Source organism: Paenibacillus sp. EZ-K15 (genome assembly GCF_002573715.1).
GTDB lineage: Bacteria > Bacillota > Bacilli > Paenibacillales > Paenibacillaceae > Paenibacillus_AQ.
On sequence record NZ_PDHM01000028.1, the window covers coordinates 482,337 to 540,007 of the forward strand.

General features: G+C 47.1%; 53 protein-coding genes and 1 tRNA gene (2 of these 54 cut by a window edge). 18 read left to right on the plus strand and 36 right to left on the minus strand.

Going from position 1 to position 57,671, the window contains the following annotated elements; all coding sequences use genetic code 11:
* The 4 genes from CRG97_RS32495 to CRG97_RS32510 all read left to right on the plus strand — a co-directional run.
* Nucleotides 1-235 carry the end of a response regulator transcription factor gene (locus CRG97_RS32495; RefSeq protein WP_098749580.1) on the plus strand. It extends 443 nt beyond the left edge of the window, so 235 of the gene's 678 nt are visible here — the last part of the coding sequence; its start codon lies beyond the left edge, outside the window; it ends in the stop codon at nt 233-235.
* Nucleotides 232-1,614, plus strand: a complete 1,383-nt coding sequence (locus CRG97_RS32500; RefSeq protein ID WP_098749581.1) for a sensor histidine kinase — start codon at nt 232-234, stop codon at nt 1,612-1,614. Before CRG97_RS32495 ends, CRG97_RS32500 begins: the two co-directional genes overlap by 4 nt.
* A 123-nt stretch (nt 1,615-1,737) precedes the next feature.
* Nucleotides 1,738-2,838: an ABC transporter permease gene (locus CRG97_RS32505; RefSeq protein WP_098749582.1), complete on the plus strand. Its 1,101-nt coding sequence runs from the start codon at nt 1,738-1,740 to the stop codon at nt 2,836-2,838.
* Nucleotides 2,838-3,536 (plus strand): ABC transporter ATP-binding protein, encoded by a 699-nt coding sequence (locus CRG97_RS32510; RefSeq protein WP_098749583.1) that lies wholly within the window; start codon nt 2,838-2,840, stop codon nt 3,534-3,536. The genes CRG97_RS32505 and CRG97_RS32510 overlap by 1 nt, the downstream gene beginning before the upstream one ends.
* Before the next feature lie 434 nt (nt 3,537-3,970).
* On the opposite strand, the gene CRG97_RS32515 is transcribed toward CRG97_RS32510, so the two are convergent.
* The 18 genes from CRG97_RS32515 to rpsF form a co-directional block, all read right to left on the minus strand.
* Nucleotides 3,971-5,260 carry an adenylosuccinate synthase gene (locus tag CRG97_RS32515; protein ID WP_098749584.1) on the minus strand — a complete coding sequence of 430 codons (1,290 nt, stop codon included), beginning with the start codon at nt 5,258-5,260 and terminating at the stop codon, nt 3,971-3,973.
* Nucleotides 5,261-5,563: 303 nt separating this feature from the next.
* A complete protein-coding gene (dnaB, locus tag CRG97_RS32520; protein WP_071219350.1) occupies nt 5,564-6,928 on the minus strand; it encodes a replicative DNA helicase in 1,365 nt (454 codons plus the stop codon).
* A 1-nt stretch (nt 6,929) separates the two neighbouring features.
* Nucleotides 6,930-7,373, minus strand: a complete 444-nt coding sequence (gene rplI / locus CRG97_RS32525; RefSeq protein ID WP_098749585.1) for a 50S ribosomal protein L9 — start codon at nt 7,371-7,373, stop codon at nt 6,930-6,932.
* Nucleotides 7,370-9,370, minus strand: coding sequence for a DHH family phosphoesterase (locus tag CRG97_RS32530; RefSeq protein WP_098749586.1), 2,001 nt, complete (start codon nt 9,368-9,370; stop codon nt 7,370-7,372). Before CRG97_RS32530 ends, rplI begins: the two co-directional genes overlap by 4 nt.
* Before the next feature lie 11 nt (nt 9,371-9,381).
* The gene (locus tag CRG97_RS32535) at nt 9,382-10,299 is read right to left on the minus strand and encodes a DUF2232 domain-containing protein (RefSeq protein WP_098749587.1); all 918 of its coding nucleotides are present in this window, start codon (nt 10,297-10,299) and stop codon (nt 9,382-9,384) included.
* Between the two features lie 5 nt (nt 10,300-10,304).
* Entirely contained in the window at nt 10,305-10,607 is a 303-nt protein-coding gene (locus tag CRG97_RS32540) for a MazG-like family protein (RefSeq protein ID WP_179090743.1), read from the minus strand.
* A gap of 261 nt (nt 10,608-10,868) precedes the next feature.
* Nucleotides 10,869-11,303, minus strand: a complete 435-nt coding sequence (locus tag CRG97_RS32545) for a CBS domain-containing protein (RefSeq protein ID WP_076326274.1) — start codon at nt 11,301-11,303, stop codon at nt 10,869-10,871.
* A 224-nt stretch (nt 11,304-11,527) separates the two neighbouring features.
* A complete protein-coding gene (locus CRG97_RS32550; protein ID WP_076326275.1) occupies nt 11,528-12,514 on the minus strand; it encodes an LCP family protein in 987 nt (328 codons plus the stop codon).
* 242 nt (nt 12,515-12,756) lie between these two features.
* The gene (locus tag CRG97_RS32555; protein ID WP_098749588.1) at nt 12,757-13,728 is read right to left on the minus strand and encodes a D-alanyl-D-alanine carboxypeptidase family protein; all 972 of its coding nucleotides are present in this window, start codon (nt 13,726-13,728) and stop codon (nt 12,757-12,759) included.
* 222 nt (nt 13,729-13,950) lie between these two features.
* Nucleotides 13,951-14,916, minus strand: a complete 966-nt coding sequence (locus tag CRG97_RS32560; protein ID WP_098749589.1) for an ABC transporter ATP-binding protein — start codon at nt 14,914-14,916, stop codon at nt 13,951-13,953.
* Complete coding sequence (locus tag CRG97_RS32565; RefSeq protein ID WP_098749590.1) at nt 14,916-15,890, minus strand: ABC transporter ATP-binding protein; 975 nt, start codon at nt 15,888-15,890, stop codon at nt 14,916-14,918. The genes CRG97_RS32560 and CRG97_RS32565 overlap by 1 nt, the downstream gene beginning before the upstream one ends.
* Before the next feature lie 11 nt (nt 15,891-15,901).
* Nucleotides 15,902-16,825 (minus strand): oligopeptide ABC transporter permease, encoded by a 924-nt coding sequence (opp4C, locus tag CRG97_RS32570; protein ID WP_098749591.1) that lies wholly within the window; start codon nt 16,823-16,825, stop codon nt 15,902-15,904.
* 12 nt (nt 16,826-16,837) lie between these two features.
* Nucleotides 16,838-17,800: an ABC transporter permease gene (locus tag CRG97_RS32575; protein WP_098749592.1), complete on the minus strand. Its 963-nt coding sequence runs from the start codon at nt 17,798-17,800 to the stop codon at nt 16,838-16,840.
* Between the two features lie 66 nt (nt 17,801-17,866).
* Complete coding sequence (locus CRG97_RS32580; protein ID WP_098749593.1) at nt 17,867-19,630, minus strand: ABC transporter substrate-binding protein; 1,764 nt, start codon at nt 19,628-19,630, stop codon at nt 17,867-17,869.
* Nucleotides 19,631-20,356: 726 nt separating this feature from the next.
* Nucleotides 20,357-21,031, minus strand: coding sequence for an SOS response-associated peptidase (locus CRG97_RS32585; protein ID WP_098749594.1), 675 nt, complete (start codon nt 21,029-21,031; stop codon nt 20,357-20,359).
* A gap of 816 nt (nt 21,032-21,847) precedes the next feature.
* A complete protein-coding gene (gene rpsR / locus CRG97_RS32595; RefSeq protein WP_006207333.1) occupies nt 21,848-22,120 on the minus strand; it encodes a 30S ribosomal protein S18 in 273 nt (90 codons plus the stop codon).
* A 21-nt stretch (nt 22,121-22,141) separates the two neighbouring features.
* Nucleotides 22,142-22,636, minus strand: coding sequence for a single-stranded DNA-binding protein (ssb, locus tag CRG97_RS32600; protein WP_076326285.1), 495 nt, complete (start codon nt 22,634-22,636; stop codon nt 22,142-22,144).
* A 48-nt stretch (nt 22,637-22,684) separates the two neighbouring features.
* Nucleotides 22,685-22,969, minus strand: a complete 285-nt coding sequence (gene rpsF, locus CRG97_RS32605) for a 30S ribosomal protein S6 (protein WP_036640509.1) — start codon at nt 22,967-22,969, stop codon at nt 22,685-22,687.
* A gap of 238 nt (nt 22,970-23,207) precedes the next feature.
* On the opposite strand from rpsF, the gene CRG97_RS32610 reads away from it, so the two are divergent.
* The gene (locus CRG97_RS32610) at nt 23,208-23,402 is read left to right on the plus strand and encodes a YjzC family protein (protein WP_053490757.1); all 195 of its coding nucleotides are present in this window, start codon (nt 23,208-23,210) and stop codon (nt 23,400-23,402) included.
* A 575-nt stretch (nt 23,403-23,977) separates the two neighbouring features.
* On the opposite strand, the gene CRG97_RS32620 is transcribed toward CRG97_RS32610, so the two are convergent.
* The 4 genes from CRG97_RS32620 to CRG97_RS32635 all read right to left on the minus strand — a co-directional run bounded on the left by CRG97_RS32620 (nt 23,978) and on the right by CRG97_RS32635 (nt 25,596).
* Nucleotides 23,978-24,068 (minus strand) — tRNA-Ser (locus CRG97_RS32620).
* Nucleotides 24,069-24,140: 72 nt separating this feature from the next.
* Entirely contained in the window at nt 24,141-24,362 is a 222-nt protein-coding gene (locus CRG97_RS32625) for a DUF951 domain-containing protein (protein ID WP_076326286.1), read from the minus strand.
* 67 nt (nt 24,363-24,429) lie between these two features.
* Complete coding sequence (locus CRG97_RS32630) at nt 24,430-25,326, minus strand: mechanosensitive ion channel family protein (protein WP_098749597.1); 897 nt, start codon at nt 25,324-25,326, stop codon at nt 24,430-24,432.
* A 15-nt stretch (nt 25,327-25,341) separates the two neighbouring features.
* Nucleotides 25,342-25,596: a putative Se/S carrier protein gene (locus CRG97_RS32635; RefSeq protein WP_098749598.1), complete on the minus strand. Its 255-nt coding sequence runs from the start codon at nt 25,594-25,596 to the stop codon at nt 25,342-25,344.
* Between the two features lie 260 nt (nt 25,597-25,856).
* Between CRG97_RS32635 and yyaC the strand changes: the two genes are divergently transcribed.
* A complete protein-coding gene (gene yyaC, locus CRG97_RS32640; protein ID WP_076326288.1) occupies nt 25,857-26,462 on the plus strand; it encodes a spore protease YyaC in 606 nt (201 codons plus the stop codon).
* On the opposite strand, the gene CRG97_RS32645 is transcribed toward yyaC, so the two are convergent.
* The 12 genes from CRG97_RS32645 to rpmH all read right to left on the minus strand — a co-directional run bounded on the left by CRG97_RS32645 (nt 26,437) and on the right by rpmH (nt 39,270).
* Nucleotides 26,437-26,937, minus strand: a complete 501-nt coding sequence (locus CRG97_RS32645) for a DUF4446 family protein (RefSeq protein WP_076326289.1) — start codon at nt 26,935-26,937, stop codon at nt 26,437-26,439. The two genes, yyaC and CRG97_RS32645, sit on opposite strands and share 26 nt — an antisense overlap.
* A gap of 38 nt (nt 26,938-26,975) precedes the next feature.
* Nucleotides 26,976-28,124: an aminotransferase class V-fold PLP-dependent enzyme gene (locus tag CRG97_RS32650; RefSeq protein WP_098749599.1), complete on the minus strand. Its 1,149-nt coding sequence runs from the start codon at nt 28,122-28,124 to the stop codon at nt 26,976-26,978.
* A 235-nt stretch (nt 28,125-28,359) separates the two neighbouring features.
* On the minus strand, nt 28,360-29,199 hold the full coding sequence (locus CRG97_RS32655; protein WP_076326291.1) for a ParB/RepB/Spo0J family partition protein: 840 nt from the start codon (nt 29,197-29,199) through the stop codon (nt 28,360-28,362).
* Nucleotides 29,192-29,953 (minus strand): ParA family protein, encoded by a 762-nt coding sequence (locus tag CRG97_RS32660; protein WP_076326292.1) that lies wholly within the window; start codon nt 29,951-29,953, stop codon nt 29,192-29,194. Before CRG97_RS32660 ends, CRG97_RS32655 begins: the two co-directional genes overlap by 8 nt.
* Before the next feature lie 269 nt (nt 29,954-30,222).
* A complete protein-coding gene (gene noc, locus CRG97_RS32665) occupies nt 30,223-31,041 on the minus strand; it encodes a nucleoid occlusion protein (RefSeq protein WP_076326293.1) in 819 nt (272 codons plus the stop codon).
* A 1,481-nt stretch (nt 31,042-32,522) separates the two neighbouring features.
* Nucleotides 32,523-33,245, minus strand: coding sequence for a 16S rRNA (guanine(527)-N(7))-methyltransferase RsmG (rsmG, locus tag CRG97_RS32670; protein ID WP_098749600.1), 723 nt, complete (start codon nt 33,243-33,245; stop codon nt 32,523-32,525).
* Nucleotides 33,246-33,248: 3 nt separating this feature from the next.
* A complete protein-coding gene (mnmG, locus tag CRG97_RS32675; protein WP_098749601.1) occupies nt 33,249-35,135 on the minus strand; it encodes a tRNA uridine-5-carboxymethylaminomethyl(34) synthesis enzyme MnmG in 1,887 nt (628 codons plus the stop codon).
* A gap of 109 nt (nt 35,136-35,244) precedes the next feature.
* Nucleotides 35,245-36,621: a tRNA uridine-5-carboxymethylaminomethyl(34) synthesis GTPase MnmE gene (mnmE, locus tag CRG97_RS32680; RefSeq protein WP_098749638.1), complete on the minus strand. Its 1,377-nt coding sequence runs from the start codon at nt 36,619-36,621 to the stop codon at nt 35,245-35,247.
* Nucleotides 36,622-36,810: 189 nt separating this feature from the next.
* Complete coding sequence (gene jag / locus CRG97_RS32685; RefSeq protein ID WP_098749602.1) at nt 36,811-37,596, minus strand: RNA-binding cell elongation regulator Jag/EloR; 786 nt, start codon at nt 37,594-37,596, stop codon at nt 36,811-36,813.
* Nucleotides 37,593-38,486 carry a YidC/Oxa1 family membrane protein insertase gene (locus tag CRG97_RS32690; protein ID WP_076326298.1) on the minus strand — a complete coding sequence of 298 codons (894 nt, stop codon included), beginning with the start codon at nt 38,484-38,486 and terminating at the stop codon, nt 37,593-37,595. The genes jag and CRG97_RS32690 overlap by 4 nt, the downstream gene beginning before the upstream one ends.
* Before the next feature lie 75 nt (nt 38,487-38,561).
* Nucleotides 38,562-38,912: a ribonuclease P protein component gene (rnpA, locus tag CRG97_RS32695; RefSeq protein WP_009591465.1), complete on the minus strand. Its 351-nt coding sequence runs from the start codon at nt 38,910-38,912 to the stop codon at nt 38,562-38,564.
* Between the two features lie 223 nt (nt 38,913-39,135).
* Entirely contained in the window at nt 39,136-39,270 is a 135-nt protein-coding gene (rpmH, locus tag CRG97_RS32700; protein WP_006207379.1) for a 50S ribosomal protein L34, read from the minus strand.
* Nucleotides 39,271-39,724: 454 nt separating this feature from the next.
* On the opposite strand from rpmH, the gene gnd reads away from it, so the two are divergent.
* The 4 genes from gnd (at nt 39,725) to gntK (ending at nt 44,596) form a co-directional block, all read left to right on the plus strand.
* On the plus strand, nt 39,725-40,624 hold the full coding sequence (gnd, locus tag CRG97_RS32705) for a phosphogluconate dehydrogenase (NAD(+)-dependent, decarboxylating) (RefSeq protein WP_098749603.1): 900 nt from the start codon (nt 39,725-39,727) through the stop codon (nt 40,622-40,624).
* A gap of 135 nt (nt 40,625-40,759) precedes the next feature.
* The gene (locus CRG97_RS32710; protein ID WP_098749604.1) at nt 40,760-41,437 is read left to right on the plus strand and encodes a GntR family transcriptional regulator; all 678 of its coding nucleotides are present in this window, start codon (nt 40,760-40,762) and stop codon (nt 41,435-41,437) included.
* A gap of 162 nt (nt 41,438-41,599) precedes the next feature.
* Complete coding sequence (locus tag CRG97_RS32715) at nt 41,600-42,961, plus strand: GntP family permease (RefSeq protein WP_098749605.1); 1,362 nt, start codon at nt 41,600-41,602, stop codon at nt 42,959-42,961.
* Nucleotides 42,962-43,066: 105 nt separating this feature from the next.
* Nucleotides 43,067-44,596 (plus strand): gluconokinase, encoded by a 1,530-nt coding sequence (gntK, locus tag CRG97_RS32720; RefSeq protein ID WP_098749639.1) that lies wholly within the window; start codon nt 43,067-43,069, stop codon nt 44,594-44,596.
* A gap of 179 nt (nt 44,597-44,775) precedes the next feature.
* Here gntK and CRG97_RS32725 read toward each other — a convergent pair whose 3' ends face one another.
* Nucleotides 44,776-45,489, minus strand: a complete 714-nt coding sequence (locus CRG97_RS32725) for a hypothetical protein (RefSeq protein ID WP_237566644.1) — start codon at nt 45,487-45,489, stop codon at nt 44,776-44,778.
* 841 nt (nt 45,490-46,330) lie between these two features.
* Here CRG97_RS32725 and dnaA point away from each other — a divergent pair.
* From dnaA to gyrB, 6 genes are all read left to right on the plus strand, one after another.
* On the plus strand, nt 46,331-47,677 hold the full coding sequence (gene dnaA / locus CRG97_RS32735) for a chromosomal replication initiator protein DnaA (protein WP_076326303.1): 1,347 nt from the start codon (nt 46,331-46,333) through the stop codon (nt 47,675-47,677).
* Nucleotides 47,678-47,879: 202 nt separating this feature from the next.
* Nucleotides 47,880-49,022, plus strand: a complete 1,143-nt coding sequence (gene dnaN / locus CRG97_RS32740; protein ID WP_098749608.1) for a DNA polymerase III subunit beta — start codon at nt 47,880-47,882, stop codon at nt 49,020-49,022.
* A 38-nt stretch (nt 49,023-49,060) separates the two neighbouring features.
* Nucleotides 49,061-49,276 carry a S4 domain-containing protein YaaA gene (yaaA, locus tag CRG97_RS32745; protein ID WP_076326305.1) on the plus strand — a complete coding sequence of 72 codons (216 nt, stop codon included), beginning with the start codon at nt 49,061-49,063 and terminating at the stop codon, nt 49,274-49,276.
* Between the two features lie 56 nt (nt 49,277-49,332).
* Nucleotides 49,333-50,445, plus strand: coding sequence for a DNA replication/repair protein RecF (gene recF / locus CRG97_RS32750; protein ID WP_076326306.1), 1,113 nt, complete (start codon nt 49,333-49,335; stop codon nt 50,443-50,445).
* Between the two features lie 13 nt (nt 50,446-50,458).
* The gene (gene remB / locus CRG97_RS32755) at nt 50,459-50,710 is read left to right on the plus strand and encodes an extracellular matrix regulator RemB (protein WP_098749609.1); all 252 of its coding nucleotides are present in this window, start codon (nt 50,459-50,461) and stop codon (nt 50,708-50,710) included.
* A 26-nt stretch (nt 50,711-50,736) separates the two neighbouring features.
* Entirely contained in the window at nt 50,737-52,647 is a 1,911-nt protein-coding gene (gyrB, locus tag CRG97_RS32760; RefSeq protein ID WP_098749610.1) for a DNA topoisomerase (ATP-hydrolyzing) subunit B, read from the plus strand.
* A gap of 132 nt (nt 52,648-52,779) precedes the next feature.
* On the opposite strand, the gene CRG97_RS32765 is transcribed toward gyrB, so the two are convergent.
* Nucleotides 52,780-53,592 carry a YheC/YheD family protein gene (locus CRG97_RS32765; RefSeq protein WP_098749611.1) on the minus strand — a complete coding sequence of 271 codons (813 nt, stop codon included), beginning with the start codon at nt 53,590-53,592 and terminating at the stop codon, nt 52,780-52,782.
* A gap of 411 nt (nt 53,593-54,003) precedes the next feature.
* Here CRG97_RS32765 and gyrA point away from each other — a divergent pair, with 411 nt between their 5' ends.
* Together gyrA and CRG97_RS32775 are read left to right on the plus strand one after the other, a co-directional pair.
* The gene (gene gyrA / locus CRG97_RS32770) at nt 54,004-56,499 is read left to right on the plus strand and encodes a DNA gyrase subunit A (RefSeq protein ID WP_098749612.1); all 2,496 of its coding nucleotides are present in this window, start codon (nt 54,004-54,006) and stop codon (nt 56,497-56,499) included.
* Between the two features lie 172 nt (nt 56,500-56,671).
* Nucleotides 56,672-57,671, plus strand: the 5' portion of a protein-coding gene (locus CRG97_RS32775) for an HD-GYP domain-containing protein (protein ID WP_098749613.1). The gene runs 113 nt beyond the window's last position; only the first 1,000 of its 1,113 coding nucleotides appear in the window; its start codon is at nt 56,672-56,674; its stop codon lies beyond the right edge, outside the window.

Below are 57,671 nucleotides of genomic sequence, written 5' to 3' on the forward strand. Positions count from 1 at the left end.
GATGCTGCCGATGAAGGAATTTGAACTGCTCTCCCAGCTTGCGAGCTACCCGGACCGGACGTTCTCGCGCGAGGAATTGATTCAGCTCATCTGGGGAACGGATTTTGACGGAGATGACCGGACCGTTGACGTCCATATCAAACGGCTGCGGGAACGCTTCGCGGACCGAAGCGGAGATTTCCAAATACGGACCATTCGGGGTGTGGGGTATAAATTGGAGGCGATGCCGCAGTGAAAACCCTCTATTCGCGAATCGTCCTCACTACCATCGCCATTATGGTTATCAGCAGCCTGATTGCTTTTGTGTTTTCTAATCTCTACTACCAGTACAATCTCAAGCCCTTCAATGATCAGAAGGTCACCACCATGGCCAAGGATATCGGGGATTTCTATGACAGCCACCCGGAGATTGATATTCATGAATATCTCCACCACATCGGACAGCTCGGCTATCAATTCTATCTGGTGAACGATCAAGGCAAGACGTGGCTCTATGGCGGCATTTTCCGTGAGCGGGACCTCTCGCCCGAAACGGTGCAGCAGGTGCTGGACGGTAAGGTATACCATGGCATCGCGGAGTTCCCATCGGAGCTGTTCATTACCGGCTTTTTTGACAATGTCCTAAGCAATTCCATCGGCATTCCATTACAGGTAGACGGCAGCCCTCACGCGCTCTTCATCAGGCCCGATATTACCGTTCAGTTCGGCGAAATGCGCATCTTCTTCTCGATCATTATGGCCATCGCCATCCTGCTGAGCATTCTGCTTGTAGGCATCATTACGCGATATATCGTGAAACCGATTGTGAAGTTAACCGTGGCTACCCAGAGCGTGGCGCAGGGCCAATATAACATTGAGCTGAATGTCACCCGGCGGGATGAGCTGGGACAGCTCGCGAATCATTTTTCCCAGATGGCCAAAGGTTTGGCGCAGCTGGAGCAGATGCGTCAGGAGTTTGTATCCAATGTATCGCATGAAATCCAGTCACCGCTTGCCTCCATTCAGGGCTTTTCGCAGACGCTGCAAACCAAGCGCTTGTCCGAAGAACAGCGGCAGCATTACTTGTCGATCATTGAAGCGGAGAGCCGCCGAATATCCCAACTTAGCAAACAGCTGCTTATGCTGGCTTCCTTGGATAAGGAAGAGAACATTCTGGAGAAATCCACCTTCGACGTTGCCGAGCAAATCAGGCAGGTATTGTTTCACACCGAATGGAGCTGGCGCAGCAAGGACTTGACCATCGATATGTCGCTGCCGTCAACCTATATCTATGGTGATCAACACCTGCTGCATCAAGTATGGACCAACCTCATCACCAACAGCATTAAATTTACGGCTCCAGAGGGCGTCATCTCGCTGCGTGTCACCGAACAAAACAACAAACAATGCAGCATCGAGATCTCGGATACGGGCATTGGCATTCCGCAAGAACATCTCCCTCACATCTTTAACAGGTTCTACCGTGTGGATGAGGCTCGGGATCGTTCCGAGGGCAGCAGCGGATTGGGCTTATCCATTACTCAGAAGATTGTTGAGCTCCATGGCGGGCGTATTGAAGTAACGAGTGAGCCTGGAAAAGGAACCACCTTCACCGTCATCCTCTCCATCGTGTAATGCAGCCTTATCTTAAGTTCATGCTCCGTTCATATTCCATTCCTATACTTGAGGCATATCCCGCAAAGATCGATAAAAAGGGATGATGCGCTACTCAATTACAGGAATGGAGATGAGAAACACATGTTTCTTGCACTGCGTGAACTTCAACATGCGAAGCTGCGCTATCTGCTGATTGGTTTCATTATGGTACTGATTGCCTGGCTCGTCCTGTTCGTGACGGGATTGGCTCAAGGGCTCTCCTCCGATAACGCCTCTTCCATACAAAATATGAAAGCCGACTATCTGGTCCTTCAGGAAGAGTCCGATCATCGGATCAATCGCTCCATTCTTACCGAGGAGCTCTGGACCGAAGTGCGGAGCCACCCAGGTGGAAACAAGGCCACCCCGCTGGGGGTACACATGAACACGCTGACTAAGGAAGGCTCCACAGCCAAATTCGATGCAGCTTTTTTTGCCATCGACGTGGAGAGCATGTTAGCTCCCAAGGTTGTTGAAGGTACCATGATTAACAATACGGATTCGGACCATGTCATGGCCGACCGCTCCTTGAAAGATGACGGGTACCAGTTAGGTGACCGGATCGTTGATCAGGCTACAGGCGCCACATATACCATTGCGGCGTTTACTGAAGGACAGTCCTTCAGCCATGCTCCGGTTATTCATATGAATTTTGAAGGGTGGAAGGCTCTTCAGCCAAGGAGTGCGAAGCAAGAACCCATCTATAGTGCAATTGCTTTGAATGGCAGTCCGGAACAAAAGGAAACCCTAGCGCGGGACATATCTGGTATTGAGATTATAACGAAAAACGATGCGCTGCAGGGCATCCCCGGATTTAAGGAGGAGCAAGGCTCTCTCATCATGATGATTGTATTCTTGTTTGTGATCGCGGCTTTTGTCCTGGCTGTGTTCTTTTACGTCATCACGATTCAGAAAATGAATCAGTTCGGCGTCCTGAAGGCCATTGGAGCTGGAACCGGCTATCTGGTGAGGAATCTAATTTTTCAAGTCCTGACCCTTACCATCGTCAGTCTTGCGATCAGCATTGGCCTGACTTATGGAGTATCGATCCTGTTGTCCGGCATCGTGCCGTTTTCATTACCCCCTTCGGTCGTCCTGCTCTGTTCGTTGCTATTCCTCGCGGTATCCCTGATGGGATCGCTATTGTCGCTGTATCGCGTCATCAAGATCGATGCCATCGAAGCTATCGGGAGGGCTGCATAATGAAATCATCCAAACTGTTATTGGATCAGGTGAGCAAAGAATTCGGCGATGGGGATACCACAGTTAACGTACTTAACAACATATCACTGGACATCAAAAGCGGGGAATTTGTCGCGGTTGTCGGGCCTTCCGGCTCCGGCAAAAGTACCTTTCTCTCCATTGCAGGGGCACTGCTATCCCCTACCCAGGGACGAATATGGATGGGCGATCAGGAGGTTACAAGGCTATCTGCAAAAAAATTGAATCGGCTGCGGCTGAACCATATCGGATTTGTCTTTCAATCCTCCAATCTGATTCCTTATCTGACTGTTCGAGATCAGCTCCTTCTGATTGCCAAGCTGGCAGGTCAGCACGGCCAGGAGCCGCAGCAGCGGGCGGATGAGCTGCTTCATCGGCTGGGTTTATCGCACCGTAAGTTTTATTACCCTGAGAGCTTATCCGGCGGCGAACGACAGCGCGTTGCGATTGCCCGGGCATGGATGAACAATCCGGAGCTCATTCTGGCAGACGAGCCGACTGCAAGCCTGGATTCGGAGCGCGGTCGAACCGTTGTTCAGATGCTCGCCGATGAGGTCAAGTTGCGCCAGAAAGCCGCCGTCATGGTCACGCATGACAAGCGCATGCTCGATCTATGTGACCGAATCGTCTATATCGAGGACGGCAAGTTAACCGAACAGCGACCGCCCACTCTGCTATAGTATGAAAAAACCGGATTCATCCCTAGTAACCTAGTAGATGAATCCGGTTCTTTATTATGCTGGATCGTGTACCTTGTCCAGCTCTCAAGAAGGCCACACCCCTCATTGAATTCGTATGGCTTCTGTCCCCCCTACATGATCTGACTGCATATACCCGCTGCCTTTAGCCCCAATTCCAAATTATCAGCGTGCTGTCCTCTATGTCTCTCTCCATTATAGGGTGGATGGACAACCGACTAAGGGATAATATTATTCAAATGCAGGGACAAATTCTTCCACCTTTAGGGTATCAATGTTATCTCACGATGCGTTTTGATCTCCACCTTCTTTACCAAAAAGAAAAACCCGCCGACAATATCTATCGGCAGGTTCATAGACCTATCTTATTGTTGAAGTTGAACTTCTAGTCTCTTTATCCTTGGTCCAACGCTAGATTATTTCTCGTAAATTGGAAGCACTTGATTCGTCTGCTCCCGGTTGCGACCAACGGAGAAGATAGCAATCGGAATACCGGTCAGCTCGGATACGCGCTCGACATAGCGACGGGTGTTCTCCGGCAGATCCTCCAGCGTTTTTGCTCCGGTAATGTCTTCGTTCCAGCCTGGCAGCTCTTCATAGATTGCTTCGCATTCAGCAAGCATTTTCAGGCTTGCTGGATAGTGTGTGATTTCTTCACCGCGGAATTTATATGCAGTACAGATCTTAACGGTCTCAAGACCACTCAGCACATCAAGCGAGTTCAGGGACAAGCCGGTAATTCCGCTCACACGGCGGGCATGGCGTACAACTACGCTATCGAACCAGCCTACGCGGCGAGCACGTCCGGTCACCGTGCCGTATTCATGTCCTTTTTCACGAATGTACTCACCGATCTCATTGTCCAGCTCCGTTGGGAAAGGTCCATCCCCTACACGCGTCGTATAGGATTTAGCCACACCGATCACCTGTTGAATCTTCGATGGCCCTACACCGGAGCCGATACATACACCGCCGGCAGAAGGATTCGAAGACGTAACGAACGGGTACGTGCCTTGGTCGATGTCCAGCATAACGCCTTGCGCGCCTTCGAACAATACTTTTTGATTCGCATCGATCGCATCATTCAGGATGACGGAAGTATCACGCACATATTTACGAATGATTTCGGCGTATTCCAGGTATTGCGTCAGAATCTCTTCAACATTGAGTTCTTCTCCGCCATACACCTGGGTAATGACTTGATTCTTCTCCTTCACCAGATGGCGAAGCTTCAGCTCGAACTCTTCCGCATCCATCAAATCTGCGATCCGGATACCGTTACGTGCCGCTTTATCCATGTAGCAAGGGCCGATTCCCTTGCGGGTCGTACCGATTTTGTTCGGACCTTTGCGGTCCTCTTCCAGAGCATCCAATACCATATGATAAGGCATGATAACATGAGCACGATCACTGATTACCAGATTATCCGTGCTGAACCCGTTATCATGAATATAATTAATCTCTTCAATAAGTGCAGCCGGGTTAACGACCATACCGTTTCCGATCACACAGGTTTTATCTTTATAGAATACTCCGGATGGAATCAAGCTAAGCTTGAATTTTTTACCGTCAATCAGAATGGTGTGGCCGGCATTGTTGCCGCCTTGGTAACGGGCTACCACGTCAGCGCTTTCCGCCAAATAATCCGTGATTTTCCCTTTCCCTTCATCTCCCCATTGTGTTCCCACAACGACTACCGTTGACATATTCATTCCTCCGCCCGGGCTGTTACACCCTTAATATTTCACGTAACACTGATGAAATAACCTCTACATGATGATTAAAATTCAACCTCACTGCACTAAAGCAGCAATACCAGTGTAACAGTCCCCATTTTTAAAGTCAAATACAAAAACGAACAATCGCACATCAGTGTGTACGATTGTTCGGAATTAGGACGAGATTATACAATGATTGCCGCATTATTCGGGGAACCGCCATAAGAAATGCCCCTAACTTACAGCTAGCGGCAGGTATCTGTCTGGCTAGACTAAGGTTGAATACCGCCGTTATCCGGCGGCGAAGGCATCGGCATGCGTTCGCTCGTAATTGACGAATTTATTAAAGTTCTTCAGGAAGACCAGTTCCACCGTACCTACAGGACCGTTACGCTGTTTGGCAATGATGATCTCGATGATGTTCTTCTTCTCCGTCTCCTGATTGTAATAATCATCCCGGTACAAGAACGCAACGATATCGGCATCCTGCTCAATCGAGCCGGATTCCCGAAGGTCACTCATCATCGGACGCTTATCCTGACGCTGCTCCACGCCCCGGCTGAGCTGTGACAGCGCAATAACCGGCACTTCGAGCTCACGGGCGATTTGTTTAAGCGTACGCGAGATCTCGGATACCTCCTGCTGCCGGTTCTCCCCGGCCTTGCCGCGTCCATGAATGAGCTGGAGGTAATCGATCAGGATCATGCCGAGCCCCTTCTCCTTCTTCAGACGGCGACACTTCGCACGTATATCGGCAACCGTAACGCCCGGTGTATCATCAATGTAGATCTCGGCTTCCGACAGAGCTGCAATGCCCATCGTAAGTTTGGACCAATCCTCATCTCCTTTGAAATCACCGTTACGCATGACGCCGGCGTCCAGGTTAGCCTCCGCACAGATCATACGCTGTACGAGCTGCGGCGCTGACATCTCCAGACTGAAGATCGCTACGGTTTCCTTGGCACGAATCGCCACATTTTGGGCAATATTCAAGGCAAATGCGGTTTTACCTACGGAAGGACGGGCAGCTACGATGATCAAATCGTTGCGCTGGAATCCGCTTGTCATTTTATCCAAATCCACAAAGCCGGATGGAATGCCCGTTGTATTCCCCCGGTTCTGATGGAGAACCTCCACCTTCTCGAATACTTCCATCAGCACATCTCGGATCGCAATAAATCCACTGCCTGTGCGCCGATTGGAAATCTCGAGAATGCGGCGCTCCGCCTCGCTGAGCATACCGGATACATCTTCTCCTCCGGTATATCCTTCACTTACAATCTGTGTTGCAGTTCGAATCAACCGCCGCAGCATCGATTTCTCTTCGATGATCTGTGCGTAATAATCCACGTTTGCAGCCGTCGGGACCGCATGAGCCAGCTTTGCTAAATAGCTGACGCCTCCGACCTCTTCCAGCTGCCCTTTATCTTGCAGGAGAGATGTAAGGGTCACCAGATCGATCGGTTGATTGCCTTCCCCGAGCTGCACCATAACTTCATAGATCATCTGATGCGTTTTGTCGTAGAAGTCCTCGGCCTGCACCCGCTCCATCGCTGTAATCAGCGCTTCACTTTGCAGCAGAATGGCACCCAGCACCGCCTGCTCTGCCTCAAGGTTCTGCGGGGGGACCCGATCGAAATAGAGTTCTCCTCCCATATTACTCCTCCGTAATTTGAACCTTGAGCGTCGCCTTGACGTCAGGATGCAGCTTCACCGGAATCTGGGTAACACCCAGACTGCGGATCGGATCGCTAAGTTCAATTTTGCGTTTGTCGATTTTGATCTTCTGACCTGCCAGAGCCTCAGCAATTTGTTTGCTGGTAATGGCGCCGAACAAACGGCCGCCCTCTCCAGCTTTAGCTTTCAGGACAACCGTCATCTCTTCCAGCTTTTTACCGAGCGCCTGTGCTTCTTCCTTCTCCTGAGCCTTGCGCTTATCCTCGGAAGCCTGCTGCTGCTCCAGCGTCTTCATGTTGCCGTCGGTTGCCGGACGAGCGACTCCCCGCGGAATCAGGAAGTTCGTTGCGTATCCTTCCGAAACTTCCTTCACTTCACCTTTCTTGCCTTGACCCTTCATATCTTTTATGAAAATGACTTTCATTCAAATAACCCCTCTTTCGCTTCGATGTCCTTCAGTACTTCCATCAACTTCTCCTCGGCTTTCTCAGGCGTCGTATCCAGTTGTACTGCGGCGTTCGTTAAATGTCCGCCTCCCCCGAGACGTTCCATAATCATCTGAACATTCATCTTGCCCATAGAGCGGGCGCTGATGCCAATCTTGCCGTCAGTGCGTTCGCTAATGACAAACGATGCCTGCACATCCGTCATATTCAGCAGCATATCCGCTACTTGAGCGATCAGCAGCTGCGGCATAGGCTCCCCACTCTTCGATACCGCAATGGCGATATGGTCATATACCATTTTAGCATGTTTCACGATTTCTGCCTTCGCTATAAATTCTGTCAGATCTTCCTTGAGCACCCGCTGAATCATCATCGTATCAGCACCGTGACGCCGTAGGAAACCGGCAGCCTCGAACGTTCTCGATCCCGTATGGAGGGCAAAATGCTTGGTATCTACCGTGATCCCTGCCAATAGGGCCGTCGCCTCAACCGGAGTAAGAGATACCCGCTCGTGAATATATTGCAGCACCTCGGTAACCAGCTCACAGGTCGAGGAGGCATACGGTTCAAGATAGATCAGCACCGCGTCATTAATGAACTCTTCTCCGCGCCGGTGATGATCCATCACCACGACACGGCTTGCGCGATGAACCAGCCGCGGCTCCATCGTCATGGAGGCTTTATGCGTATCAACCACAACGAGCAATGTATGCTCTGTCATCATCTGCATCGCTTGCTCGGTGGAGACGAATCGGTTCATCAAGGCCTCGTCCTTGCGGACCTCTTCCATAAGCCTCGAAATCGACGGATTCATTCCCTCCATCACGATATAAGCCTCCACTTTATACATCTGGGCTGCTTTCAGTATGCCGATTGCAGCGCCGACCACGTCCATATCCGGCAGCTTATGGCCCATGATGATCACTTTGTCGCTCTCCTGCATCAAATCACGCAGCGCATGGGAGATGACACGTGCCCTTACGCGCGTCCGTTTCTCCACTGCATTGGATTTACCGCCGTAGAAGGAAAGCCTTTGACCCGCTTTGACGGCAGCTTGATCTCCGCCGCGGCCCAGCGCCATATCCAAACTGGATTGTGCTAGCTGCCCCAGCTCCGTAATGTCGTCTGAACCGAAGGCAAGGCCAACGCTTAGCGTCAGCGGTACCTTCAGATCGGCGGTCATTTCCCGGACTTCATCCAAGATGAGAAAACGGCTGTTCTCCAGCGCATCGAGCGACCTGTGGTTGAGCATCATCAAATAGCGGTCCGAAGAAAGTCTCCGCAAATAGACGTTAAATTCACGCGCCCAATCGGTGATCTCACTGGTTACCTTCGCAATCAATGCCGTACGCTGTTGATCATCCATCCCCTGCGAGGCCTCATCGATGTTATCCATCATGATAATGCCTAAAGCCAATCGCTCATCCTCATACCGCTGCCTTAGCACGGCCAGCTCGGTAATCTCATCCAGATAAATGAGTCGCTCATCCGGAATGACCGTTGCTCCATAGAACTTATCCTCGTGGGAGATCTCCAAACGAATTTCTTTCGGCAGCTTCTCCTTGTTATCCTTCTTCTCTTGGGCTTCCTTCATCGCGTTAACCAGCTGAGGAAACAACTCCTGCAAGGATACCCCGACCAACGACTGATGCGGAAACATATTGACTACGAATTGGTTATGCCACTCCACTGTCTTGTCTTCGCTATACAGCACAATGCCAAACGGCAGTACGCTGACCGCTTCGCCCTCGACCCGCTGAATCCGAAATGACAGATCCCCAATATAATCCACCAGCTCCCGGCGGAATTTCATCTCCGTCTTCAGCATCGCATAGCCGCCTACCACCGCAAGCAGCAATCCGACCAGCCCCAGAATGGTATTGTAGAACGACAGAAAAATAACAAGCAGAAGCACCAGCGCAAACGCCCAGACGGTATGATAGCCGTGCCAGCGCTTCTGCAGAAATTTAGGCATGACTCATCACCCTATCTTTTGGTTTTACTAAACGCCTGACGAAGTGGGAACGCCAAGTCCAGGATTCCGATAATCATAGCCGGCGGGAACAGCACAATCGGTATAGCCGTCAAAAGCGGTACAATCGGATGCCACTTCCGTTCGTGAGCGAGGTAGTAGAAGAACCCCAGCGCTTGGATCATGAAGCAGATCTGCAGCAAAGGTGTAGCGTTAGCCGCAATCATCTTCATGAAGGTATTGTCCGAATTAACGGTTGCTATGTTGATGAAGAAAATGAGCAAGTAGTACCAGATCAGGGAACGCGGCAGCATCCATTCTCTAGCCGGCTTCAGCCGCGGTACGGTCAAGCCCATGCTGTTGAGTGTAGGACGAGCCAAAGCATGGGTTACCACCGTCATAAGGAACGAGCTGATAATCATCGCAAATGGAACCAAGCGCATCGTTTGATCTTTAATGAACTGTGTATCGAGTTCGGTGCCAAGGAACTGTCCGCCCAGGCCGCCTTCTACACCCATCTCAGTGAGCGGAGCGGTCGTCATCTTCACAATCTCATCCACGTACTCCGACAGATTTAATTGGAAGAAGGCCGTGCTGATCATGAGCAGAACGAGCATTTCCACCAGCATGACAGCCATGCCATACTTCAATACCTGCATGGCAGCCTTCCGCTTCCGGTACAAATACCCCATGACGATCCCCGGAATGGCAAAATAGATCGCGAATAACACATATATGGGATGAATCAGAAGCGCGATCAGCCACACGGGCACCACATGCATGATAAATGATTTTGTATTCAAAGCCGTAAACAGAATCGCAACCGGCAGAACTAACAAGAAAGCCGTTACGATCGAAAAGGGTGTGAGTAGTGATAGCAGCAGAAGCAAATAAATAACGCTCCATACCGCCGTAGTCCAGCGCAGTTTCAATATGTTCACCTCTTACGTAAATGTTCTTCAAGCGCGGAAATATCCTGGTACCAATCTTCCAGTTGATGTCCTTCCTGCTTATGCTTTTTCAATTTCTCTAACAAGAGATCGTCCAAATCCCGATAGGTCAAGCCGAGCCTTCGGCCCAGTATGTATGAGCTCATCATCAGGCTTGCCAAACTGTCTCCAACCTTTGTAGTGCTGCCTTCCCATAGAGCTTTGAATAACCGGGATACATTGTCAATTACTTCGGTTTTGAGCCATTCAATCACTTTGGCGCGTTTAGCTACATCCAAGTCCTTCGGCATATTTGGCATATCCATCTCTCCCTGAAAACAGCTTTATTCTCCATTATAGCATAAAAAAAAGCCGCCCACACAAAGGCCCATGCACCCTGTCCATCCTTAGAACCAGCGGATAGAGATAACCTACCTTCTCTTTGTACTCCAATCGGGCCCCGGTTATTCCTCCCCGCTCTTTCACTGCTGCCTCGCTTCTATAAAAATAGGACGTGTTACCCACATTGTCATCGTGGTCCCACGCCCTTGTTTATTCACAAATCTACTTGATTATGATGCCCCGTGGGACTCCATCGTCTCCTTGGAGACAAACCGTTCACAATACTCAATGATAAGGCTTCTGCGTACAATGCCGATAAAGCGGTTCATATCGTCCACCACAGGCACAAAGTTCTGCACCTTGGCCAGATTAATCAGATCCTCCATCCGGGCGTCAATCGACACCGGTTTAATATCCATACGAAAAGGAACATCCTTCAATAAAAATTTCGAAGCATTCTCAAAAGTGATTTTGCCATCCGAATTTTTCATATGCCACAACAGATCACCTTCCGTTACAGTCCCTGCGTACTGTCCGTTCTTATCCAGTACGGGCACAGCCGTGTATCGGTGAAACTCCATCCGTTCCAGCGTCTGCCTGAGCGTAGAATCCAGTGTTAAACAGATCACTTCCTGCTTCGGTAATAGAAAAAAAGCGATATTCATAATGCATTATCCTCCTTATGACTCCAACTTCTGAAGTCATGTTAAGTAACCTTCCTGATTTAAAGCCTAGGTATGCAGGTTACTCCTTCCCCTATCCATACTCATACATACGTTAACTTCGTCGTTCTGATTCCTTGTATAGGGCACAAAATCAGCAGCCATCCGACTGCTGATTGAGATGAAGCAACGTACTATGACATTCATCCGGGTATACCGGTGTATATTTATTTCAACTTTTGCTTCTCTGCATCTTTGGGCTGCAGCAGCTGGTCAGCCGGTGTATCCGGATTCATCCAGTTGTCAATTAAATCCCGAGCTTCCTGCACATCATCCATGTCGGGCTCGTTGTAATAGACGCCGCCAATTTTCATGCCTTCCCCCATGATTGTAAAGCTGGTCATATCCACTTTGCCCCCGGTCAGCATCTGCTTCGCCAGGTCAATAATGAATTTAGGCTGCATATCGGTCTGGAAATTATCTCCCATGATCTCAATAAGTTCAGGCACCTTGCCGATCTGATCAAGCTTCATCACCCGCTTGGCCGCTACGTCCAAAAACACTTGTTGTCTCTTCGCACGATTAAAGTCGCTATCTTCCCGATATCGGACATAATTCAAAGCTTCCTCGCCGTTATAAATCGGTTTGTTGGCTTCAATCGTGAATTTCTCATGGTCTCTGCCTTTATTGACGATATCCTTGCCGATCGGCAGCTCCACGCCCCCGATGGCATCAACAACATTCTTCAAGCCCTTAAAATTAATGGAAGCATAATAATTAAGTTCTTCCTCGAAAAATGCCTCCATCGTATCTTTGGCCATTTGATGTCCGCCAAATGCAAACGCGTGGTTAATCTTGTCTTTCTTGTCCTTACCGATAATATCGACATACGTGTCCCTTGGAACCGATATTAAGAGCACTTTGGACTCCATGGGACGTACAACCGCATAGATCAACGTATCCGAACGCGCAGGTTCATCCTCCCGCTGGTCACTCCCAAGCAGCATAACGGAGAACGGTTCGCTCTGGAGTACTACAGGTTCAGGGGTCTTGTCGCTCTGGAGCGGTTTATACGATTTCTGCAATGATTCCTCTACATCTTTTGCCATAAACAGATCAAATGCTACAACCGCAAGCTGCGTTCTGAACAGAAACGCGGTGGAGCCCAGCAGTATGACCAAAGCGAGAGTAATATATATTGATTTCCTCTTCATGAGTTCGATTCCTTCTTTATTATAAAATAATTTAATGGATAAGTCAGATCGTTAAAGGTCCTTGCTTGCACCCCAAGCTACTTGGCTCACCCTCCTCTCCTTATTAAACGGGAACTCTTCCCGTTGACTCACTTCATATCAGTAGGCCAGTTTCAACACATCATCTATTGTAAACCAGATTATTGTCAAATGTGAACCCTTCACGGGCAGTTCTATAAATCTACCAAATCTTCAACGATCCGCTAAACGGGTCTCTTATCATACGTAAGAGCAGCTGTGACTCCTGAATATTGAAACCAGTCATCCAGTCGCTCTCTCCATGTTAACGTTTTAGCAAATCCGTAGTCAAACAGCTTGCGTGTCTCTTCGAATCTTGCTTCTTTAGACTCGGTACCCATGACAACGGCAACAAGCCGACTGCCTTGTTTCTCCGCGGTGCCCGTGAAGCAGTATCCTGCATTGACCGTGTACCCTGTTTTTAAGCCGTCCGTGCCTTCATAGGAATAAGGGCCTCCTACCGATGGCAGCATCCAATTGGTGTTGCTTAAATATAAATTGCGTCCACTGATCTTGGTTTGGGTCTTGCTGGAGGTGCTAAGAATATCCGGGTGGCTGCGAATCAAATGCGCTGCCAGTTTGGCCGTATCCTCTGCGGTCATCACTGTTTCTCCATCCAATGGCCAGGCTTGATCGCTGCCTGTGTCTCGCTCGACTCCTGACGCGTTCACGAATCGTGTCGCGCTGGATAAACCAATCTCTTTTGCTTTGGCATTCATTTTTCGGACAAACGCTTCCTCAGAGCCCGCAAAATGCTCGGCAAGTGCTACGGCGGCATCATTCGCCGAATAAACCGTTATGCTCTGGAACAATTCGCGCACCGTCAGAATTTCACCCGATTTCAGGGCAATCTTAACTCCTCTGACGTCCGTTGCGAGATCGCTTATTTTGACTTCATCGTCCCAGGATCTGTTCCCGGTTTTGATATCATCAAGAATAACCAACTCGGTCATCAACTTGGACATGCTTGCAGGCGGTAAAGGTACATCGCCATTTTTGCTGAGCAAAATACGCCCGGTATTTAAATCCATCAAGACAACCGCTCGCGCGTCCACCTTCGGTTTAAACCCCGCTCGTTCTATATTTCCTATGACAACCGCCCCAATCGGGACGATAATTAACAACATCATGACGAACCAAAGCCACCGTTTTCTCATAGAATTAGCCCTCCATAGTTATAGACGGTTGAAAGGCTCTTTTGGTCTGCTTTTTTTCAGAAATTTTATTTAGAAATTTTTGTAAATGCAGTTGATTAGTCACTCGAAAATAAAAGAGAGACCCCCTTCCGTCCGCAGACGGAGGAAGTCCCCCTATGAATCTGTTTATTTTCTAATACATGTTCTAATTGCTGTCAGAAAACTTAAATGTGAAGGGTCATATTAAGCGTAGTGACAAGCAACGAAGTGATTGTTCCCCATATCGCGATACTCTGGAATCTCCTGCTTGCATAGTTCTGAAGCCAGTGGACAACGAGTATGGAACTTGCAGCCTGATGGCGGATTCGCAGGGCTCGGAATGTCGCCTTGCAATACAATCCGCTCGCGCTTCAGCGTTGGATCCGGTACCGGAACTGCCGACAACAATGCCTTCGTATAAGGGTGCAGAGGATTGCGGAACAGCTCTTCCTTGCTAGCCATTTCTACCATCGATCCCAGATACATTACCCCAATTCGGTTGCACAGATGCTCTACAACACTGAGATCATGAGAAATGAACAAGTAGGTCAACTGTTTCTCGCGCTGCAAGTCACTAAGCAAGTTGATGATTTGCGCTTGAATCGATACGTCCAGTGCAGATACCGGCTCATCCGCTACGATAAAGTCTGGATTCAGAATCAACGCGCGGGCAATCCCGATCCGTTGACGCTGTCCACCGGAGAATTCATGCGGATAACGATCATAGTGATAAGCGGCAAGACCGCAAATCTCAAGTGTTTCGATAACGCGGTCTTTAAGTTCCCGACGGTTAACTAAGCCATGGTCAATGAGTGCTTCGCCGATCGCTTCGCCAACCTTGATTCTTGGGTTCAGAGAGCTGAATGGATCCTGGAACACGATCTGCATCTTCGGACGGAGTGCACGCATTTTCTCTTTGGACAATGTATGGATATCTTGACCATTAAAGATAACTTTACCTTCCGTTTTCTCCAACAAACGGAGAATGGTTCGGCCAATGGTGCTTTTGCCGCAGCCGGATTCACCTACAAGCCCAAAAGATTCCCCTTTGTTGATGGTAAAGCTGACTCCGTCAACTGCTCTTACATTGCCCACCGTCCGCTGCAATATGCCGCCGGTGATGGGAAAGTATTTCTTCAAACCATCAATTTCGATCAATGCTTGACTCATTACGCTTTCCCCTCCTCTTCATACAACCAGCAAGCGACCTTATGGCCGTTAGGATCCGTACCGAGCGGAGGTGTCTTCTCTCTACAAATCTGCATGCATGATTCACAGCGATCATGGAAATGACAGTTATCTCCAAGATCTACCGGATTGGGTACTTGTCCCGGAATCGAATACAGACGTTCTTGGGTCTGGTTAATGATGGGCTTAGCTTTCAAAAGCCCTTTGGTATATGGATGCTTCGGCTGCTTGAAGAGCTCAATTACCGGAGCTTCTTCAATGACTTTTCCTGCATACATAACAACAACGTAATCAGCCATTTCGGCTACGACACCCAGGTCATGCGTAATCAGCATAATGGATGTATTCATTTTCCCTTTGATGTCGCGCATCAGATCCAAAATCTGGGCCTGGATCGTAACGTCCAGCGCAGTTGTTGGCTCATCTGCAATTAGGAGTTTGGGATTACAGCTAAGTGCAATCGCGATCATAATCCGCTGGCGCATACCACCGCTGAGCTCATGCGGATAGGAGTCGAAAATCTTCTCCGCACGCGGTATTCCTACCAGATTGATGAGTTCGATGGCACGTTGTTTAGCCTCTTTACGGTTTACGAGCTGGTGTAACACAATTGGCTCTACAATCTGCTCCCCGATCGTTAATACCGGGTTCAGTGAGGTCATTGGCTCCTGGAAGATCATGGCGATATCGTTGCCGCGAATCAAGCTCATCTCGCGCTTGCTCATCTTCAGCAGGTCCTTGCCTTCATACAGAATTTCTCCTCCTACTGGAGGTGTATCGATTAAACGCATAAGAGACATGGCTGTTACGCTTTTACCACAGCCCGACTCGCCCACCACGCACAGTGTTTCACCTTCACGGATTTTGAAGCTGACATCGTCGACGGCTTTTACAGTACCTGCGGAGGTTTGAAAATGCGTTTTTAAATTGCGGAATTCAACTAATTCTTTTGCCATATTCGCATCTCCTACTTCTTCATTTTCGGGTCAAGTGCGTCGCGAAGCCCGTCACCGATCAAGTTAATCGCAACAACGGTCACAAGAATACACATGCCTGGCGGTATCCATAACCATGGTCGCTTGCGGAAGTCGATGAGATTGTTGGCGGCAGAAATCATATTTCCCCAGGATGGTGTTGGCGGAACAACCCCGACTCCTAGGAAACTCAATGCCGATTCAAACAGGATAGCTCCCGCTACACCAAGCGTTGCAGATACAATTATGATTGGAATCGTATTAGGAAGCAGATGGCGGAAGATTTTTCGGCGATCCTTAAGTCCCAAGGCTTCCGTTGCTTGCATAAATTCCTGTTCACGGAGCCCCAATATTTGACCACGTACGAGACGGGAAATACTGCTCCAACCCAATATACCAATGATAAGCATCAAGAAATAGATGCGTTTGGAAGGATCTACCTTCAAATCAGACAATACCGCACCCAAGATGATGAGGATTGGGAGCGTAGGCAATGCCATAAAGATGTCGGCCATACGCATAATCAGCGTATCTACCCATTTACGGTAAAACCCTGCCAAAGCTCCAAGGGTAGAACCGATAATAATGGAAATACCTGTCGCTACCAGTCCAACTGTGAGGGAAATCCTGCCTGCAAGCATCATGCGCAGGAGAATATCGCGCCCCAGTTTATCGGTTCCTAACCAATACTTCGAGCTTGGAGGCAAATTCTTATCAGCCACACTGTAATCAAATAGGGAATATGGTGAAAAGACCGGGCCAATAAAGCACAGCAAAAACATAAATACAATTATGAAAAGTCCGATGACAGCAAGACGGTTTCTGGAAAAACGGCGAATGGCCATTCTCCATGGAGAATCCGGCTGCTTTTTCGGTACTGATAGATTCGTTTTTAATGGTGCAGCCTCTGCGGACAAATGAATCTCCTCCTACTTTAAGCGAATTCTTGGGTCAGCGGCGCCATACAGGACATCTGATAACAAGTTACCTAGCAATGTCAATACGGAAATAAATATCGTGAAGCCGAGCATAAACGGATAATCCCGCATATTGATCGATTCCAGATATACCTGGCCAACCCCAGGCCAAATGAATATCTTTTCCAAAATGATGGCTCCACCAAATAAGCCTGGCAACTCGAAGCCCATCAAAGTGATCGCAGGAAGCATTGCATTACGCAAAGCATGCTTGAAAATAACCGTACGTTCCTTCAATCCCTTTGCACGGGCTGTGCGAATGTAATCCTGACGGATAACTTCCAGCATGCTTGTACGGAAATACCGCGTCAAGCTGCCTGTGCTTAGCATTGTAAGTACAGTCACTGGCAAGAACATATGCCATGCGATGTCAATCAGTTGCTGCCATGTGTTTCCATTCAAACCTGAAGTTTTCATACCACCAACCGGAAACCATCCTAAATCCAAGGCAAAAATCTTAATGAGAAGGAGTCCGATAAAGAAAGAAGGCAGTGACATACACAAAAAGATGAATAAGGTTACGATCTTATCAAACAATGAATACTGAAATTTAGCTGAGAATACCCCAGCAAAGATAGCGATTATCCAGCTTAATATCAACGAAAAAATAGCAATAAAAACAGAGTTCCATACATAGTTACCCATAACGGTGGTAACCGGTTGTTTGTGCTGAAGGGAATCTCCGAGATTGCCCTTTAACATATTGCCAGCCCATGTAAAGTAACGCTCTACCGGCGGCTTATCCAAACCATAAATTTCCCGAAGCTGAGCTGCTTTCTCAGCAGTCATCGTCGGGTTATCCATTGCAGTGATATAATCACCTGGCACCATTGCTGATATTGCAAATATGAGAATCGAGATCCCGATCATTGTCGGGATAATCTGCAGCAGCCTCCGGATAATGTACTGCTTCATAATATTCCTCCCGGCTTATAAGTGGATATGCCCAGCTCTTGCGAGCTGAGCATATGTTTCCTGCTGTTATTGTTCAAGTTCGACTTTGTAAAGATCAAGTACGAAGTCTTTATATGGAGTAATTTCCATACCATTAACTCGGCTGTTGATACCCCACATATCACGTCTTTGGTAAATCGGGAGATCCGGAACGTCTTGATTCAGTACTTGATATGCTTCTGCATATGCTGCTTTACGCTCTTCAAGATCGAAGGCTTTCAGACCTTTATCCATTGCTGCATCATAAGCAGGATTGGAGTATCCGATATCATTTTGCTGTCCATCCGTACGGTATACAGTGGATTCTGGATCTGGAGTCAAGCCCCATGCAGCAAAGAACATTTCGAAATCGCCTTTATCCTTCTTATCCATGATCGCATTGAAATCTAATGTTTCTGCAACGATCTTAATGCCAAGCTCTTGGTAGTTCTGATTCATTACCGGAATCAAAGCATCTACAACCGGGTTATCAGCTGTTGCAGAGAAGTGAAGCTCAAATTTCTTACCGTCTTTTTCACGGATGCCATCAGCACCTGGAACCCAGCCTGCTTCATCAAGAAGCTGCTTCGCTTTCTCGATGTCGAAATCATGTGTGTCGATACCTTCAGTAGTATATGCCCATGATACATTCGATTGTGGAATGTTGATTACGTTAGCATAAGGACCATAGATAATTTCAACGATTTCTGCACGGTTCAAACCGTATAATAATGCTTGACGAACTTTCGGATCTTGGAACTTAGGATTTTTATGGTTCATGGCAACGTAACCGTACCCATTGGTTGGGAAGATGTTGATATCCAAGAAGCCCATGGATTTCAACTCTTCTACGGTATCTTCGTTAACGGTAACCATATCCATATCGATTTCACCGGATTGGAACATGGCCAATTTAGTTTCATCAGTAGTTGTTTTGTAAATTACGTTTTTGATTTTCGGAGCCCCCAGGAAGTAGTTCGGGTTAGCTTCCAATACAACCTCTTGACCAGGAGCGAAGCTCTTCAGTACATACTGACCGCTACCGATTGGTTTAGTATGCAGGTTCTTCATGTACTCCAGGTTGCCTTGTTTGTAATCTTTACCGTAGTATGCTTCTGGTACGAAAGAAATGTCTCCTAGAGAATCTTTCGTCATAGCGTTTGCTTCAGTTACTTCGATCTCAATGGTGTGGTCATCGATAACTTTAACACCAGAGATGTCAGTTGCTTTACCATCATGATACTCTTGACCACCTTTTACATGTGTCGAGAAAATATCAGATTGACCGTCATAGCTAGAATCATGAAGAACTTTCATAGCAAATGCATAATCTTTTACTGTTACAGGTGTGCCATCAGAGTAAGTTACACCTTGTTTCAATTTAAATGTGTATTTTAATTTATCCTCGGAAACTTCAACGCTTTCTGCCAAACGGTTCGAATACGTTCCATCACCGTTCAGCGTGAAGAAAGAATCGAAAATTGCTTCTACAACATATTTGTCATATGCTGTTTGCCAGAAGAAAGGGTTGAAAACACCTTTTGGTGAAGTCATACCAACGATCAGCGTATCTTTACGATTTTTAGCAGCTGAAGGATTTAAAGATGGGTCCTCAGCCTCGAAATAACCTTGGCTTTCATCTCCAGTTTCAGCAGGCGGTTCTGTAGTATCTTTGTCGCCTTCAGCTGGTGGTGTTTGCTCCGTTTGCTCCCCTTGACTTGGCTGTTCTGCTGTTCCTCCGCCTCCACATGCTGCCAATACCGTCATGGCCAAAAGCATGATGGCAAGCAGGAGTGACATTCTTTTCTTCATGCGAATCCTCCTCTTAAAAAATGTTGTTGCATATAAATTATCAGGACGAATATTGAAATCATCCTTAAATAATTTCGAACAGAATTCTTAGTTCTCTAGGATGTCATTGCATGATGTGAAATAAATTGAAAGTTTTACAGAAAATATACCATTGGTCAATTAGTGCCAAAGTCTCTAGCAAAATCTTCTTGCCTATAAAATTAATGTTATGATACGTGTAAATTTAGGTAACGTCAATTACTTTTTTTCGTTTTTCTCAAAAATCATGTTTTTATCGTCATTTTTGAGGTTAATAATTAAGTTTATCTCCGTTGTATATCCTTAGTTTACTGAAAATGTATGTAATATCAAGATTTATTTACAATTTATAACTATAATCGCTTGTGGTTTTGTGGATATGGCGTAATGTTTTATCACATGAAATTCAGAATATCATCTAAATATTTATCCTTGAGGTCTACCAGGTCATGTATACGTTATATTATTTGACGTAAATTTAGTTAGTCCGGCTTGATTATAACTAGAAACCATTTTTATGTAATATATTATCCTTACGATATGCTTCAATTCGTTATTAGATGACGTGTATTTATGGTTCTGCTTTTTCATAGTTTAGCCTCCTACAGCGTTAACGCTTAAAAAAAGCAATCCGAGACTGTGATCCGGATTGCTTTCACGTTAAATTTCATGTCAGATAAATCAACCTTGCTCTTTCATACTTGCGAACTACAGATTCTTTACCCAAGCGAGTTTTAAATCCATCTCTTCAATGCACTGCTGGTGATCATGCGTATCGTCAGCCACTAACGGCGTCACCGGATACATTCGCATCTGTCCACGGTAAGTATGCAGCAGCGGATGCACAGCATGTCTTCCTTGGATTTCCGGATCCAACCACTTTGCCATGTTTTCCTCTGATAAAATCGCCGGCATTCGTGTTTCGAACTCTCGAATCGCTTCATTGGCCTCTGTCATTAGAACCGTACATGTTCTCATTTCATTTCCCCTGGCATCTCGCCATGTCTCGTATAGTCCGGCCATGCCGAATATTTCATGATCTCCGATAATGGTCCGTACCGCATAACTCCGTTTGCCAACCGTTCTCCAGTAATATAAACCGTTACAAGGGATCACACAGCGTCTTGTGTCAATCGCTTTACGGTAAGTGGGATTTTGATCAACCGTTGTAATATCCGCATTGACCGCATCTTTACCCCAATAGGGCACTAGCCCCCATCGATACTCATCGAGCACTCGCTCTCCCTGTTCCTGTACAATGACCGGCATGGTTTGGGTGGGGCTAATGTTGTACCGGCTCTTGTAGTAATACATTACCCGATTGATGCCAAAGCGTTGATTCACTTCATCGATCCCTGCGGACAGCGAGAATCGTCTGCACATACAACTACCTCCTTTTTCCTTTATCGTTTGGATAATGGAGGCGGAATATGCATAATAAGACTAACAACATGGAGCTTCCACTACTTGTTCGCTTGTATCCCTGGAGTGGACATCATATAATTGAAAGGTTTCTGCAAGTTTTATGTAATCACATTATTAAATTTTCTTTAGCGCTCTGTCGTACCAATGTTCTGGTATCATGTTTATATACGATAGACATCATCTTCGACCATGTAAGCATCAAATTTGCCTACAACCTTTTCTTTTATTGAGCCAACATTTCGATTGTACTTTATTTTCAAAGTGATGATCTTCCCAGCTTTCATTTGATGAGCGGATACATACCTATATATAATAGAAGGAATTTTTTCAGATTGCTTTTTTTCGCCTTCATAATCGTATTTTTATTTCTTACAAGAGTACTCCATTATCTTATAAATTGTATTGCTTACAATAGACAATGTCCGTTTAAAGCAGACATGGTTTCAGGGCTTTAAAACTGGAAAGCTTTACACTAGGCTTGTGTTTGTCGGTAGCTGCTTTCCCTTCTTAGTGTACACTCTGGGGAGACACGGTTCTTCCGTGGAGACATTATATATCCCAACATCTGGATACCTCGATTCCTCCCAAAATCAATAATTTCCGCATCAAGAGTGCTGAGCTTTCATACCTCTGAGGTAAGCTTGGATTGTTACTTGTAAGACTCTCGTCTCTAACTACTCTCATCACATCCCTCCCCGAAACCAGCCTGTACTCTTCCATAATAAAAAAGCGGTCCAGCCTATAAGTTAGGCTGGACCGCTCTGACACAAGTGATTACTCAGTTGTGTAAGGAAGCAATGCGATTTGACGGGAGCGTTTGATCGCAATCGTCAGGGCACGCTGATATTTAGCGCTAGTACCTGTTACACGACGAGGCAAGATTTTTCCGCGCTCGCTGATGAATTTCTTGAGCAGGTCTGTATCTTTATAGTCAATGTGAGTAATTTTGTTCACAGTGAAGAAACATACTTTACGACGCTTGTTGCGGCCGCCACGGCGTGCCGGTCTTTTGTCGTTGTCTCCGCCTTCTCTTTGTTTAAAAGCCATGTGTTGTCAGTCCTTTCCGTATTAAAATGGCAAATCATCATCCGAAATATCGATCGGTTTTCCTTCATCGGAAAAAGGATCCTGATTGTTGTTTCGCGAGTTGTTATTGTTCCCGCGGTTTCCGCCACTGCTATTGCTGTTGCTTCCTCCGCTAAACGATGATTCCTCACGATTTCCTCCGCCACCGCTTGTTTCACGGTTTGACTCCAAGAAGCGAACATTATCGGCAATGACTTCGGTGACGTATACACGCTTACCTTCGTTATTCTCGTAATTCCGCACTTGAATGCGCCCTTCTACAGCCGTCAGACGGCCTTTACGCAGATAGTTTGCACAAGTCTCCGCAAGCTGTCTCCAAGTCACGACCGGAATGAAATCCGCTTCGCGCTCCCCGCCTTGTCCAGTAAACGGACGATCGACAGCAAGTGTAAATTGCGTTACAGCAACACCTGAAGGAGTATATCGCAGCTCGGGATCCTTAGTCAGTCGGCCAATCAAAATGACACGGTTCAACAATCCAATCCCCTCCTTAGAACGAAATCAATTACAAAGTTTTTTTACGTATTAAGCAACGTCGTTCGTGATGAGATAACGAATAACTTCGTCAGAAATCTTCATGAGACGCTCAAGTTCAGCTACAACTTCAGGTGTTGCGTTGAAGTTTACCAGAACGAATACGCCATCACGGAATTTCTTGATCTCATACGCAAGACGGCGTTTACCCATTACGTCATGCTTTGTAATTTCTCCGCCGTTGGAGATGATGCCTTGGAATTTATCGACTGCAGCTTGAACAGCTTCTTGTTCAATGTCAGGACGAATAATGTACATCACTTCATATTTGCGCATATGTTTCACCTCCTTATGGACTTCGGCCCTCAATCTCTGTTGAGAGCAAGGAGCGAGTCTAACTCGCACCATAATACTATATCAGAACGGGTGATCGGATGCAAGTTTCTTTTCGATGCTCAATATGCTCTCTTCCCTTTATTACCGCGCTTTTCTCACTTTCCCTGCGATGATTTAGAGCCCAATGGCGCATGATAATACATGCAGTCCATCCATCATAATGAGGAGGAATTCCACAATGGGAGAACAGTCCGAATTTCGTGCAGGTGACAAAGCCCCAAACAACGGCATTTATATGGAAGTGGGCGTCAGAGACCATATCATGGGGATCGAAAACCCTCGTCAAATCCAAATGAACAAGGGTGATACGTTTCCTGAAACCCAAAATGACGATCGTGTATGGTTAAACAAGCGCAGAGTGCAGCCTAAGTAACTACCTGAAGTGATCGCCCCGAGAGTTTTTTACATTATGCCTACCTCATCCTTTGCGCACGGTACGAAGTCAGGGCATGGCCTGAATCACTGTTGACCAAGCCATGCATTCTAAACATTTAATATTGGAATTTTTATCCGGTGAAATTAGTGTGTATACAAAGACACCTTTATGCGCACATTATTATCAGGCGGTGCATGAGAGAGGTGTGGTTCCGTTGAACGTTGCAGCAGAACGACGCATGAGGTTTCTGATCGTCACACGGATTGCAAGCTGAGGAAATGAGCCGAATGCTTGACCGCTTGGACAAGTGAAGCTATTGACAAGGTTCGCAGAAGTGCTGATAAAATGATTCCAATTCACAAGCACCGCCTACCCAGAAGGAAGGGCCCAATCGGGCCCTTCTTTTTCGTGCAAATGCTCGAGACCAAAAACTCAAGTTTGTTCCAACGAAAAACACCCTCTGCAGGTCGTCTGCATGAGGGTGTTTTATTCAAAGGCGCTTTACAGCTTAACGCCTAACTTATGTATCAACATCGTTTATAACCATAACAGCGGAACTTTTAAACGATTGGTGGCGGAAAGGGTGGGATTCGAACCCACGCACGCCTTGCGACGCCTAGCTGATTTCGAGTCAGCCCCCTTGGGCCTCTTGGGTACCTTTCCACAGCAAGATTGATTATATCATGGAAACATTATCTGGTCAATAGCTTGTCTTAACGCTTCGGGGAGGAGATATTACGGTGTATCTCCTGCCCCTTCCGTCTCTTGAGCCGAACGCAAAACCTTCTTCATATTCTTCTCAAACTTTAAACGGGGGATCAACACACTATGCTGACATTTGGTACATTTGATCCGAATATCCATCCCCATGCGAATAATCTCCATCTCATTATTCCCACAAGGATGCGGCTTCTTCATCTGAACGATATCCCCTAACTGAAATACCTTGCGCTCCATGGCTACCGCTCCCTTTTACTTCTATCACTTCTTCTATCTATTATATATCATTGGATAACCGATTAGATCAACCCTGCACGCGTTCTTGTCCCAAATCCCGTGCTTCAATTGCCTGTTTGATATCCGTAAAAATTTGACGCTCCACATCTTCCCTTGCATTCGGATTGCATTCCGCCACAATACGAACAACATATTCGGAAGTATTCAATGACTGGATTCCTAATACATCCGGTATCCGCTGCACCTCTGGGCGACGGTCCATGATTCCCGTAAGGGCCGCTTGAATCAGTGTAATCGTGTCCTTCACCTGCTGGTCGTTCTTTACCGGTAGATCTACAATGGCTAATGAGTTGGAAAGGGAGTAGTTCGTGACGCTGGTAATCATCCCGTTCGGAATAATATAGGTCTCCCCATTCAATCCCTTTACACGCGAGGTGCGAAGCCCGATCATTTCGACAGTTCCCCGGTACTCACCACTCTTGATTACGTCACCTACTGCAAACTGATCCTCGAATATAATGAAGAATCCGGTAATAACGTCCTTCACTAAACTCTGTGCACCAAAACCTATAGCAAGGCCAAGGACTCCGGCACCAGCTAACAGCGGTCCTAACTTGAAGTTGAACTCTGAGAGAATGATCAAAATCATAACAAAGTTGCATACGACGGAGGTTACATTTTTTAGCAATTCCCCTACCGTGACAAACCGTCTTGAGTTCACTTGAATTCGGCTCTTCTCCTGCCTAAGGAGAAACTGATCAATCATTTTATACACAACCCGTATCACAAGACGTGTCAGTATAAAAATGATGATAACCCGAATGCCGGATGACAGGATATGCATCCACATCTCTTCATTCGTTAACCATCCCCAGACTTTATCTTTCAAGCCTTCAGCCTCCTTAGCCAATCCCTCTAAATCTACATCATCTGCATCCCCTGATAAGTAACCAAAGCCCCTCATCCTGATGTCCTCCCCTTACTCTTCGATGTTGATATACCTCTTGTTGTTATCCAGCGCAAAGATGCCTCGGATCTCCACATGCTCCTGCTGAATGATCTCTTGAACATCTTTTAACGCATCAGGTGGGAATTGAATCGATAATGCACAGCCTGCTGTAATCTCTTTTGGTGTAGGAAAAAGATCAATTTCGATATCCGCGTACTCCAACAGCATTTCCGCACGCAGTGCCTGCTGGGTGGAATCGAATGCGATCAACATCGCGCCTTCCACTGCCCCGTCCCCCTCCATCATACCTATCATTTCTATGTATGTTCTTCTCTTCATCATTTCCAATGATTAAGAGTTTTATATAAACCTTTTCATAGATCAACATATTCATATACCTCATGCAGTCCAGGTCATACCCTCTTTCTAAGAGCATCCTTCTGTCTGACATGAATATAAATCACATTTTAAGCGAATCCCAAAGTATAAAAACAGTCTTTCATCCATATACTGATACTACCAAATGCAGACGAAAGGAAGATTCTATGAACCGTCTATCTAAAATCACGTCTCGCCCGGAGGCTTCCAGCTTAAAAATACCACACACGGACCCTAATATCCATTCTGCTATTATACATCGCTTGCTCTTCCATCTCTCTGACGCCCGTATTCAGCATCGTCCGCTTGTCATTGTCTGCATCGGTACCGACCGGTCTACCGGCGACTGCCTGGGGCCGCTTGTCGGCACCTCACTTGCACGCTACAACAGCTCCATGTTTCATCTCTACGGTACGCTGGACGAGCCTGTCCACGCCATGAATCTCAAGGATACGCTAACGGCCATATACGAAAAATTCGACAACCCTTTTGTAATCGGGATTGATGCTTGTTTAGGGCAGTCATCAAGTGTAGGCTCTATTCAAATATCCGATGGTCCTCTAAAGCCTGGAGCCGGCGTACATAAAGAATTACCGCCGGTCGGCGATATCCATGTAACAGGTATCGTCAATGTCGGCGGCTTTATGGAATACTTCGTATTGCAGAACACTCGATTAAGCTTGGTCATGCGGTTGTCTGATATTATTGCAACCTGCCTATTTGCAGGTATCAAAGAGTGGAACCGTTCTACCCTTCTTGCAGCGCAAGAGTGACGGCCTCTTTTTCTTCTGGAGACAATGGATATTTGGACTGCCCATCCTTCAGCGGTTTAGCGTACACAAAAGAGCTCTCCCGGTTATGCAGACCGGTCAGCACGATCCCTTCCTCTTGTTCACTGAGAATAGCCAGGGAGAAGCTCATTTCATTTCCCCGCTCGCCAAACGCATTGTATCGTACGATACCAACTTTGGACTTCATCCCTTTCAAACTGCCGCTGATCGTATCCAGCATTTTTTGATGATTGGCATGCCCCTCTTCAATTTCATCCATTTGGATTTTCAATTGGACCAACAGTGATTCGATGTCTTCTACCCCACTGCCTGCCATCATGGCATCATAACGACGCCTCATTTTACGCAGTTTTGTCCCCTGTACAATTAAAGTTACCCATAAGATCAAGATGATCATGACCATTCCGACGACAAACCAATGAAGCTGCTCCATGATCAATTCATTTAATTCAGACATGCTTTCTTCCTTCCTCTTCTCCATCTTGATCTATTCGATTAACTATGAATCTCTGCAATTGCTTTTCGCATGAACTCTACCTCGTCACGGCTAGTAGATATCCCCACGCTCGCTCTGATTGCACCCGTCTGTTCCGTGCCTGATGCCATATGGGCAAGCGGTGTACAATGATAACCGGCACGCACGGCAATTCCATATTCCCGGTCCAGTCGGAAAGCCAATTCAGACGCACTGTATCGCTCCGACACAAAAGCAACAATACCTGTCCTCGCCTGTCCAAGAGCAGGACCTAGTATACGAAGGCCTCCCACCTCTTGTAGACCCTCCATCATATATTGCGTTAACTCCCATTCATGCCGGTAAATATGCTGCGGTGTCCATTCAAGCACCTTCTTCACACCCGCTTGCAATCCCGCATATCCAATCGTGTTAGGCGTCCCTGCCTCATATCGATCCGGACGTACCGTTGGCTGTTCAATAGCCTCCGATTGACTCCCTGTGCCTCCGTGCAGTAATGGTTCCAGATCAATATCAGGCGAGATATATAGCCCACCTGTCCCCTGCGGCCCCAGAAGCCCTTTATGCCCCGGAAAAGCCAACATGCCTACATGCATCTCCTCCACGTGAACATCCAGCATACCGGCACTCTGGGCAGCGTCTAGGAGCAGTACGGCCCCTTTCCTCTTCACCAGTTCTCCTATTTCAACGAGAGGAATAATCGAACCAAGAAGATTGGAACTGTGACTACATACAACAAGCCTAGTATTAGAACGAAAAGCTCTCTCCATTAGTTGCACATCAAGCTGACCTTCCTCATCGACAGGAACATAGTCCACTTGTATCCCTCGGGTGCGTTTCAAATACTCTAACGGTCTTCGCACTGAGTTATGTTCAATCATAGTGGCAATCACATGGTCGCCTTCACGCAAATAGCCTTTGATTGCTAAATTCAACGCTTCTGTTGTATTCGATGTCAGCGCAATATCATTAGGATTTTTCACCCCAAACAAATCCGCGAGCGTCTTTCGTGTTCCGTAGAGTACACGAGAAGCTTTCACCGCCATCCGGTGACTCCCACGTCCCGGGTTTGCAGCCTCCTCCTCCATCGCCTTTCTCATCGCCTCGAATACTTCAGGAGGCTTTGGCCACGAAGTGGCTGCATGATCCAGATAAACGATCGGGTCCATGATGTTTCCCCTTCATCTTTACCGTATTGGTGTCTCTTAACAGGATATGTCCAAACATCTTCAAGTTCCAGCATCAAGGCTATGCCTTCACGTTTAGTTAAATAAAGACATATCTCATTCCCTTACAGGAACGTCGACATGTCTTTGGTTTTTAATCGCACTCATTTGCTGTTCGACCATTTGTTGTTCAACCCGTCACTCACAATAGTATCTTCTTCAACAAAACCACGTCTCTTTATTGAAGAAGTTCCAACAACCGTTCCAGGTCCTGTCTGCTATAGTAATTAAGCTCAATCTTCCCTTTATCCTTATTGTGCTTAATTTTGACAGTTGTTTTAAACCGTTCTCTCAGATCCTCTTCCAGATGATCGATATAAGGATCTCTATTTTTAACCTTAGGCTTCGCTTTATCCGTTGGTTTACGATCCAAATTCTTAACAGCTTCCTCTAGTTCACGAACACTCCACTCTTGCTCCACACACTGTTTTGCCAACTGCTTAACAAGAATCGGATCCTTAATTCCAACGATCGCTCGGGCATGTCCCATGGATAATGTTCCACGTGAAACATTGTCCTTCACTTCTTCTGGTAGAGAAAGCAACCGCAAAAAGTTAGCGATGTGGGAACGAGACTTACCCACCTTCAATGAAAGCTCTTCTTGGGTTAAGGAAAATTGTTCCATCAAACCTTGATAAGCTACAGCAATCTCCATGGCGTTCAGGTTCTCGCGCTGAAGGTTCTCAATCAGGGCGATTTCCATAACTTGTTGATCGCTAAAAGATCGAACTACCGCTGGAATCGTAGCTTTTCCGCAATATTGAGATGCCCGGAATCTGCGCTCCCCGGCAATAATCTCATACCCTTTCAGCACACTGCGGACGATAATCGGTTGTATAACTCCATGCTGACGGATCGATTCTGCCAATTCCTGGATTGCCTCATCGTTAAATGTCTTGCGCGGCTGATACGGATTCGCTCGCAATTGACTGAGCGGAATTTCCACTACCTTGTCATCATCATGAATAGACAAAGATGGAATAAGCGCATCCAGCCCTTTTCCCAATCGTTTACTCATACGAGATCACTTCCTTTGCCAGCTCCAAGTATACTTCCGCTCCCTTAGAACGAGGATCATATGTAATGATCGACTGTCCATGAGAAGGTGCCTCACTCAAACGAATGTTTCTAGGAATAATCGTTCTGTACACTTTTTCCTGAAAATACTTTTTCACTTCTTCAATCACTTGAATGCCCAGGTTCGTGCGCGCATCCAGCATCGTCAGCAGTACGCCTTCAATCTTGAGAGAGGTATTCAGATGTTTCTGAACAAGGCGAACCGTATTCAGCAGCTGACTCAGACCCTCCAGTGCGTAATACTCACATTGAATCGGGATAATTACTGAATCGGCCGCGGTCAATGAATTGATCGTTAAAATGCCAAGCGATGGAGGACAATCAATCAAAATATAATCGTACTGAGGCTTGATTAATTGTAGTGATTTCTTCAATCGTACCTCACGAGAAATCGTAGGGACAAGCTCAATCTCGGCACCAGCCAATTGAATGGTTGCCGGAATGATGTCCAATCCTTCTATGTTAGTCCCACAGATGGCGTCCTTCGGGTGTACTTCATTGATGATAATATCATATATGCAATTTGCAACATCGGCTTTATTAATGCCAACCCCACTCGTTGTATTTCCTTGGGGGTCTATATCCACCAAAAGCACCCGTTTGCCTAGCGAAGCCAATCCAGCTCCCAGATTGACGGAAGTCGTCGTTTTGCCGACACCGCCCTTTTGATTTGCTATGGCAATTATCTTTGACACTCATTTCACCTCAATGTAGGAAGACTCTTCTAAGTAGTCGCAATAGATGATATACAGCGATAGGCTGTATATGTGTATTAAGCGAACGATCCCGGTAACTCCGGGATGCCCAGGATATAGCGGCGATGAAAATGAGTAATAATAAATTACATGGTTCTCATCTGTAACAACAAACCTAACCCCTTCGTTAATCGATACAGCCTGGTGCAGAGCACTATCTCTTGATCAACAGAAAAAGCGGTACGATGCATACCGCTTCACACCATATCTTAACGTTTAGGTATTTTTATAACGATTTCATAGTGATCTTCATGATCATTCTCTGTTGTTTTGATTGCCATCCCGGAACCGGATACCATATCAATCGATTGACGAATCGTGTTCAAAGCCAGGCGAACATCCTTACTATAAGATATACGCTTAGACTTCTTCATCGTTGTTACTTCTTTATAAAAGGCGATTCGTGCCTCCGTCTGCTTCACATTCAGTTCCTTGGTAATGATCTCATCCAGCACCTTGAGCTGGGTTTCTTCATTATCCAAAGAAAGCAGCGCACGAGCATGGCGTTCCGTCACTTTACGTTCCATCAAGGCCACTTTGACTGCTTCCGGTAGCTGCAGCAAGCGAATCTTGTTTGCAATCGTAGACTGGCTTTTTCCTAAACGCTGTGCCAAGCTCTCTTGTGTCAGTTGATGAAGATCAATCAGCTTCTGGTAAGCAACAGCCTCTTCAATGGACGTCAGTCCTTCACGCTGCAAATTTTCGATTAACGCAATCGATGCCGCCTGTGAATCGTTGAACTCCCGAACAATGGCCGGAATCGTGTCCAGACCCAGCTTCTTAACCGCACGCCAGCGGCGTTCCCCTGCAATGATCTCATACATGCCATTACGGACACGAACAACGATAGGTTGAATGACTCCATGAGTTTTAATCGTCTGGAGCAGCTCATCAATCTTCTCATCATCAAAAATCGTCCGTGGCTGGTATGGGCTGCTGACAATCTCGTTTACCGGGATTTGTTTCACTTCATCCCCTTGGTTCCGCTCTGCCGCTAAGCCAAACAATCTCGAAAATTGTTCTTTCATTCCGTATATTACCACCTAATTTCATGATAGCACGGATAAGCCTCCGGATATCCCGGAATCGGTTAAACGATTGGACAACCACAATATGGAGCCATACACAGATGATTCCACCATCCATTGGCGCTGGAATCCACTGTGGTGCCAGGCATTTCCCTGCAAAAACAGATTTCATGCTGATCAGAGAAAAGACGCCTGTGGTGATCATAGCCGTATTACTCTGATCCAAACCGCTGCATGAAGCGGTTTCTTCTTGAGAGATATAACAGGAGGTTTTATCATGATGCTTACTATCAATCGATATCTCACAAGTGGTATATATGTTTTCTACTTCGCATAAGGCCATGATCCCCTTGGGATCGCACGGCACTTTCCAAAAAACAGCAGCCACAACGATCAAGGTTGTTGACTGCACGAAGCAAGGATGGAAAAGTGACCAAACCAGGATTTATACTCTTTCATCCTATTAAAGAACGGGCAAACTGGCCCTTCTGTCCAAATGGATACTACGATTCTATTCTACCACTTTTTGTCCTATAACTCTATTCTCCAATATCACCTTTTTTCCTTCATTTCTCGCTTGCTTTATACATGATTTGTGCACAGTTCCAAAGTTTTTGCGTCGATAACATGTTAATAGGCCACCTCAACTATCCTGTAGCCTTTCTTGCGATCCGAACATGCAGAATAATTGTGGGATTTGCCAATAGATTAGATCTCTCCAACGACCAATATCATCCAAGTCCAAGACGAGCTGAATCTCAAAAGCTAGTAGATGAATACGAATTATGTAACATCGTGCGTCACTGCTCCTTGCGCGCACATAGTGTTGTCCGGCGCATGATTATGTAGCTGCAGACTTCCTTTCCTTAGGAGGCCTATCCTTCAATATCCAAGTTAGATAACATAGTTGATATCAAAATAATCTGACAAGAAATAATACTTCTAAAGGGATGTCTATTTATATCCGGCAACTTACTTCTAATGTTTCACGTGAAACATTGCAAATTTATCAGGTGCATCCACAGCGTTGATTTCATTCTTATTCATAATTCATAAGCTCAGCTTGAACTGAACCCCCCCTTTAGAGGTCACCCTTGGTTCCGTTTAATAAACTCCGCGCAAAGGGTGAGCGCGTGATCAAAACCTAAAAATGCTTCCGTATAGACTGCCTCCCACTCGGTAATCCGAGTTGAATTCCTTATGTGATTTCACCCCACGCCCCAATCTATAGAATAGATAAACGTACTGATGGACTTAACCAACGAAATTAAAATAAACAACGGTCTCTATGTATTTCATATGTGAATAGAAAAATTAACGACCGATCTGCCCGCTCAACAAATCTTACACAGCCAATTAAAAAAGAGAAGAACTCCATAGAGTTCTTCTCTTTGATTAGTTTACTTGTCTCCTTGCCAAGCTTGCTTCTGCAAGGGATACTGGAGTTATTGATAGTGCCTTAGATCGGAGTTGCAAGATACTTACACAATCGGCGTCTTGCTGGCCGTACCTGCCTTACGAGGGTACTTGGAAGGCGTGGCTCCCTTTTTATCGATCACCACGATATGCCGGCCAGATTCCTCTACGGGTAAGGAGAACGAATGAACCTTGTTCAAAGCCCCTCTCAGCTCCTTCAAGCTGCGAGCCGCCTCCTTCACCTCTTCCGTAGGGTCACTGCCCTTCATAGCGGCGAATCGCCCCCCTACCTTGGTGAAAGGTAGACAGAACTCGTTCAACACAGCCATACGAGCAACTGCTCTTGCGGTGACCAAGTCGAACCCGTCACGGTACCCCTGCTTACGAGCAACCTCTTCCGCACGTCCGTGAATCAGTTCAACCCCAGTCAGGCCAATCGTATCCACAACATGCTTCAGAAAGTTAATTCGTTTGTTAAGCGAATCCACAATCGTCAGTTTCACATGCGGGAAACATATTTTCAGAGGAATACCTGGGAAGCCAGCGCCTGATCCGATATCCGCCAGATTGCCGATTTGCGTCATATCCACGTAAAAGGCGAGCGTAATCGAGTCGTAAAAATGCTTCGTATAAACTTGCTCCCGTTCGGTAATTCCGGTTAAATTCATTTTCTCGTTCCACTCCACCAGTATTTCGTAATACATCTCGAACTGGTGAAGCTGTTTCTCATCGATCGTAATCCCGTGCTCACCGAGCCGGTCAACAAAAGCCTTCTGAATGTCGTCCATTCCTTATCCTTTCGCTGCGGTTACCCGGTTATAATGCTCCAGGTAAACGAGAAGTATTGAAATATCCGCTGGCGTTACACCTGCAATGCGTGATGCCTGACCGATGGAGATCGGACGGATCTTGTTCAGCTTCTGCCGAGCTTCCATGGCCAGTCCGTTGATTTCGTCATAAACGATATCCTCCGGAATGCGTTTTTTCTCCATCTTCTGCAGCTTTTCCACATGACCCAGCTGTTTCTCAATATAACCCGCATATTTGATTTGAATTTCGACTTGCTCCTTCATTTCCTCATCCAGTTCGTAAGGAGACGGCGAGAGCGACTCAATCATCGTAAACGTGATTTCCGGACGACGCAGGATCGTCAGCATATTGCTTCCATCCACAATCGGTGCAGAACCGGCCGCTTCCAGCATCGCATTCACTTCAACCGGCTTCACCTTCGTTTGACGAAGACGTTCGATCTCCTGCTCAACCAGCTGCTTCTTCTGAATGAATTTAGCATAACGCTCTTCTGAAATGAGGCCGATATCATGACCGATTTCAGTAAGACGCAGATCGGCATTATCATGACGAAGCAGCAGACGGTATTCTGCACGGGAGGTGAGCAAACGATAAGGCTCATTCGTCCCTTTGGTCACCAGGTCATCGATCAGCACTCCAATATAACCCTGAGAACGATCCAATATAACAGGCTCTTTGCCCTGCACTTTACGTGCTGCATTGATTCCCGCCATAATGCCTTGTCCTGCTGCCTCTTCATAGCCCGAGGTTCCATTGATCTGTCCGGCTGTGAACAGACCCGGCAGTTTTTTCGTTTCCAAAGACGGCCACAGCTGTGTTGGCACCATCGCATCATACTCGATAGCATATCCGTTTCGCATCATTTCTACCTTCTCCATTCCGGGAATGGAACGAAGAACCGCAAGCTGAACATCCTCAGGCATGCTGGTGGATAGCCCTTGCACGTAGTATTCTTTCGTATTTTTACCTTCAGGCTCAAGGAAAATCTGATGTTTCGGTTTGTCGGCAAAACGAACGATCTTGTCCTCGATGGATGGGCAATAACGTGGCCCAGTACCTTCAATAACGCCGGAGAACATCGGTGCGCGGTGAAGGTTGTCATTGATGATCTGATGCGTATCTACCGACGTATACGTCAACCAGCAAGGAAGCTGCTCATTGTCGGAGGATTTCGTTTCATAAGAGAAGAACTTAGGCTTCTCATCCCCAGGCTGAATTTCGGTCTTGGAGAAATCAATCGTATCCTTATGCACCCGCGGTGGTGTACCTGTCTTGAAGCGAACAAGGTCGAATCCAAGCTCGCGCAGGTTATGCGCAAGTTTTACCGACGGCTGTTGATTGTTCGGACCGCTCTCGTACATCAATTCACCCATAATAACTTTACCGCGCAAATACGTACCGGTTGTCAGCACAACGGCTTTCGCACGATATTCCGTACCCGTCTGCGTTATAATCCCCACGCACACACCATCTTCTACGATGAGCTGATCCACCATACCCTGACGAAGGGTAAGCTTCTCTTCCTTCTCCATCGTCTCTTTCATGGTATGCTGATAAGAAAACTTATCGGCTTGAGCACGCAGCGCATGGACAGCCGGACCTTTACCTGTATTCAACATTCGCATTTGAATGAAGGTTTTATCAATATTACGTCCCATTTCTCCGCCCAGTGCGTCGATTTCGCGAACGACATGGCCTTTGGCAGGCCCTCCAATGGACGGGTTACAAGGCATAAAAGCAACCATATCCAAGTTGATGGTAACCATCAACGTTTCAGCACCCATTCGTGCAGATGCAAGTGCAGCCTCGCAGCCGGCATGTCCTGCACCGACTACAATCACGTCATAAGTGCCACCCATATAGCTCATAGCTCACCATCCTGTTCTAATTGTTTTATATACGTAATCAAAGGGCATCCACCTCGGATATCCCTGAAATTGCTGAGCTGTTCCTACAATATATAGTAATCCTTGGAGCTTATTTACCCAAGCAAAACTGTGAAAAAATCTGATCAATGAGCGAATCGCCAACCGCTTCGCCCAATATCTCACTTAACTGCTCCCAAGCCATTCTCACATCGATTTGGATCATATCAATCGGGATGAGCTGTTCAGCCGCATCGTAAGCATCCTGCAGCGACTGCTTGGATTTCTTCAGCAAAGCGATATGTCGCACATTACTCACATACGTCAGATCTCCCCCTTCAATCTGGCCGCTGAAGAACAAGTTGGATATGGCCTCTTCCAACCGATCAATTCCCTCTTGTGCCTTCATCGACATCGGAACAATCAATTCATCGGGGTAGTACCGATGCAGAATGTCCAGATCGAGATTAGACGGTAAGTCCATTTTATTCATAATGACAATACATTGTCTACCGCGTATTTGTTCCATCAATTCCAATTCGTCCTGATGCAGCGGTTCACTGGCATTCAGCACGAGCAGAATGAGATCCGCTTCGTTTACCGCATGCTTGGATCGTTCAACGCCGATCTGCTCGACCACATCCATCGTTTCCCGGATGCCCGCCGTATCGAGCAGCTTCAACGGAATATTGTTAATAGTCACAAATTCCTCAATCACATCGCGAGTCGTCCCCGGTATATCCGTGACAATCGCCCGATTATCCTGGGCCAGCGTGTTTAGAAGCGAAGATTTGCCCACATTAGGGCGACCGATAATGGCTGTCGTAATCCCTTCACGTAGGATTTTCCCTTCTTGCGCAGTCTTCAGCAGCTTATCAATTTCACCCATGACAAGCTGGCTTTTCTCTTTAATGAATTCTGAAGTAAGCGACTCCACGTCATGCTCAGGATAATCGATATTCACTTCAATATGGGCCAGCGTTTCGACCAAGGTATGACGAAGCTCGTTAATCTTACGGGATAACGTTCCTTCAACCTGCTTGAGGGCAACGGAAAAGGCGCGATCGGATTTCGAACGAATCAGGTCGATAACGGCTTCCGCCTGGGATAGATCGATCCGCCCGTTTAAGAAAGCCCGCTTCGTAAATTCACCGGGTTCCGCCAAACGGATGTTTAATTGAAGCAACAAATCCATCACCCGCTTGACGGAGATGACCCCACCATGAGCACTGATCTCGACGACATCCTCGGTCGTGAATGATCGAGGAGCACGCATCACGGTCACGAGCACCTCTTCGAGGTTTTCTCCCGTTTTCGGATCTACAATATGACCGTAATGAACGGTATGGGAGTCCACTTCCGTTAACTTGTTTTTACTTTTGAATATACGCTCCACTTCCTGAACCGAATCCGGCCCGCTAACGCGAATAATCGCAATGCCGCCTTCACCGACAGCTGTTGAAATAGCTGCAATCGTATCACTAAACATCGTTTCCTTCACCTCTTTCTTTCGTAAAAACATCAGAATTACAGCCATATCATATATAATCCGGCTGCTACATCTATCAACGTTAAAGAAAACCTCCTAATGGAGTCTTCCTGTATATGTCTTTTTAAAAAACAATGACTCCTTCTTGAAGCTTAAGGAGTCATTGTTTATATATACTCTTCAACTCATTTAGGACGACTTGGGTGTAATGACAACCCGCCGGTTCGGCTCTTCGCCCTTGCTGTACGTCTTCACGGCTCCATGCGACTGGAGTTTGGCGTGAATCACCTTCCGCTCAGCAGCAGGCATAGGCTCAAGCACAATCTCTTTACGGGTCTTCAGAACCCGTCCCGCTAACCGATCCGCCAGATCCTCCAGCGTCTTCTTGCGACGGTCACGGAAATTCTCGGCATCCAGTACGATGCGAAGATAGCTGTCGGAGTAACGGTTAGCTACGATATTCGCCAGATACTGAAGGGCATCCAGAGTCTGACCTCTGCGCCCGATCATCAGTCCAAGTCCGGCGCCGGAAATTTGAAGCGTGGTAAAGTCTTTCCCCTTCTCGACGTCAACCGAAATATCAAGCCCCATGGCTTGTCCGGTTTCAATCAGAAAGGCGATGGCTTCCTGGTAAGGATCCTTGCCTGCAAGCGAAGCTGTGCCAGGGCTCTCTGTATCCATGCTGACAGCAGGTTCCTGCGTCATTACAGAGGTATTTGAGACCTGAACCACTTTGGCTGGAACAGCTTGCGCGTTCGTAGGTGGTACTTCCTTCACAGATGAATCGCCGCCAGCACCGTCAGGCAGGAGCGTTAGTTCGACTTTCGCTTCCTTGACCCCGAACAGGCCCAGGAATCCTCTTGATGGCTGACTCAATACTTGAACCGATACACGGTCTTGACTTACACCCCATCGGGCCAGCCCTTGTGCGACAGCATCTTCAATGGTTTTTCCTGTTGCGACGATTTTACTCATCTCGACTTCTTGGCTCCCTTCGAACCTTTTTTCCCGCCTTTGCTGCCACTCTTTTTCCCGCCCTTGTTACCGCTCTTATTGCTCTTCTGACCGTCGGTTGCGCTGGCAACGCTTGCCACGATAGCAGCCTTGTCATTGTTGCGGTACAAGAAGTAGTTCTGCACGATCGTGTAGAGGTTACTGTAGAACCAGTACAACGGAAGTGCCGAAGGGAACTGGAAGGACATTACAAAGATCAGAATCGGATAAACAAACAGCATGAACTGCATCATCCCCATTTGCTGAGACGGGTTCATCTTCATCATCATTTTCGTTTGGAAAAACGTAGTTACAGCGGCAAGCACCGGCAAAATAAACAGCTTGTCCGGTTGACCTAATTGCAGCCACAGGAATTCGTGATCACGAAGGAGATTGTTATAGTAAATCGAATGATAGAGTGCGATAAATATCGGCATTTGTACGATCAGCGGCAAACATCCCGCCATCGGATTAACCTTATTCTCCTGGAAGAGCTTCATCGTTTCCATTTGAACTTTTTCAGGTTGATCTTTATATTTCTCGCGAATTTTCTGAATTTCAGGCTGAATGGCCTGCATTGCCTTCGAGCTTCTGACCTGTTTCAGAGTCAGCGGTAAAATCAAAGTACGGACGATAAGCACCATCACGAGTACGGACAATCCGTATTCACCGTTAAACCATGTAGCAAACGTATCAAGTGCCCATGTAAAGTAATAAACAACGTTGCTCTGCCAAAAGCCTCCATTTTTCAAATCTTCAATGGTACGCGTTTGGTCAGCTCCACCAGGCGCACAACCTGATATAACGGCCACTGCAAGTATTACAGCGGTGAGGAGGAACCATTTCCCTCGTCTTGTCTTCATGAACGACACTTCAAAACCCCTCTCTTCGCCATTCCATTCCACGGTAAATCATAACATATTTATATGGACAAATAAACACATGGTTCAGCCCCTCTTCGCTTTCAGAAGGGACGATTTCCTCAATACATGAAGCACGCTTTTCTCCAGCTCCTGATATGACTTATCGAGCGCTCCCTTTCGAACGATAAAGATCAGGTCAATATGCTCGATAATCTGATGCTGATGGTGCCTGACAATCTCTTTAACCAGCCGTCTCATCCGGTTGCGGACAACCGCATTGCCGATCTTTTTGCTGCATGAAACGCCAACGCGAAACTGCTCTACCTCTTTTTTGCGTGACCAATATACAACAAATTGATGATTGGCGAAGGACTTTCCGTGTCGATATACCCGGCTGAAATCAGCGCGGTTCCGTAAACGAAGTTTTCTATGCACAAGTTTCTCCCGCCCTGCCGTTAATCAAGTTCAAGAATCAAACGTTTCTTTGGCATCTCTTCTATTATAATAGTATAGTCATGCCAAAACCGCTATAAACACTCACTGGGAATACTTTAAGACACACTATAGCCTATATCCTGCCGATTTCAAAAGGAAACTCCTCACACTGCAGGAGATATTACGAAAAAAAGACCACCTCGGTGGTCTTCGTGGCACAATATTAAGCGCTCAGTACTTTTCTGCCTTTTTGACGGCGGTTAGCCAATACTTTGCGTCCGTTCTTCGTGCTCATTCTTTTACGGAAGCCGTGTACCTTTTTACGTTTGCTTACATTCGGTTTGAAAGTCGGTCTCATGAATTAATGCACCCCCTTACAGGAATATGTCGTACCCATATTTTAAGATCATAACGTCAATCGACGCACTTTCACGGAAGAATAGACCGCGATTTGTTGAACCGACGTCTATGGACGTATCTCTTGTAAACAGACCGCTAAATGGTAGCGGATAATGTTCTCATCTTCACAGAAAATGCCTTTATACATTTAATCACGTTCAGGCCCAAAAGTCAAACCTAAGTTAACTTCAGCAAGCACTTAAGTTTTCCACAAGTAGTCATTATTGTTAGTTTTGAATTATCCACATGGGGATAACCTATTTAAATAGGTTGTGGATGTCATTTTTCGATCCATATAACGCCTTTCATCCCTAAAATGTCCCTTATTTACACAGGAGCTATAAAAGAGTAGTATAAATAATTGAATTTAAGTTGTATACAAGTATACACCTAAGAAGGAGCTGCTTTGTTTTATGAAAATAGGCATGATCGGTCTGGGGAAAATGGGCCTCAATCTGGTTCAGAATCTAATTCATCATCAGCATCAGGTCGTAGCTTACGACTTAAATAAGGAATTGGTCGATCAAGCTGCCCAGTGTGGTGCCGAGGCCGCAGCATCAACTGAATTGCTTGTTGCCAAACTGGATAAACCCCGCATTGTTTGGATGATGGTACCAGCAGGAAATATCGTGGATTCCGTCATCGATTCCCTCACCCCACTCCTCGAGTCCGGTGATATTCTGATTGACGGTGGCAATTCACATTATAAAGATTCCAAAGCCCGTGCAGCGCGGCTGGCGGATCAAGGCATTCATTATTTTGATGCCGGCACTTCCGGCGGTATGGAAGGCGCTCATAACGGTGGCTGCTTTATGATTGGGGGCAACCGCGACGTATTCAACAGCATTGAACCCCTATTTAAGGATATGGCTGTCGAGAACGGTTACTTGTATGCCGGGGAAAACGGCAGCGGCCATTTTCTGAAAATGGTCCATAACGGAATCGAATACGGCATGATGCAATCCATTGCGGAAGGCTTTGAAGTGTTGGAAAAAAGCGCGTTCGACTTCAACTATGAGGATGTCGCGCGGGTATGGTCCAATGGTTCCGTCATTCGGAGCTGGCTCATGGAGCTGACGCAAAACGCATTTTCCAAGGATCCGAAGCTGGATGGCATCAAAGGCGTGATGAAATCATCCGGCGAAGGAAGATGGACCGTTGAAACGGCACTTGAGGTTCAAGCCAGCGCTCCAGTCATTGCCATGTCGCTGTTCATGCGATATCGCTCCCTTGACCAAGATACGTTCCACGGCAAAGTCGTTGCAGCACTGCGTAATGAATTCGGCGGCCATGCGGTTGAGAAATCGGAATAGCATTAATTCTCTTCTATAACCTGCTGTTTCTTAAGGGCATCATGTCATAGCCTCTTTATGGTCCCTTTTCCTTTCGATGTGGTATCATTACCACTAGAGAAAATTAGAATCAGTACCGGATTGGAGAATTATGCTATGAAATTTCCCTCAACGTGGCTTCAAGGAGCCTCTCTCGGAGAGGCCATCGCCAGTGAACTGAGATTACAGATTATTAGCGGTACCATCAAGCGCGGAGAAATCTTGTCCGAGAACCGGATTGCAGGTGAATTCGGCACCAGCCGATCTCCTGTGCGGGAAGCAATGAAAACGCTGTCCAGCGAAGGATTGATACAATTGGAGCGCATGGGCGCCGTTGTCATGGGCTTATCGCTTAAGGAAGTAGAAGAATTATACGATGTCCGTTTTCTTATTGAGAGCTTTGTTCAAGGCCAAGTGTTTGCGAATCCCCAGCCGAAATTAATCCAACATTTAAAACAAATCGTTGATCGGATGGAGCTTGCCGCCAAACATGAGGACCCGGTTGAATTCTCCTATCAGGATTTGGCTTTTCATGAACGGATCATTACGGAAGCGAACCATAAACGGATTCTTCATCTGTGGAAGAGCATTCGCCCTATCGTGATCACGGTCATGTTAATTACGACCCGTCAGGTGTTCGGTGGCGGAGGCACCAAGATTCGATATGTCATGGACAAGCATCTTCAGCTTATTACAGAGATGGAATCCCTGGATTCAGGACGGATCCAAACGGCGGTTCAACATTATTTCGATGATTCCCGTCAGACGCTTCATCTTAGTTTTCCGGAGGGTTAGCTTAATCCTCCCTTCCTCCGTCTTACAAAACACAGTGAACGCTCTAAGTTGTCGACAAGTATACAATAGAATTCAGCTTTGTTTTGGGTATACTACCGCAGAACAGCTCGATATTAACCATTTCCCAATTCAAAATGGGTAATCTATAGGAGGAAGCAAGATATGAATTCACTATTCGGTCTCAGTCATAATGCTACATTAATGATCTGGACGTTGCTGACGATCGTCTTCCTGATCGTGCTGATTTCCAAATATAAATGGAACCCTTTCGTGACCCTACTGATCTCCGCTCTGATCCTTGGTCTATTGACGGGCATGCAGCCTGCGGATGTCATTACCTCGATCACCGGCGGCCTGGGGGGAACGCTTGGAACAATTGCCATCGTTATCGCCCTTGGTACCATGCTCGGAAAAATGATGGCTGAATCCGGAGGCGCCGAGCAAATCGCGACCACCCTCGTTGATCGCTTCGGCGAAAAGCGGGTCCATTGGTCCATGATGATTGTCGGCTTTATCGTCGGTATTCCCGTATTTTTCGAGGTGGGCGTTATCCTGTTGATTCCTATTGTCTTCACGGTTGCACGCAAAACGAAAATGTCTCTGCTACACATCGGCATTCCGATTCTCGCCGGATTGTCCACCGTTCACGGTTTGGTGCCTCCGCATCCCGCTCCAATGATAGCTATTGAAGCTTATGATGCGAACCTTGGTATGACGATCCTCTATTCGCTCCTGGTCGGGATCCCTGCAGCGATACTGGCCGGTCCGGTGTTCGGCAAATTCATCGGCAAACGGATCCGAACCGAACCGCCCGAGGAACTTGCCGAGCAGTTTTCAAGCAAAGCTGAACGCGGATTACCCGGCTTCGGCATCACTTTGTTTACAATCTTGCTGCCGGTCATTCTGATGCTTATCGGTTCCGCAGCCGATATTATCGATCCGGAGTCCACCAGCTTTATAGCCGAGCTCTGCAAATTTATCGGTCATGAAGTCATTGCACTGCTCATCGCTGCTGTCTTCTCCTTCTTCTCGCTGGGTTTCGCACGCGGCTTTAATAAACATGATCTATCCCGCTTCACCAGCGAATGTCTCGCTCCGATCGCTACGATCATTCTGATCATCGGTGCGGGCGGTGCATTTAAGCAGGTTCTGATCAACAGCGGCGTCGGCAATGCCATTGCCGAAATTGCAACCGGTGCAAATATCAATATCATCCTGTTCGCGTGGCTTGTTGCCGCACTCATTCGAGTTGCAACCGGTTCCGCCACTGTAGCCATGACGACTGCCGCAGGGATTGTCGCTCCTGTGCTTGCCATGACGCCTGGGGCTAACGTAGAGCTTGTGGTGCTCGCTACCGGGGCAGGCTCCATCGTACTGTCTCACGTGAACGATGCCGGCTTCTGGATGGTAAAAGAATTCTTTAACATGACGGTAGCCCAGACGCTGAAATCCTGGACCGTGATGGAGACAATCCTGTCCCTGACCGGACTGGTGTTGGCTCTGGTTCTCAATGTAATTGTATAATGAAGCAATAAGACACATGGGGGCTCCCGGAATGCTGATATTTTGACAGCGAACCGGGTGCCCTTACGTAGAAAGAAGGTATGTCTCTTGAGTACTCAGAACTATATGATCGGTGTCGATATCGGAACAACCAGCACCAAGGCCGTGCTTTTCAAGGAGAATGGTGAGGTTGTAGCCAAAGCCGGTGGCGAATATCCGCTGCTCACCCCTACTCCCTCTACGGCGGAACAAGATCCGGAGCAAATCTTTCAGACCGTCATTTCCTCTGTCCAAGGGGTCATGACGCAGGGCGGGATTGATCCGGCTCAAGTTCTGTTCGTATCTTTCAGCGCGGCTATGCACAGCGTCATTGCCGTAGATAGCCAAGGCACTCCGTTGACTCGCTGCATTACCTGGGCCGACAACCGCAGTGCTGCCTGGTCTGCAAAGCTCAAAAAAGAACTCGGCGGCATGGAGCTGTATCTTAGAACCGGAACTCCGATTCATCCAATGTCGCCTGTGACCAAGCTGATGTGGATGCGCCATGAGCTGCCCTCCATCTTTCATCAAACAGCCAAATTCATTTCGATTAAAGAATATGTTTATTTCAAACTATTCGGCCAATATATTGTAGACCACTCCATTGCCTCCAGTACTGGGATGATGAACCTCGAGGCACTGGCATGGGACCAGCAGGCGCTGGAGCTCGCTGGCATCACGGAGGACCATTTATCTACGATAGTACCGACGACACATATCATAGAAGGCCTGAAAAGCGAGTATGCCGCAGCCATGGGCCTCTCCACTTCCACGCCTTTCGTGCTTGGAGCTGCCGACGGCGTGCTGTCGAACCTCGGCGTGAATGCCATCAAACCGGGAGTCGTTGCCGCTACCATCGGTACGAGCGGAGCGATCCGTACGGTTGTCGACAAACCGATGACTGATCCGAAGGGTCGTATTTTCTGCTACGCATTAACGGAGAAGCACTGGGTCATCGGCGGCGCGGTTAACAACGGCGGCATGATTTTCCGCTGGGTTCGCGATGAATTTGCCGCCTCCGAGGTCGAAACCGCCAAGCGGCTCGGCATCAATTCGTATGATGTTCTAACCAAAATCGCGGACCGTATTCCGCCAGGCTCGAACGGACTGCTATTCCACCCGTACCTGACCGGAGAACGTGCGCCGCTATGGGATCCGAATGCCCGTGGATCGTTCTTTGGTTTAACCCTGAATCATAAAAAAGAGCATATGATCCGCTCCGTGCTGGAGGGCGTGATCTTTAATATGTATACCGTTCTGCTGGCGATGGAGGAACAAATCGGCCGGCCGGCCAAAATCCATGCCACCGGCGGTTTCGCCCGTTCACCGATCTGGCGGCAGATGATGGCGGATATTTTTGACCAGCAGGTGATCGTGCCGGAGAGCTACGAGAGCTCTTGCCTTGGCGCCGTAGTCCTTGGTCTGTACGCTACAGGAAGAGCGGATTCACTCGACATTGTAGAGACGATGGTTGGCGGTACTCATGAACACCAGCCTGTGAAGGAAAGTTCTGATGTTTATAAGGCTCTGCTGCCAATCTTTATCCGCATTTCACGGAAGCTGGAAGAAGATTATGAAGCCATTAGCCAATTTCAGCGCCGATTCGAGCAATCGTAAGCTTACTATAGTAAGGAAAACGTCTATCTACGTACATTTTAGAGAAAACAGACCGCGATTAGATGTTGTTTTTCTTGCGATATCAGGTAGGCCATGTTTCGAAGTTTATACTTTCTGATATCTGAAGTGAAAGCCCGTTTTCGATGGATCCAATCCATGGCGAAAACGGGCTTTTTTTGTCATAATGCCTGTGTGAAAAATATCCACAGTGAGAATCCCATACCGAAAATTCCCCCTGCCTTACACATAAAGAAGTAGAAATCGCTGGGCTCCGGATTATCAATCATCAGATTCGAGGGCGACATATGAAACATAAAGCGTTGAAAGGGTTCATATCTAAACAAGCACCAGTTCATAATCCATAACCCGAGCGCCAATATGAAGAATCCTACGCTGCCGTCGGGGTCATGATATCGCTCGTCGGCAGCCTTGGCCAGCTCTGTCGGGAAATAGCGAGGCTCTTCCGGATCCGATCGATGAAGTTGGCCCGACCCATCACTGAATCTAATGCCGGGCACCACCATCTCCCCCTTCTCGTCGTAAGCAAGAAAGCTCCGGTCTCCAAAAGGTTTCACGAGGTAGGTCTTACCGTCAGGATAACTCACTTCATATGACGCAGAATAGCCCGATTCCTTTCCATATTCCCGGATTTCATATATCTCGCCCGCAATCTCAACTCGTTTCTCTTCTTCATAAGTATGAACATAAATTGGCTCGCCGCGGCCAAATGAAGCCCTATATTCGATGCTCCCGCTTCCCAAATCGGCATATTTAGCGTACTTTAGTCCTTCCATATGAAACACTTTCTTCGAATAATAGCCCTGGGCCCACACGGTAATAAGAACCAATATGGCGGTCAAAGCGAGTAGTCCTCCTATTCTTCTCCAATTCATGGGCTTCCCTTCCGTCCGCATCCTTGATTCCCCCGTTCTGATTTTTTCTAATCATACGGTCCCTATGCAAAATAGGTTTCAAAAGCCAGAGGATTGCCTATTGCCAACTTAAGTCCCTAATAAACTGCCGTTATACGACACCCATCGCAATTAAAACCTTAAATAAAGGGCCTCTCAAAGGCTCACGGGTACAGATTAAGCAAGATTTTTCTATAAAAAAACGTCTATCGACGTACTTTCTCAGTAGACAGACCGCATTTAGCTGAAATTTTTCTTGCGAGATAAGGATGCTAAGCCTCGGATGTTTATACTTTCTTATCTCTTCAAAAAAAGCCCTCAAATGGAAATCTAGCGATTCCATTTGAAGACTATCCACAGTCATTTTTCACCTTTGGTCGATTTATTGGCTGCTAGAACATTCAACCATAAGTTATGAACAGATGGTGAGAGAAGAAAATTCTGCTTGCGAATCGGACAACCTGTGAATAATTTTTTGCGTTTTGAGGCCAATGATGTCGAAGGTTAAACAAATTATAAACAATATATAGTGGTGTGAATAAAAATTATGCACAACGTATTGAATTTGTGGATAAATTAGCGACATACATTGAAAATAAGGCCTTCTTTTGCTATGATGATATTACTTTTGGTTGTGAATATGTGAATGAAGCTATAATATTATCAACAGGCTGTGGATAAAGTTGTGAACAATTTCAATTTATCCATATTTTTTTGTTTCCACAGGAGTTAGTTCTGGGGATAATTAGACATCATTCATTTTCTTTCGACAATTCCACACATGGCTCTAGCCACATTTGGAAGATTTAAAGGAGTGACAGTTTTGGAAAGCCATACTTCCGAATTATGGCAAGAAATATTATCGATCATACAAACCAAGCTGAGTAAACCGAGTTTTGACACTTGGTTTAAAGCGACCAAGGCATTGACCATTAACGATCACTCCGTCGTCATTTCAGCACCGACAACGTTTGCTGTGGAATGGCTGGAGAGCCGATACACCAAGCTGGTTAGTGCAACCGTACTGGAGGTGGTGGGCAAACAGGTGGATGTCCGCTTTGTCATTGAAGAGGCTAAAGGACACGAACCTGTGCCGCAGCAGCCCTCACCGCCGCTTGAAATATCCGGGGAAGAAATTCAGTCTCATATGCTGAATCCGAAGTATACGTTTGATACCTTTGTCATCGGTTCTGGCAACCGGTTCGCGCATGCTGCCTCGCTCGCTGTTGCCGAAGCTCCGGCTAAGGCGTATAACCCATTATTCCTATATGGTGGAGTTGGTCTTGGAAAAACGCACTTGATGCATGCCATCGGCCACTATATTTTGGAGCACAATCCCAGCAGTAGAGTCGTGTATATTTCCTCCGAGAAATTCACCAACGAGTTCATCAACTCCATTCGGGATAACCGCGCTGAAAGCTTCCGCAACAAGTACCGTAGCGTCGATATTCTGCTCATTGACGATATTCAGTTCTTGGCAGGCAAAGAATCGACGCAGGAGGAATTTTTCCACACGTTTAACGCCCTGCACGAAGAGCGGAAGCAGATTATCATATCCAGTGACCGTCCGCCTAAGGAGATACCGACGCTGGAAGAACGGCTCCGTTCCCGGTTCGAATGGGGATTGATCACCGATATTCAACCACCGGATCTGGAGACGCGGATCGCTATTCTTCGCAAGAAAGCGAAGGCCGAGAATCTGGATATTCCGAACGAAGCCATGATGTATATCGCCAATCAGATCGATACGAACATTCGTGAGCTCGAAGGTGCCCTGATCCGTGTCGTTGCCTATTCCTCCCTGACCAATCAGGACGTAACCACGCATCTGGCAGCCGAAGCCCTGAAGGATATTATTCCGTCCAGTCGGCCGCGAATGATTACGATTCAGGACATCCAGCAAAAGGTCGGCGAGTATTACAACCTGAGGCTGGAAGACTTCAAAGCCCGCAAACGTACCAAAGCCGTCGCGTTTCCGCGGCAAATTGCCATGTACTTGTCCCGCGAATTAACCGACTATTCCCTTCCCAAGATCGGAGAAGCATTCGGAGGCCGGGATCATACCACTGTCATACATGCCCATGAGAAGATTACCCAATCTCTGAAGAATGACCAAGAGCTGTTCAAAGTGGTCAATAATATTACGGAGAAAATCAAAAATCCAACCTGAACAAGTTCAAAGCCTATGCACAATCTATACACATGTGGATAGGCTTAATTTTATGCCTTTTCTGGGGCTTATCCACATATTCAGTGCCCCTATTACTATTACTAATAATAATTAATAAATAATTTAACCATAAAGAGGGGAATCCTCTTGGCATTCGCCAAGTGAAAAAACCCCTCTCATTTTTCCGTAAGGAGTGAAATTGATGAAAATCAGCATATTAAAAAATGTATTAAACGAATCCATTCAACACGTATCCAAGGCGATTTCCAGCCGAACCACAATTCCGATCCTCAGCGGCATTAAACTGGATGTCACCTATTCAGGTGTCACACTAACTGCTAGCGATACTGATATTTCCATTCAATCGTTTATTCCTGCGGAAGATGAGAAGCATACCATCGTCCAAGTAGAACAGCCTGGTAGTGTTGTGCTGCCAGCTAAATTTTTCGTTGAAATCATCAAGAAACTCCCATCCCAAGAAATCCAGATGGAGGTAAAAGAAAACTTCCACACCTTTATTTCTTCGGGAGCTACGGAAATTCAGATGGTGGGTTTGGACCCGGAAGAATTCCCGGTATTGCCCAACATTGAAGACAGCCAAACCGTTTCTTTGCCTGGAGATCTGCTGAAAAATATGATCAAGCAAACGGTATTCTCCATTTCCACCCATGAAACAACGCCTATTCTGACTGGGGTATTATGGAGTCTGAACGACAATGAGCTGAAATTTACCGCTACAGACCGTCACAGATTGGCAACTCGCTCCGCACAGCTGGACAATGCGCAGGACATTTCGTTCAACAATGTCGTTATTGCGGGTAAAACGCTGAATGAGCTGAGCAAAATTATTCCGGACCAAAATACGCTGGTTGATATCGTTGTGGCCGATAATCAGGTATTATTTAAAATTGACCGTGTTCTGTTCTATTCCCGTATACTGGACGGCATTTATCCCGATACTTCTAGAATTATTCCAACATCGCATAAAACAGAACTCGTTTTGGACACAAAAAAATTAAGCGAGTCTATCGACCGCGCCTACCTGCTCTCCAAAGAGGAGAAAACGAACATTGTTCTCCTGCAAACGATGGAACATGGCGGCATCGAGATCTCTTCCAGCTCCTCCGAGCTTGGTAAAGTGCGTGAAGAATTGGATCTGGTCGATTTCAAAGGGGAGCCGCTGCGCATCTCGTTCAACTCCAAATATATGCTGGACGTGCTAAAGGTGGTTGAAAGTGAACAGCTGATGATTGCTTTTATGGGGGTTATGAGCCCGATCATTCTTAAACCGCTCGACGACAGCAAGAGTCAATATATTATTCTGCCGTACCGTACGGCCAATTAAAGTTATCCCCATGTTGATAGGGATGAAAGGACGAAGTCATGAAACAAATATTTATCCACAGTGAATATATCAAGCTGGATCAGTTCTTGAAGCTTTCAGATTGCGTATCCACAGGTGGGATGGCGAAGGCACTGCTGCAGGAAGGAGCAGTTCTGGTCAACGACGAAAAGGAAGAGCGGCGCGGACGCAAACTGGTTCCTGGCGACATCGTCAAGGTGGAGGATTGCGGAACGTTCCAGGTGGCAGCACAATAGACAGCCTCCCGCAGCCGCTTTGGCGCTACGCGCGGAAGACGAGGGAGAGGATAAGCTTGTTTGTCAAAAATGTCAGCCTGCAGCACTATCGAAACTACGAGAAGCTGCAGCTTGAGGCGTTTGGTGACGTTAATTTGATTATCGGACGCAATGCTCAGGGAAAGACGAATTTGATGGAGGCGCTCTTCGTGCTTGCTTTAACGAAGAGCCACCGTACCTCCAAGGATCGCGAATTGATTGGATTCGAGCAATCCAGTGCCCATATATCAGCCGAGATCGACCGCAAGTACGGAGCTTTGAAGCTGGAGCTGAGCTTATCCCAGCAGGGGAAGAAAGCAAAAATCAATGGACTTGAGCAGCGGAAGCTTAGCGATTTCATCGGCTCGCTCAATGTCGTGATGTTTGCACCCGAGGATCTGGAGATTGTCAAAGGCACGCCGGGGGTTCGCCGCCGGTTTCTTGACATGGAGATCGGCCAGGTGGCACCAAGCTACTTGTTTCATCTGCAGCAATACCAGAAGGTGCTCGTGCAGCGTAACAATCTGCTGAAGCAATTGTGGGGGAAGGGCAGCGCCGAACAAGCGATGCTGGACATTTGGAACAGCCAATTGGCAGAACATGGTGTTAAAATCGTCAAGAAGAGGAAACAATTTATAAAAAAGCTGCAAAAGTGGGCTGAAAGCATCCATCAGGGAATCACAAACGGCCTGGAAGAGCTCTCTTTACACTACCTTCCGTCCTTTGCTGACGCGGAGGAAGAAGATGAAGCTGTCTTATTTGAGACATTTATGATAAAATTATCACAAATGAAAGAGCAAGAAATACGGCGTGGTATGACATTGGCAGGTCCTCATCGAGATGATCTGGCTTTTTATATTAATGGCAAAGAAGTCCAAACGTATGGATCTCAAGGTCAGCAGCGGACGACGGCGCTATCTTTGAAACTGGCTGAAATCGAGCTGATACAGGAAGAGATCGGTGAATATCCGGTGCTGCTTCTGGATGATGTGCTTTCTGAATTGGATCCGTACCGGCAGACACAATTGATCGAGACATTCCAGAGCAAAGTGCAGACATTCATCACGGCGACGGGCATTGAGAGTTTGAATACCGACAAATTGAAGGGTGCCAGCATTTTTCATGTCCATGACGGACAGGTGGGCTCTTAAGGAGTGATTCCATATGTATATTCATTTGGGCGGAGAGAAGATCATCCGTTCGTCGGAGCTGGTTGGAATTTTTGATATCTCGATAGAGAAATCTTCAAAAATCTCCAAGCAGTTCATCACGCATGCCCAGCAGCATAAAGTCGTGGAGATGATTGGCGAAGAAGATCCGAAATCCATTGTGGTGACGAAATCGATCGTCTATTACTCTCCGATCTCCTCTGCAACGCTTAAGAAGAGAGCCAATCATTTTGTAGCTCAGGCATAACAGAATCTGTAGAAGTAGGTGAAGGCATGTCTATGAATCAACCGACATATGATGAGAATCAGATTCAGGTACTGGAAGGATTAGAAGCCGTTCGTAAACGTCCGGGGATGTACATCGGGTCCACCAGTGCCAAGGGTTTGCATCATTTGGTATGGGAAGTTGTGGACAATAGTATTGACGAAGCGATGGCGGGAATATGCGACCATATCGAAATCATTGTCCATGAGGATAACAGTGTTACCGTTGTCGATAACGGGCGCGGAATTCCGGTCGGCGAGAACGCCAAACTGAAGAAGTCGACGCTGGAAGTCGTTATGACTGTCCTTCATGCCGGCGGTAAGTTTGGCGGCGGAGGATATAAAGTATCCGGCGGTCTGCATGGTGTTGGTGTCTCAGTTGTGAATGCACTGTCTTCGAAAGTCGTGGTTCAGGTCAAACGTGATGGGCACATCTACCAACAGGAGTATCATCGCGGTGTACCTCAATATGATATCAAGGTCATCGGGGATTCCGACGATCACGGGACAACCGTAACCTTCCTGCCGGATTCGGAGATTTTCACGGAAACAACGGAATATGATTACACCACGCTGCTGACACGGATCCGTGAGCTGGCGTTCCTGAACAAGGGCATTGCGCTTACACTGACGGACGAACGCACGGGTGCCTCCGACTATTTCAAATACGAGGGCGGAATCATTGAATACGTCAAGTTCCTGAATGAGAAGAAGGAAGCGCTGCACGAAGACCCTATCTATGTTGAGGGTTCACGGGATAATATTCAGGTTGAAGTGTCGCTCCAGTATAACGACAGCTATACCGAGAATATTTATTCGTTTGCAAATAATATCAACACGCACGAAGGCGGAACGCACGAATCCGGCTTTAAGAGTGCGCTCACTCGAATCATCAATGACTATGCCCGCAAAACGGGATTGATCAAAGATAACACCAATAACCTGTCGGGTGACGATGTGCGTGAAGGATTGACGGCAATCATCTCGGTCAAAGTACCGGAGCCGCAGTTTGAAGGACAAACCAAAACTAAGCTCGGCAATAGTGAAGTGCGCGGTATTGTGGAATCCTTGTTCGCTGAGAAGCTGCAGGAGTTCCTGCAGGAGAATCCGTCGGTATCCCGTCGGATCTTGGAGAAGGCGCTCCAGGCATCACGTGCTCGTGAAGCGGCGCGTAAAGCCCGCGAGATGACACGCCGGAAGAGTGCGCTTGAAGTCAGCGCATTGCCAGGTAAACTGGCAGACTGCTCTTCCAAGGATGCCTCCATCAGTGAGCTGTACATCGTCGAAGGTGATTCTGCCGGCGGATCCGCCAAGCAGGGACGCGATCGACATTTCCAAGCCATTTTGCCGCTTCGAGGTAAAATTCTCAACGTGGAAAAGGCCCGGCTTGACCGTATCCTCTCCAATGCGGAGATCCGGGCGATCATCACGGCGCTGGGCACAGGGATTGCGGAAGATTTCGATCTGTCCAAGGCCCGTTACCACAAAATCATTATAATGACCGATGCCGATGTCGACGGTGCGCACATTCGTACTTTGCTGCTAACGTTCTTCTACCGTTACATGCGTAAGCTGGTAGAAGCGGGATATATCTATATCGCCCAACCGCCGCTCTTCAAGATCGAGCGTAATAAGGTGATCCGTTATGCCGGCAGTGAGAAAGAACGCGACCAGATCATTAAGGAATTCGGTGAGAACGTCAAAATTAACGTACAGCGCTACAAAGGTCTCGGCGAGATGAACGCCGGACAGCTGTGGGAGACGACGATGGATCCGGAGAGCCGTACCATGCTTCAGGTAACCATCGAAGATGCGATCCTGGCCGATACGTTGTTTGATACCCTGATGGGCGATAACGTTGAGCCGCGACGGGATTTCATTCAGGAGCATGCGAAGTCGGTCCGTAATTTGGACGTATAAGGTTTCATTCAAAAAGGGGCATCCCAAGGTCTGTGAAGGCCTCAGGGCTGCCCCTTTATTTTTACGATGGATGTGGATTTGGTGTACTCATCATATAACCTAAATTTGGGGGATTAATTAATATATCGTATGCTAACCGGTCTTATTGACTTTTTTCTTGCCGGATAAGTTACGCCCATAAGCGGTCGCATATTTTCTTACTTGATTGTAGATGCTCGGATCTTTGAAAAATTTCTTGAACGGGAATAGTGCAGGTTTGGTATTAACCTCCAAGATCCAGATGTTCCAGCGACCGTCAATGGCTATATCAAGGCCGATTTCTTTCAGCTTGGGATAGGATTTCTGCAACTGCGACGCGACATTCACCCCAAGCACATTCAGCTCCTTACGGATGTTCTCTGCCTCTTCTGCTGTCATATGCTCGGTCATCAGCGGTTTATAGTGCTGGACTGTCCCTCCGCTATGGTGGTTGGTAATGATTTTATTCTTGGCCGCCACCCGTCCGATTATTCCTGTGCTCACCCACTGACCCGATGGACTTTTCTGTGTAAGTACTCGAAGATCAAAGGGGTTACCCTTATGACTAAGCAGATCAATGCCTTGCTGAATCAGATACGTCTGGCCCTGGAACAGAGTGCTCAGTGTTTTATGGAGACTCTCCAGGGAGGTAAATATTTCGGTTTTCTGTTCATAACGAAGATTGTAGGAAATAGTTGGGGTTTCGTCGGCATCAGCGTTTTGGGATTGGAGCTGCTCGACTGACATGACGCCGATACCGTAGGTCCCCCGGTCAGGCTTGATATACACAAGCGTATGTGTGCCCAGCATGTCGCCAAGCGCCTCCATTGAATATTGGCGGGTAGAGGGAACATAAGAGGCGAGACCTTTATTTTTTAAGAGTATTTTCGTTTTCGCCCACTTGCTTGCAACGCGTTGGATAGTCAACCATCTTCATCCTTTCCAGCTGTGTGATGGGAGTGACAGGATTTGACCTGTCTCGTAATATAAACTCGTGTCGAACCGGTTGATTTGAAAGAATCGGGTTGTCTCCAGCAAGAGAGCTTATACCCGGAAAACATAGGACAAGTATGACAAACAGTGGTATAATATAAAGATGTGATGATACGAAAAGTCCTGTGCAATGCATTGTATGTGAAAAGGGGCACGGAGGACAGGGCGTATATCCCGGTTTCCGGGCAAAAATCATTCTTTCACTTGATCCATCCCGTGTTTAATTGTGCACGGTTTGTGAAAGTAATATAATAAAGGTTAGTGCGTTTTTAAGTTTCTGATCACTATTCTGCTTTTTTCACATAGATCAAGGCATGGTTGATAGGAAAATGAAGGAGGTCCAGCATGGCGGAAGAAAATTTCTCCCAAATCAAAGATCGTGACATTGGTACCGAGATGCGCGAGTCCTTTATGGACTACGCGATGAGCATCATTGTCAGCCGGGCTTTGCCGGATGTACGGGACGGAATGAAGCCAGTACACCGTCGTATTTTATATGCGATGTCTGAACTTGGAATGGCCCCGGATAAACCGCATAAGAAATCGGCAAGAATTGTTGGCGAGGTTATCGGTAAGTACCATCCTCATGGTGATTCCGCAGTTTATGAATCCATGGTTCGGATGGCGCAGGACTTCTCCATGCGTTATATGCTTGTTGATGGACACGGGAACTTCGGTTCCATTGACGGCGATATGGCAGCGGCTATGCGTTATACCGAGGCTCGTTTATCGAAGATTGCTATGGAAATGCTGCGTGATCTTAATAAAGAGACTGTAGACTTTGCTCCTAACTATGACGGTGAGGAACAGGAGCCGGTCGTTCTTCCTGCGCGTTATCCTAACTTGCTGGTAAACGGCGTATCCGGGATCGCAGTAGGTATGGCTACCAATATTCCACCTCATAATCTCGGTGAAGTGATCGATGGCGTTCAGGCAATGATTCGAAACCCTGATATCACACCGATGGAGCTGATGGAATATATTCAAGGACCGGATTTCCCGACAGCGGGATATATTCTGGGGCGTGAAGGGATTCGCCAAGCATACAGCACGGGCCGAGGGTCCGTTACGATGCGGGCAAAAGCGACCATTGAAGAGAATAACAACAAGGCGCGCATTGTCGTTCACGAGATTCCGTATCAGGTGAACAAAGCTCGTTTGGTTGAGAAGATTGCAGAATTGGTTCGCGATAAGCGGATTGACGGCATTACCGATCTCCGCGACGAGTCGGACCGTAACGGTATGCGGATTGTTATTGAGCTGCGCCGGGATGTCAATCCGAATGTCGTTCTGAATAACCTGTACAAGCATACGGCCATGCAGTCTAATTTCGGTATTAACATGCTGGCCATCGTAAATAATGAGCCGAAAATTTTGAACCTGCGTGACGTGCTGTTCCACTATTTGGAGCATCAGGTCATCGTTATCCGTCGCCGGACCGAGTTTGAACTGAAGAAGGCGGAAGCTCGCGCTCATATTCTCGAAGGTTTGCGGATTGCGCTGGATCATCTCGATGAGGTTATTGCCCTCATTCGCGCGTCACAGACCACAGAGGCTGCTCGCGAAGGATTGATGGAGCGTTTCGGTCTCAGTCATGAGCAGGCGCAGGCCATTCTGGATATGCGTTTGCAGCGCCTGACCGGACTCGAACGCGAGAAGATTGAGAACGAGTACCAAGAATTGCTTGCCAGAATCGCGGAACTGCGCGAGATCTTGGCTAATGAGCATCTGGTGCTTCAGATTATCAATGATGAGCTCCAAGAGATTAAGGAGCGCTTCTCTGATGAACGCCGTACCGAAATTACGGTCGGGGAAGACAGCATCCTGGATGAGGATCTGATTCCACGGGAAGAAGTGATCATCACCATTACGCATACCGGTTACATCAAGCGTCTGCCTGCGAACACCTATCGCAGCCAGAAACGGGGTGGACGCGGCGTAGTGGGGATGGATACGAAGAGCGAGGACTTTGTCGAGCATCTCTTCGTCACGAATTCCCACCACTACTTGATGTTCTTCACGGACAAAGGGAAGGCGTACCGGTTGAAAGCTTATGAGATCCCAGAGCTTAGCCGTACCGCCCGCGGAACGCCGATCATCAACCTGATTCAGATTGAACAGGGCGAGTCGATCAATGCCGTGATCCCGGTGGAGAACTTTGACAGCGATAATTTCCTGTTCTTTGCAACGCGCCAGGGTGTCGTTAAGAAAACCCCACTTGAGGATTATGTCAATATCCGCAAGGGCGGTCTGATTGCGATCAACCTGCGCGAGGATGATTCCCTGATCGAGGTTAAGCTGACAGATGGTCAGCAGGAGATCATCATGGGAACGGCACAGGGAATGTCCATCCGCTTCAAGGAGAGCGATGTTCGCTCGATGGGAAGAAGCGCGACGGGGGTTAAAGGAATTACCCTGGATGACCATGATGAAGTCATTGGCATGGACGTGGTGGACCAGGAACTTGATATCCTTATTGTAACGACCAAAGGTTACGGCAAGCGGACGCCTGCAAGCGACTACCGCAGCCAGACCCGTGGCGGTAAAGGGATCAAGACCATCAATATTACGGAGAAAAATGGACCGGTTGTGGCACTTAAGGTCGTGAAATCGGAAGAGGATCTCATGATTATTACGTCTAGCGGCACCATCATCCGTACGAGCATGGAGGGCATCTCTACCATGGGCCGTTATGCTCAGGGCGTGAAGCTGATCAACATCCGTGAAGATGATTCCGTAGGTACCGTGTGCCGTGCGGATAAGAGTGATGAGCCTGAAGCGGGCGAAGAGGAAGAAGAAGGTCAAGATGGCACGGAGCCGCTTGAGCCGACGGAAGAATAAACGAAAGTATCGGGCATGGATGCAGATTTGCATTCATGCTCTTTTTTTGTCTTACCGGATTACAAATTCAGGGAATTGGTATTGTACAGGCCGCGAAAGACGAACTATAATATGTATAATATAAGGTGAAGTTTGCTGCTATGACGCAGCTTAATAGATGGAGAGGTTGATCATGACGATCAAAGCCGTGAATGAAGTGGTGGCTGGAGTAAAGCTGGCCAAAGATGTGTATACGCCTCTTGGAGGCCTTTTGCTTCAAAAAGGGAAGGTCTTGCTTCCTAGGGATCTAGAGGTTTTGAAAGCTTTCATGGTGGACCATGTTATTGTGGAATCCGTTGAGGCAGACAGCACTAGAATACCGACCGTAAAATCCGCCGGACAGAAACCGTCGCTGATCTTTACGGGAAATCAACAGGGCAGTGGGAACGAAGAGGCACCTGTCCGAAAAGACTTGGCTTTGCATGAGGAATACGACAAGACCATGATCCTGGTCAAAAACTGTTACCAATCCGCCATAACGGGCGAGCTGCGAATGTATGAAGTTCGTAATCAAATGGACAACTTATTAAAACACCAACATGAGTATCATATCCTTAAATTTATTCCACGTATGACCAATCGCCATGATTATCGCTATCACAGTGCAGTACTGTGTGCCCTTTCCTCCTATAAGCTGGCACAATGGGTAGGGCTCCCGCAGAAAGATTGGATGCAGGTAGCCTTTGCAGGACTGCTGCATGATATCGGAAATGCTAAGATTGATCCGATTGTGTTGAACAAGCCTTCCAAACTAACCGACGAAGAGAACGAAGAAGTACGTCAGCACACGACCTACGGTTATCAGATTCTCAAGAATGTTGCGGCGGTGAATGAAGGAGTTCGGCTAGCAGCTCTCCAGCATCATGAGAAAGTAGATGGCTCGGGGTATCCACTGCGGCTGGAGGGGAACAAGATTCATATCTATGCCAAGATCGTTGCTGTTACCGATATCTTTCATGCGATGACACTGGATAAGTTCTATCGAAATGCCCAATCGCCTTATGTTGTGTTGGAACAAATCCAACTGGAGGCCTTTGGCAAGCTGGATCCAAAGATCGTTCAGACTTTCATCCAAAAGGTAACCGCCTTGCATTCTGGTACTCGAGTGCGGTTGAGCAATGGCACTTCGGGGG

What these genes read in the sequence shown, in the direction of transcription:
- CRG97_RS32505 (WP_098749582.1), top strand. Translation starts at nt 1,738, where the DNA reads ATGTTTCTTGCACTGCGTGAACTTCAACATGCGAAGCTGCGCTATCTG.
- CRG97_RS32510 (WP_098749583.1), top strand. Translation starts at nt 2,838, where the DNA reads ATGAAATCATCCAAACTGTTATTGGATCAGGTGAGCAAAGAATTCGGC.
- CRG97_RS32515 (WP_098749584.1), bottom strand. Translation starts at nt 5,260, where the DNA reads ATGTCAACGGTAGTCGTTGTGGGAACACAATGGGGAGATGAAGGGAAA.
- dnaB (WP_071219350.1), bottom strand. Translation starts at nt 6,928, where the DNA reads ATGGGAGGAGAACTCTATTTCGATCGGGTCCCCCCGCAGAACCTTGAG.
- rplI (WP_098749585.1), bottom strand. Translation starts at nt 7,373, where the DNA reads ATGAAAGTCATTTTCATAAAAGATATGAAGGGTCAAGGCAAGAAAGGT.
- CRG97_RS32530 (WP_098749586.1), bottom strand. Translation starts at nt 9,370, where the DNA reads ATGCCTAAATTTCTGCAGAAGCGCTGGCACGGCTATCATACCGTCTGG.
- CRG97_RS32540 (WP_179090743.1), bottom strand. Translation starts at nt 10,607, where the DNA reads ATGCCGAAGGACTTGGATGTAGCTAAACGCGCCAAAGTGATTGAATGG.
- CRG97_RS32545 (WP_076326274.1), bottom strand. Translation starts at nt 11,303, where the DNA reads ATGAATATCGCTTTTTTTCTATTACCGAAGCAGGAAGTGATCTGTTTA.
- CRG97_RS32550 (WP_076326275.1), bottom strand. Translation starts at nt 12,514, where the DNA reads ATGAAGAGGAAATCAATATATATTACTCTCGCTTTGGTCATACTGCTG.
- CRG97_RS32555 (WP_098749588.1), bottom strand. Translation starts at nt 13,728, where the DNA reads ATGAGAAAACGGTGGCTTTGGTTCGTCATGATGTTGTTAATTATCGTC.
- CRG97_RS32560 (WP_098749589.1), bottom strand. Translation starts at nt 14,916, where the DNA reads ATGAGTCAAGCATTGATCGAAATTGATGGTTTGAAGAAATACTTTCCC.
- CRG97_RS32565 (WP_098749590.1), bottom strand. Translation starts at nt 15,890, where the DNA reads ATGGCAAAAGAATTAGTTGAATTCCGCAATTTAAAAACGCATTTTCAA.
- CRG97_RS32575 (WP_098749592.1), bottom strand. Translation starts at nt 17,800, where the DNA reads ATGAAGCAGTACATTATCCGGAGGCTGCTGCAGATTATCCCGACAATG.
- CRG97_RS32580 (WP_098749593.1), bottom strand. Translation starts at nt 19,630, where the DNA reads ATGAAGAAAAGAATGTCACTCCTGCTTGCCATCATGCTTTTGGCCATG.
- CRG97_RS32585 (WP_098749594.1), bottom strand. Translation starts at nt 21,031, where the DNA reads ATGTGCAGACGATTCTCGCTGTCCGCAGGGATCGATGAAGTGAATCAA.
- rpsR (WP_006207333.1), bottom strand. Translation starts at nt 22,120, where the DNA reads ATGGCTTTTAAACAAAGAGAAGGCGGAGACAACGACAAAAGACCGGCA.
- rpsF (WP_036640509.1), bottom strand. Translation starts at nt 22,969, where the DNA reads ATGCGCAAATATGAAGTGATGTACATTATTCGTCCTGACATTGAACAA.
- CRG97_RS32610 (WP_053490757.1), top strand. Translation starts at nt 23,208, where the DNA reads ATGGGAGAACAGTCCGAATTTCGTGCAGGTGACAAAGCCCCAAACAAC.
- CRG97_RS32625 (WP_076326286.1), bottom strand. Translation starts at nt 24,362, where the DNA reads ATGGAGCGCAAGGTATTTCAGTTAGGGGATATCGTTCAGATGAAGAAG.
- CRG97_RS32630 (WP_098749597.1), bottom strand. Translation starts at nt 25,326, where the DNA reads ATGAGGGGCTTTGGTTACTTATCAGGGGATGCAGATGATGTAGATTTA.
- yyaC (WP_076326288.1), top strand. Translation starts at nt 25,857, where the DNA reads ATGAACCGTCTATCTAAAATCACGTCTCGCCCGGAGGCTTCCAGCTTA.
- CRG97_RS32645 (WP_076326289.1), bottom strand. Translation starts at nt 26,937, where the DNA reads ATGTCTGAATTAAATGAATTGATCATGGAGCAGCTTCATTGGTTTGTC.
- CRG97_RS32650 (WP_098749599.1), bottom strand. Translation starts at nt 28,124, where the DNA reads ATGGACCCGATCGTTTATCTGGATCATGCAGCCACTTCGTGGCCAAAG.
- CRG97_RS32655 (WP_076326291.1), bottom strand. Translation starts at nt 29,199, where the DNA reads ATGAGTAAACGATTGGGAAAAGGGCTGGATGCGCTTATTCCATCTTTG.
- noc (WP_076326293.1), bottom strand. Translation starts at nt 31,041, where the DNA reads ATGAAAGAACAATTTTCGAGATTGTTTGGCTTAGCGGCAGAGCGGAAC.
- rsmG (WP_098749600.1), bottom strand. Translation starts at nt 33,245, where the DNA reads ATGGACGACATTCAGAAGGCTTTTGTTGACCGGCTCGGTGAGCACGGG.
- mnmG (WP_098749601.1), bottom strand. Translation starts at nt 35,135, where the DNA reads ATGAGCTATATGGGTGGCACTTATGACGTGATTGTAGTCGGTGCAGGA.
- mnmE (WP_098749638.1), bottom strand. Translation starts at nt 36,621, where the DNA reads ATGTTTAGTGATACGATTGCAGCTATTTCAACAGCTGTCGGTGAAGGC.
- jag (WP_098749602.1), bottom strand. Translation starts at nt 37,596, where the DNA reads ATGAGTAAAATCGTCGCAACAGGAAAAACCATTGAAGATGCTGTCGCA.
- rpmH (WP_006207379.1), bottom strand. Translation starts at nt 39,270, where the DNA reads ATGAGACCGACTTTCAAACCGAATGTAAGCAAACGTAAAAAGGTACAC.
- gnd (WP_098749603.1), top strand. Translation starts at nt 39,725, where the DNA reads ATGAAAATAGGCATGATCGGTCTGGGGAAAATGGGCCTCAATCTGGTT.
- CRG97_RS32710 (WP_098749604.1), top strand. Translation starts at nt 40,760, where the DNA reads ATGAAATTTCCCTCAACGTGGCTTCAAGGAGCCTCTCTCGGAGAGGCC.
- CRG97_RS32715 (WP_098749605.1), top strand. Translation starts at nt 41,600, where the DNA reads ATGAATTCACTATTCGGTCTCAGTCATAATGCTACATTAATGATCTGG.
- gntK (WP_098749639.1), top strand. Translation starts at nt 43,067, where the DNA reads ATGATCGGTGTCGATATCGGAACAACCAGCACCAAGGCCGTGCTTTTC.
- CRG97_RS32725 (WP_237566644.1), bottom strand. Translation starts at nt 45,489, where the DNA reads ATGAATTGGAGAAGAATAGGAGGACTACTCGCTTTGACCGCCATATTG.
- dnaN (WP_098749608.1), top strand. Translation starts at nt 47,880, where the DNA reads ATGAAAATCAGCATATTAAAAAATGTATTAAACGAATCCATTCAACAC.
- yaaA (WP_076326305.1), top strand. Translation starts at nt 49,061, where the DNA reads ATGAAACAAATATTTATCCACAGTGAATATATCAAGCTGGATCAGTTC.
- remB (WP_098749609.1), top strand. Translation starts at nt 50,459, where the DNA reads ATGTATATTCATTTGGGCGGAGAGAAGATCATCCGTTCGTCGGAGCTG.
- gyrB (WP_098749610.1), top strand. Translation starts at nt 50,737, where the DNA reads ATGTCTATGAATCAACCGACATATGATGAGAATCAGATTCAGGTACTG.
- gyrA (WP_098749612.1), top strand. Translation starts at nt 54,004, where the DNA reads ATGGCGGAAGAAAATTTCTCCCAAATCAAAGATCGTGACATTGGTACC.